58 protein-coding genes and 1 pseudogene are annotated in these 54,182 nt (G+C 62.2%); 21 read left to right on the forward strand and 38 right to left on the reverse strand.

The window, feature by feature from the left end:
* The 3 genes and pseudogenes from AAC126_RS05790 to AAC126_RS05800 form a co-directional block, all read left to right on the forward strand.
* Positions 1 to 432, forward strand: a pseudogene (locus AAC126_RS05790) (methylenetetrahydrofolate reductase); the annotation flags it as partial.
* A 37-nt stretch (positions 433 to 469) separates the two neighbouring features.
* Positions 470 to 1,375 carry a methyltetrahydrofolate cobalamin methyltransferase gene (locus AAC126_RS05795; RefSeq protein WP_339850944.1) on the forward strand — a complete coding sequence of 302 codons (906 nt, stop codon included), beginning with the start codon at positions 470 to 472 and terminating at the stop codon, positions 1,373 to 1,375.
* 47 nt (positions 1,376 to 1,422) lie between these two features.
* Complete coding sequence (locus tag AAC126_RS05800) at positions 1,423 to 3,480, forward strand: ASKHA domain-containing protein (protein ID WP_339850946.1); 2,058 nt, start codon at positions 1,423 to 1,425, stop codon at positions 3,478 to 3,480.
* A 71-nt stretch (positions 3,481 to 3,551) separates the two neighbouring features.
* Here the strand turns inward: AAC126_RS05800 and AAC126_RS05805 are convergent, their stop codons facing one another.
* Positions 3,552 to 3,842, reverse strand: coding sequence for a GIY-YIG nuclease family protein (locus tag AAC126_RS05805; RefSeq protein ID WP_339851072.1), 291 nt, complete (start codon positions 3,840 to 3,842; stop codon positions 3,552 to 3,554).
* 712 nt (positions 3,843 to 4,554) lie between these two features.
* Positions 4,555 to 4,917 (reverse strand): hypothetical protein, encoded by a 363-nt coding sequence (locus tag AAC126_RS05810; protein ID WP_339850949.1) that lies wholly within the window; start codon positions 4,915 to 4,917, stop codon positions 4,555 to 4,557.
* A 313-nt stretch (positions 4,918 to 5,230) separates the two neighbouring features.
* Between AAC126_RS05810 and AAC126_RS05815 the strand changes: the two genes are divergently transcribed.
* Positions 5,231 to 6,364 carry a M20/M25/M40 family metallo-hydrolase gene (locus tag AAC126_RS05815; protein ID WP_339850952.1) on the forward strand — a complete coding sequence of 378 codons (1,134 nt, stop codon included), beginning with the start codon at positions 5,231 to 5,233 and terminating at the stop codon, positions 6,362 to 6,364.
* A gap of 124 nt (positions 6,365 to 6,488) precedes the next feature.
* Here AAC126_RS05815 and AAC126_RS05820 read toward each other — a convergent pair whose 3' ends face one another.
* From AAC126_RS05820 to AAC126_RS05830, 3 genes are all read right to left on the reverse strand, one after another.
* Complete coding sequence (locus AAC126_RS05820) at positions 6,489 to 7,283, reverse strand: phytanoyl-CoA dioxygenase family protein (RefSeq protein ID WP_339850955.1); 795 nt, start codon at positions 7,281 to 7,283, stop codon at positions 6,489 to 6,491.
* 151 nt (positions 7,284 to 7,434) lie between these two features.
* Positions 7,435 to 7,827, reverse strand: coding sequence for a hypothetical protein (locus tag AAC126_RS05825; RefSeq protein WP_339850957.1), 393 nt, complete (start codon positions 7,825 to 7,827; stop codon positions 7,435 to 7,437).
* A gap of 128 nt (positions 7,828 to 7,955) precedes the next feature.
* The gene (locus AAC126_RS05830) at positions 7,956 to 8,435 is read right to left on the reverse strand and encodes an Lrp/AsnC ligand binding domain-containing protein (RefSeq protein WP_339850960.1); all 480 of its coding nucleotides are present in this window, start codon (positions 8,433 to 8,435) and stop codon (positions 7,956 to 7,958) included.
* Positions 8,436 to 8,579: 144 nt separating this feature from the next.
* On the opposite strand from AAC126_RS05830, the gene AAC126_RS05835 reads away from it, so the two are divergent.
* Positions 8,580 to 9,596, forward strand: a complete 1,017-nt coding sequence (locus tag AAC126_RS05835) for a 1-aminocyclopropane-1-carboxylate deaminase (RefSeq protein ID WP_339850963.1) — start codon at positions 8,580 to 8,582, stop codon at positions 9,594 to 9,596.
* A 167-nt stretch (positions 9,597 to 9,763) separates the two neighbouring features.
* Here the strand turns inward: AAC126_RS05835 and AAC126_RS05840 are convergent, their stop codons facing one another.
* From AAC126_RS05840 to AAC126_RS05855, 4 genes are read right to left on the reverse strand one after another with little or no spacing between them, the layout of a single operon-like run.
* Positions 9,764 to 11,023 (reverse strand): TRAP transporter large permease, encoded by a 1,260-nt coding sequence (locus AAC126_RS05840; RefSeq protein ID WP_339850966.1) that lies wholly within the window; start codon positions 11,021 to 11,023, stop codon positions 9,764 to 9,766.
* Positions 11,023 to 11,553 (reverse strand): TRAP transporter small permease, encoded by a 531-nt coding sequence (locus AAC126_RS05845; protein WP_339850969.1) that lies wholly within the window; start codon positions 11,551 to 11,553, stop codon positions 11,023 to 11,025. Before AAC126_RS05845 ends, AAC126_RS05840 begins: the two co-directional genes overlap by 1 nt.
* A complete protein-coding gene (locus AAC126_RS05850; RefSeq protein WP_339850972.1) occupies positions 11,553 to 12,530 on the reverse strand; it encodes a TRAP transporter substrate-binding protein in 978 nt (325 codons plus the stop codon). The genes AAC126_RS05845 and AAC126_RS05850 overlap by 1 nt, the downstream gene beginning before the upstream one ends.
* Positions 12,531 to 12,552: 22 nt before the next feature.
* Positions 12,553 to 13,290, reverse strand: coding sequence for a GntR family transcriptional regulator (locus AAC126_RS05855; protein ID WP_339850975.1), 738 nt, complete (start codon positions 13,288 to 13,290; stop codon positions 12,553 to 12,555).
* 60 nt (positions 13,291 to 13,350) lie between these two features.
* Here AAC126_RS05855 and AAC126_RS05860 point away from each other — a divergent pair, with 60 nt between their 5' ends.
* From AAC126_RS05860 to AAC126_RS05875, 4 genes are all read left to right on the forward strand, one after another.
* Positions 13,351 to 14,139, forward strand: a complete 789-nt coding sequence (locus AAC126_RS05860; RefSeq protein WP_339850976.1) for an amidohydrolase family protein — start codon at positions 13,351 to 13,353, stop codon at positions 14,137 to 14,139.
* A gap of 182 nt (positions 14,140 to 14,321) precedes the next feature.
* Entirely contained in the window at positions 14,322 to 15,515 is a 1,194-nt protein-coding gene (locus tag AAC126_RS05865) for a serine hydrolase (protein WP_339850978.1), read from the forward strand.
* A 22-nt stretch (positions 15,516 to 15,537) separates the two neighbouring features.
* Positions 15,538 to 15,741 (forward strand): hypothetical protein, encoded by a 204-nt coding sequence (locus AAC126_RS05870; protein ID WP_339850981.1) that lies wholly within the window; start codon positions 15,538 to 15,540, stop codon positions 15,739 to 15,741.
* 158 nt (positions 15,742 to 15,899) lie between these two features.
* The gene (locus tag AAC126_RS05875; protein WP_339850982.1) at positions 15,900 to 17,174 is read left to right on the forward strand and encodes an Hsp70 family protein; all 1,275 of its coding nucleotides are present in this window, start codon (positions 15,900 to 15,902) and stop codon (positions 17,172 to 17,174) included.
* Between the two features lie 35 nt (positions 17,175 to 17,209).
* Here the strand turns inward: AAC126_RS05875 and AAC126_RS05880 are convergent, their stop codons facing one another.
* On the reverse strand, positions 17,210 to 18,046 hold the full coding sequence (locus tag AAC126_RS05880; protein ID WP_339850985.1) for a hypothetical protein: 837 nt from the start codon (positions 18,044 to 18,046) through the stop codon (positions 17,210 to 17,212).
* 225 nt (positions 18,047 to 18,271) lie between these two features.
* Here AAC126_RS05880 and AAC126_RS05885 point away from each other — a divergent pair, with 225 nt between their 5' ends.
* Positions 18,272 to 20,047, forward strand: a complete 1,776-nt coding sequence (locus AAC126_RS05885) for a cobalamin-dependent protein (protein WP_339850988.1) — start codon at positions 18,272 to 18,274, stop codon at positions 20,045 to 20,047.
* 80 nt (positions 20,048 to 20,127) lie between these two features.
* On the forward strand, positions 20,128 to 20,607 hold the full coding sequence (locus AAC126_RS05890; RefSeq protein ID WP_339850990.1) for a PAS domain-containing protein: 480 nt from the start codon (positions 20,128 to 20,130) through the stop codon (positions 20,605 to 20,607).
* Positions 20,608 to 20,625: 18 nt separating this feature from the next.
* Here AAC126_RS05890 and AAC126_RS05895 read toward each other — a convergent pair whose 3' ends face one another.
* The gene (locus AAC126_RS05895; protein WP_339850992.1) at positions 20,626 to 21,231 is read right to left on the reverse strand and encodes a peroxidase-related enzyme; all 606 of its coding nucleotides are present in this window, start codon (positions 21,229 to 21,231) and stop codon (positions 20,626 to 20,628) included.
* A gap of 163 nt (positions 21,232 to 21,394) precedes the next feature.
* On the opposite strand from AAC126_RS05895, the gene AAC126_RS05900 reads away from it, so the two are divergent.
* The 5 genes from AAC126_RS05900 (at position 21,395) to AAC126_RS05920 (ending at position 26,682) form a co-directional block, all read left to right on the forward strand.
* Positions 21,395 to 22,003: a DUF1684 domain-containing protein gene (locus AAC126_RS05900; RefSeq protein ID WP_339850995.1), complete on the forward strand. Its 609-nt coding sequence runs from the start codon at positions 21,395 to 21,397 to the stop codon at positions 22,001 to 22,003.
* Between the two features lie 105 nt (positions 22,004 to 22,108).
* Positions 22,109 to 23,284 carry a sn-glycerol-3-phosphate ABC transporter ATP-binding protein UgpC gene (gene ugpC, locus AAC126_RS05905; RefSeq protein ID WP_339850997.1) on the forward strand — a complete coding sequence of 392 codons (1,176 nt, stop codon included), beginning with the start codon at positions 22,109 to 22,111 and terminating at the stop codon, positions 23,282 to 23,284.
* Positions 23,285 to 23,408: 124 nt separating this feature from the next.
* Complete coding sequence (locus tag AAC126_RS05910; protein ID WP_339851000.1) at positions 23,409 to 24,797, forward strand: extracellular solute-binding protein; 1,389 nt, start codon at positions 23,409 to 23,411, stop codon at positions 24,795 to 24,797.
* Between the two features lie 72 nt (positions 24,798 to 24,869).
* Positions 24,870 to 25,757: a sn-glycerol-3-phosphate ABC transporter permease UgpA gene (ugpA, locus tag AAC126_RS05915; protein WP_339851003.1), complete on the forward strand. Its 888-nt coding sequence runs from the start codon at positions 24,870 to 24,872 to the stop codon at positions 25,755 to 25,757.
* 4 nt (positions 25,758 to 25,761) lie between these two features.
* Positions 25,762 to 26,682 carry an ABC transporter permease subunit gene (locus AAC126_RS05920; RefSeq protein ID WP_339851006.1) on the forward strand — a complete coding sequence of 307 codons (921 nt, stop codon included), beginning with the start codon at positions 25,762 to 25,764 and terminating at the stop codon, positions 26,680 to 26,682.
* Positions 26,683 to 26,686: 4 nt separating this feature from the next.
* Here AAC126_RS05920 and AAC126_RS05925 read toward each other — a convergent pair whose 3' ends face one another.
* Genes AAC126_RS05925 through AAC126_RS05935 form a run of 3 tightly spaced genes read right to left on the reverse strand, consistent with a single transcriptional unit; the run spans position 26,687 to position 28,372 of the window.
* Positions 26,687 to 26,995 (reverse strand): virulence factor, encoded by a 309-nt coding sequence (locus tag AAC126_RS05925; protein WP_339851009.1) that lies wholly within the window; start codon positions 26,993 to 26,995, stop codon positions 26,687 to 26,689.
* A gap of 28 nt (positions 26,996 to 27,023) precedes the next feature.
* On the reverse strand, positions 27,024 to 27,647 hold the full coding sequence (locus AAC126_RS05930; protein WP_339851011.1) for a DUF1638 domain-containing protein: 624 nt from the start codon (positions 27,645 to 27,647) through the stop codon (positions 27,024 to 27,026).
* A gap of 11 nt (positions 27,648 to 27,658) precedes the next feature.
* Complete coding sequence (locus tag AAC126_RS05935; RefSeq protein ID WP_339851013.1) at positions 27,659 to 28,372, reverse strand: B12-binding domain-containing protein; 714 nt, start codon at positions 28,370 to 28,372, stop codon at positions 27,659 to 27,661.
* Positions 28,373 to 28,569: 197 nt separating this feature from the next.
* Between AAC126_RS05935 and AAC126_RS05940 the strand changes: the two genes are divergently transcribed.
* Positions 28,570 to 29,736, forward strand: a complete 1,167-nt coding sequence (locus AAC126_RS05940) for a hypothetical protein (protein ID WP_339851016.1) — start codon at positions 28,570 to 28,572, stop codon at positions 29,734 to 29,736.
* Between the two features lie 2 nt (positions 29,737 to 29,738).
* Here AAC126_RS05940 and AAC126_RS05945 read toward each other — a convergent pair whose 3' ends face one another.
* From AAC126_RS05945 to tilS, 6 genes are all read right to left on the reverse strand, one after another.
* Positions 29,739 to 30,449: a DNA helicase gene (locus AAC126_RS05945; RefSeq protein WP_339851017.1), complete on the reverse strand. Its 711-nt coding sequence runs from the start codon at positions 30,447 to 30,449 to the stop codon at positions 29,739 to 29,741.
* Positions 30,450 to 30,623: 174 nt separating this feature from the next.
* The gene (thiD, locus tag AAC126_RS05950; RefSeq protein WP_339851074.1) at positions 30,624 to 31,427 is read right to left on the reverse strand and encodes a bifunctional hydroxymethylpyrimidine kinase/phosphomethylpyrimidine kinase; all 804 of its coding nucleotides are present in this window, start codon (positions 31,425 to 31,427) and stop codon (positions 30,624 to 30,626) included.
* A gap of 28 nt (positions 31,428 to 31,455) precedes the next feature.
* Complete coding sequence (gene glmM, locus AAC126_RS05955) at positions 31,456 to 32,820, reverse strand: phosphoglucosamine mutase (RefSeq protein ID WP_339851019.1); 1,365 nt, start codon at positions 32,818 to 32,820, stop codon at positions 31,456 to 31,458.
* A gap of 44 nt (positions 32,821 to 32,864) precedes the next feature.
* Positions 32,865 to 33,998, reverse strand: a complete 1,134-nt coding sequence (gene folP / locus AAC126_RS05960) for a dihydropteroate synthase (RefSeq protein WP_339851021.1) — start codon at positions 33,996 to 33,998, stop codon at positions 32,865 to 32,867.
* Positions 33,999 to 34,002: 4 nt separating this feature from the next.
* A complete protein-coding gene (gene ftsH / locus AAC126_RS05965; protein WP_339851022.1) occupies positions 34,003 to 35,937 on the reverse strand; it encodes an ATP-dependent zinc metalloprotease FtsH in 1,935 nt (644 codons plus the stop codon).
* Positions 35,938 to 35,983: 46 nt separating this feature from the next.
* A complete protein-coding gene (tilS, locus tag AAC126_RS05970; protein ID WP_339851024.1) occupies positions 35,984 to 37,225 on the reverse strand; it encodes a tRNA lysidine(34) synthetase TilS in 1,242 nt (413 codons plus the stop codon).
* Between tilS and AAC126_RS05975 the strand changes: the two genes are divergently transcribed.
* The gene (locus AAC126_RS05975) at positions 37,224 to 37,379 is read left to right on the forward strand and encodes a hypothetical protein (protein ID WP_339851026.1); all 156 of its coding nucleotides are present in this window, start codon (positions 37,224 to 37,226) and stop codon (positions 37,377 to 37,379) included. The genes tilS and AAC126_RS05975 overlap by 2 nt on opposite strands.
* On the opposite strand, the gene ybgF is transcribed toward AAC126_RS05975, so the two are convergent.
* The 11 genes from ybgF to AAC126_RS06030 form a co-directional block, all read right to left on the reverse strand.
* Positions 37,376 to 38,464, reverse strand: coding sequence for a tol-pal system protein YbgF (gene ybgF / locus AAC126_RS05980; protein ID WP_339851028.1), 1,089 nt, complete (start codon positions 38,462 to 38,464; stop codon positions 37,376 to 37,378). The genes AAC126_RS05975 and ybgF overlap by 4 nt on opposite strands.
* A gap of 175 nt (positions 38,465 to 38,639) precedes the next feature.
* Positions 38,640 to 39,164 (reverse strand): peptidoglycan-associated lipoprotein Pal, encoded by a 525-nt coding sequence (pal, locus tag AAC126_RS05985; RefSeq protein ID WP_339851031.1) that lies wholly within the window; start codon positions 39,162 to 39,164, stop codon positions 38,640 to 38,642.
* Positions 39,165 to 39,330: 166 nt separating this feature from the next.
* Positions 39,331 to 40,656, reverse strand: coding sequence for a Tol-Pal system beta propeller repeat protein TolB (gene tolB, locus AAC126_RS05990; RefSeq protein ID WP_339851076.1), 1,326 nt, complete (start codon positions 40,654 to 40,656; stop codon positions 39,331 to 39,333).
* 80 nt (positions 40,657 to 40,736) lie between these two features.
* Positions 40,737 to 41,714 (reverse strand): cell envelope integrity protein TolA, encoded by a 978-nt coding sequence (locus AAC126_RS05995; protein ID WP_339851033.1) that lies wholly within the window; start codon positions 41,712 to 41,714, stop codon positions 40,737 to 40,739.
* A 4-nt stretch (positions 41,715 to 41,718) separates the two neighbouring features.
* Positions 41,719 to 42,171 (reverse strand): protein TolR, encoded by a 453-nt coding sequence (tolR, locus tag AAC126_RS06000; protein WP_339851035.1) that lies wholly within the window; start codon positions 42,169 to 42,171, stop codon positions 41,719 to 41,721.
* A gap of 3 nt (positions 42,172 to 42,174) precedes the next feature.
* Positions 42,175 to 42,906: a protein TolQ gene (gene tolQ / locus AAC126_RS06005; RefSeq protein WP_339851037.1), complete on the reverse strand. Its 732-nt coding sequence runs from the start codon at positions 42,904 to 42,906 to the stop codon at positions 42,175 to 42,177.
* Between the two features lie 62 nt (positions 42,907 to 42,968).
* The gene (gene ybgC / locus AAC126_RS06010; RefSeq protein WP_339851040.1) at positions 42,969 to 43,433 is read right to left on the reverse strand and encodes a tol-pal system-associated acyl-CoA thioesterase; all 465 of its coding nucleotides are present in this window, start codon (positions 43,431 to 43,433) and stop codon (positions 42,969 to 42,971) included.
* On the reverse strand, positions 43,426 to 44,505 hold the full coding sequence (ruvB, locus tag AAC126_RS06015; protein ID WP_339851043.1) for a Holliday junction branch migration DNA helicase RuvB: 1,080 nt from the start codon (positions 44,503 to 44,505) through the stop codon (positions 43,426 to 43,428). The genes ybgC and ruvB overlap by 8 nt, the downstream gene beginning before the upstream one ends.
* On the reverse strand, positions 44,502 to 45,125 hold the full coding sequence (ruvA, locus tag AAC126_RS06020; protein ID WP_339851046.1) for a Holliday junction branch migration protein RuvA: 624 nt from the start codon (positions 45,123 to 45,125) through the stop codon (positions 44,502 to 44,504). The genes ruvB and ruvA overlap by 4 nt, the downstream gene beginning before the upstream one ends.
* Positions 45,122 to 45,700 (reverse strand): crossover junction endodeoxyribonuclease RuvC, encoded by a 579-nt coding sequence (gene ruvC, locus AAC126_RS06025; protein WP_339851048.1) that lies wholly within the window; start codon positions 45,698 to 45,700, stop codon positions 45,122 to 45,124. Before ruvC ends, ruvA begins: the two co-directional genes overlap by 4 nt.
* A gap of 49 nt (positions 45,701 to 45,749) precedes the next feature.
* The gene (locus AAC126_RS06030) at positions 45,750 to 46,502 is read right to left on the reverse strand and encodes a YebC/PmpR family DNA-binding transcriptional regulator (protein WP_339851051.1); all 753 of its coding nucleotides are present in this window, start codon (positions 46,500 to 46,502) and stop codon (positions 45,750 to 45,752) included.
* 424 nt (positions 46,503 to 46,926) lie between these two features.
* On the opposite strand from AAC126_RS06030, the gene AAC126_RS06035 reads away from it, so the two are divergent.
* Complete coding sequence (locus AAC126_RS06035; RefSeq protein WP_339851053.1) at positions 46,927 to 47,457, forward strand: response regulator; 531 nt, start codon at positions 46,927 to 46,929, stop codon at positions 47,455 to 47,457.
* A gap of 45 nt (positions 47,458 to 47,502) precedes the next feature.
* On the forward strand, positions 47,503 to 48,003 hold the full coding sequence (locus AAC126_RS06040) for a hypothetical protein (protein ID WP_339851054.1): 501 nt from the start codon (positions 47,503 to 47,505) through the stop codon (positions 48,001 to 48,003).
* A gap of 25 nt (positions 48,004 to 48,028) precedes the next feature.
* On the opposite strand, the gene AAC126_RS06045 is transcribed toward AAC126_RS06040, so the two are convergent.
* The 4 genes from AAC126_RS06045 to AAC126_RS06060 form a co-directional block, all read right to left on the reverse strand.
* Positions 48,029 to 48,469, reverse strand: a complete 441-nt coding sequence (locus tag AAC126_RS06045; RefSeq protein WP_339851055.1) for a thioesterase family protein — start codon at positions 48,467 to 48,469, stop codon at positions 48,029 to 48,031.
* Positions 48,466 to 49,266 (reverse strand): alpha/beta hydrolase, encoded by an 801-nt coding sequence (locus AAC126_RS06050; protein ID WP_339851058.1) that lies wholly within the window; start codon positions 49,264 to 49,266, stop codon positions 48,466 to 48,468. The genes AAC126_RS06045 and AAC126_RS06050 overlap by 4 nt, the downstream gene beginning before the upstream one ends.
* A gap of 4 nt (positions 49,267 to 49,270) precedes the next feature.
* Positions 49,271 to 50,578, reverse strand: a complete 1,308-nt coding sequence (locus AAC126_RS06055) for an O-acetylhomoserine aminocarboxypropyltransferase (protein ID WP_339851059.1) — start codon at positions 50,576 to 50,578, stop codon at positions 49,271 to 49,273.
* 461 nt (positions 50,579 to 51,039) lie between these two features.
* Positions 51,040 to 51,642 carry a UbiX family flavin prenyltransferase gene (locus tag AAC126_RS06060; RefSeq protein WP_339851062.1) on the reverse strand — a complete coding sequence of 201 codons (603 nt, stop codon included), beginning with the start codon at positions 51,640 to 51,642 and terminating at the stop codon, positions 51,040 to 51,042.
* Positions 51,643 to 51,797: 155 nt separating this feature from the next.
* Between AAC126_RS06060 and AAC126_RS06065 the strand changes: the two genes are divergently transcribed.
* Positions 51,798 to 51,962 (forward strand): DUF465 domain-containing protein, encoded by a 165-nt coding sequence (locus AAC126_RS06065; RefSeq protein ID WP_339851064.1) that lies wholly within the window; start codon positions 51,798 to 51,800, stop codon positions 51,960 to 51,962.
* Between the two features lie 90 nt (positions 51,963 to 52,052).
* Here AAC126_RS06065 and AAC126_RS06070 read toward each other — a convergent pair whose 3' ends face one another.
* From AAC126_RS06070 to AAC126_RS06080, 3 genes are all read right to left on the reverse strand, one after another.
* A complete protein-coding gene (locus AAC126_RS06070; protein ID WP_339851066.1) occupies positions 52,053 to 52,832 on the reverse strand; it encodes a 3-hydroxybutyrate dehydrogenase in 780 nt (259 codons plus the stop codon).
* A gap of 49 nt (positions 52,833 to 52,881) precedes the next feature.
* Entirely contained in the window at positions 52,882 to 53,661 is a 780-nt protein-coding gene (locus AAC126_RS06075) for a 3-hydroxybutyrate dehydrogenase (protein WP_339851068.1), read from the reverse strand.
* A gap of 85 nt (positions 53,662 to 53,746) precedes the next feature.
* Positions 53,747 to 53,929, reverse strand: a complete 183-nt coding sequence (locus AAC126_RS06080; RefSeq protein WP_339851070.1) for a DUF1192 domain-containing protein — start codon at positions 53,927 to 53,929, stop codon at positions 53,747 to 53,749.
* Positions 53,930 to 54,182: the final 253 nt, after the last annotated feature.

Below are 54,182 nucleotides of genomic sequence, written 5' to 3' on the forward strand. Positions count from 1 at the left end.
ATCGAGACCTATATCGAGACCCAGTTCTGCTTCGATGCGGGCGCCATCCTGAAATGGGAGAAAAGCATCCGGGACGCCGGGAACACCCTGCCGATCCATATCGGCGTGCCCGGCCTCGCCAGCCTGAAGACATTGCTGAAATTCGCCCAGGTCTCCGGCATCGGCCCATCCATGCGGGTGCTGACCCGGCAGACCCGGAACATTGCCCGCCTGCTGACCGTGCAGGCCCCGGACAAGCTGCTGGTCGGCCTCGCCGACGGCATCCAGGCCGATCCGGAATGCCTGATCCGGCATCTGCATTTCTATCCGTTCGGCGGCCTCGCCAAGACCGTTTCCTGGGTCGACCGGGTTTCGGCGGGCGATTTCAGCTTCAACAGCAAGGGCGGGTTCGACACCGCCCCTTTGGCCGCAAAGACGGCAGCGGCTTCCTGACCCGTCTCGTCAGCCGCCTCAAGGGAGAAAAACCGGAATGACCGATACCGTCATCAGCTCGGCGACCAAGGAAATCGTGATCGGCTTCGAGCGCCCGTTCTGCGTCATCGGCGAGCGCATCAACCCGACCGGCCGCAAGCTGCTGGCGGCGGAAATGGCTGCGGGCGACTATAGCCGGGTGCGCGCGGACGCCCTCGCCCAGGTCGAGGCCGGTGCCACCATGCTGGACGTCAATGCGGGTATCCCGATGGCGGACGAGCCGGCGATCCTGGCAGAGTCCATCAAGCTGGTGCAGTCCCTGACCGATCTGCCGCTCTCCATCGACAGCTCCATCGTCGCCGCTCTGGAGGCCGGTCTTGCCGTCTATCAGGGCAAGCCGCTGGTGAACTCGGTGACCGGCGAGGAAGAGCGGCTCGAATCCGTGCTGCCGCTGGTGAAGAAATACGGCGCCGCCGTGGTTGCCATCTCGAATGACGAGACCGGTATCTCCGAAGACCCGAACGTGCGTTACGAGGTGGCGAAGAAGATCGTCGAGCATGCCGCCGATTATGGCATCCCGCGCGAGGATATCGTGGTCGATCCGCTGATCATGCCGGTCGGCGCAATCAACCTCGCCGGCCGCTCCGCCTTCGATCTGATCACCCGGCTCCGCACGGAGCTGAAGGTGAACACCACCTGCGGCGCCTCCAACGTCTCTTTCGGCCTGCCGAACCGGCACGCCATGAACGCCGCCTTTCTCTCCATGGCGATCCATGCCGGCATGACCTCCGCCATCATGAATCCGCTGCATGCGGAGGAAATGGGCGCCGTGCTGGGTGCCGACGTGATGATGGGGCATGACCCGGAATGCCGCCGCTGGATCAAGCGTTTCCGTGAACAACCGGCGGAAGGCGAAGTCGTCGGCGCACGCGGCGGTCGCGAGCGGCGGCGCAGACGAGCCTAAAAGACGGGCCTGAAGAGCACGGGAATTGGCAGCATAGAAATTTGGTCATGAACGCATCAGCTGACGCGGCCCACACAAGCGCACCGAACGACTTCCGGCAGGACGACGTCTATGTCGTCTTCACCCCCTCCGGACGGCGCGGTTTCGTGCCGCCCGGCACCTCCGTACTCGACGCCGCCCGCTCTCTCGGCGTCGATCTCGATTCCGTCTGCGGCGGCCGCTCCATGTGCGGGCGCTGCCAGATCCAGCTTTCCGAAGGCGAATTCGCCAAGTTCCAGATCACCTCGCGGGCGAACAGCATCAGCGAGACGACCAAGTCCGAGCAGCGCTATGCCGAAAAGCGCGGCCTGAAACCGGGCCGCCGCCTTGGCTGCAACGCCAGGGTGCTGGCCAATTGCGTGATCGACATTCCGCCGGAAAGCCAGGTCCACCGGCAGGTCGTGCGCAAGCGGGCCGAGGTCCGGGATATCGAGATCCGCCCGGTCACCCATCTGCATTATGTCGATGTCCGCGAGCCGGACCTGCATGACCAGTCGAGCGACTTCCGGCGGCTGTGCGAAAGCCTGCGTGAGCAATGGCCGAACTGGGGCATTGCCGACGATGTGAGCTGCGACTACGCGGTCATGACCACCCTACAGAAGGCCCTGCGCGACGGCGCCTGGAAAGTCACGGTCGCGCTCCGGGGCAATGACCGGGTGGTCGGCGTCTGGCCGGGCTTCCGGGAGAGGATCTACGGCCTCGCCGTCGATATCGGCTCCACCACCATGTCCGGCCATCTCTGCGATCTGGCGACCGGCAAGGTGCTCTCGTCGGCCGGAACCATGAACCCGCAGATCCGATTCGGCGAGGATCTGATGAGCCGGGTGTCCTATGTCATGATGAATCCCGGCGGGGACGAGGAAATGACCCGCGTCGTGCGCGAGGCGGTGAACTATCTGGCGACCCAGACGGCGGCCGAGATCGGCGCCGGGTCGGACGAGATCGTCGATCTGGTCTTCGTCGGCAACCCGATCATGCATCACCTGATGCTCGGCATCGACCCGACGGAGCTGGGCGGCGCGCCTTTCGCGCTGACCGTCGATACCGCCGTCGAGCTGACCGCCGCCGAACTGGACCTCTATCTGCATCCGGGCGCCCGGGTCTATGCCCTGCCCTGCATCGCGGGCCATGTCGGCGCGGATACCGCCGCCGTCGTGCTGTCCGAAACGCCCTACAAGCGGGACGAGATCACCCTGCTGGTCGATGTCGGCACCAATGCGGAGATCGTGCTCGGCAACCGGGACCGGCTGCTCGCCTGCTCCAGCCCGACCGGCCCGGCCTTCGAGGGTGCCCAGATCTCAAGCGGCCAGCGCGCCGCGCCCGGCGCCATCGAGCGCGTGCGGATCGATCCCGAAACCCTTGAGCCGCGCTTCCAGATCATCGGCACCGACCGCTGGTCGGACGAGGACGGCTTCGCGGAGAGTGTCGCCGAGCTCGGCATCAGCGGCATCTGCGGCTCTGGCATCATCGAGGCCATTGGCGAGATGTTCCTGGCCGGCATGATCACCACCGACGGCATGATCGACGGCGCGCTGGCGGCAAAGTCAGACCGCGTCTTCCCGGACGGCCGCACCTTCTCCTACCGGATCAGCGATGCCGTCTCGGTGACCCAGGGCGACGTCCGCGCCATCCAGCTCGCCAAGGCCGCGCTCTATGCCGGATCCCGGCTGCTGATGGACCGGCTCGGCGTGGAGTCTGTCGACCGGGTGGTACTGGCCGGCGCCTTCGGCAGCCATATCGACCCGAAATACGCCATGGTCCTCGGCATGATCCCGGACTGCGAGCTGGAACACGTCGTCTCCGTCGGCAACGCGGCAGGCACCGGCGCCCGCATCGCCCTGCTCAACGGTCAGGCCCGCAAGGAAATCGAGTGGGTGGTGCGCACCATCGAAAAGGTCGAAACGGCAGTCGAGCCCCGCTTCCAGGAACATTTCGTCGGCGCCATGGCCCTGCCGCACAAGACGGACCCGTATCCGAAACTGTCGGCGGCGGTGAAGATGCCGGTGCCGCGCGTGGCGGTGAAGTCGGGAGACGAAGGCGGACGGCGGAGACGGCGGCGGGGGTAATCCCCCTTAAATGTCATACCGGCGCAGGCCGGTACCCAGGGAACATAGACGTCCCCCTGGCCTCCAGCCGCTCAGCCCTCGAACAGATCTTCGAAAAGATCGCGCCACCGGGGATTATCGCGCTCAATCAACCGAAGTTTCCATAACCGTTGCCACTCCTTCATCTGCCGTTCCCGCCGGATGGCTTCGGTCATGGAGCTGTGTGCTTCGAGATAAACCAGCCGCTTGACGCCATAGCGCGCCGTAAAACCCGGAATGATCCCCGCCCGGTGTTCCCCGATCCGTTTCGGCAAATCGGATGTCACACCGACATAGAGGGTTCCATTCCGCTTGCTGGCGAGGATGTAGAGATAAGGCTGCATACGGGAGCCATGGAAGGCTCTGAGCCATTTTCCAAAGCGCCCCACGCGATTTGCAGAGCCCGTTGATCACACACCCCGTTCCACGTTCCTCTGGGCCCCGGCCTCCGCCGGGGTGACGGTGATGGGAAGACCCGCACCACCTCCACTCGGACACACCACAACTCTTCCATCCGTCATCCCACGCTCTTCAATCCCCCGTTCGTCATCCCGGCGGAGGCCGGGACCCAGGGGGCATAGAGCATCGCACTATCTGATTGGATAATCGCAAACATTCGAGAGGACCTTAGGGGCCGCCCAAATAGGTGACGTGTCCCTTTAATTCTCACACGGCCGTCATCCCGGCCGGAGAGCCGGGACCCAGCTTTTCATAGAGTATTGACGGCGGCAATGTGGATCTCGGATCAGGCCCAGGATGACGAATTACCGTCAATGAATTAAGTATTGTGTCCCCTTTATTCCGCCGGGCGCATGGGCCTCGGTGGCTGCGTGCGCGCTACCTTCCCGCATCCCAAGGCGGGCAAACCGGGCATCCTGATCGCCGGTCACATGGATACGGTGCATCCCGTCGGCACCTTTGGTAATTAAAGGGACACACACCTTAATTCCCCAACTACGATCGCTCCGCGGTAGCGAAAACCCGGACTGCAAACCGGCCCAGAAGCAATCCCGAGCCGAATAGGCGAATCAAAGTGAATTAGATTTCAAGAAACCATCATTCGGACAATTCCAGTTTAAAGACCCCGCTCAACGACTCACCGCTGCCTGCACCTTTAACTTGAATCAGGACTGCGTTGACATTATCCGCCACGGCACAGGCGCCGGCACCCACATATATTGTCGACATAACAGCACCGGAAACTAGGTTTGCGCCGCCGTTCCCTTCACAACCGCAGATCATGATCGTGTATGACTTAGACGCTCCATTCTGGTCGATTAGCGTTTGAACCGACTGACCGGTCACATTGAAGCCGGGCAAATCGGGATTGGCGCATATGGCCTGTGCCGCGTCAGCGGATGATGAAAGCAACGAGAAAAAAACTGACGCAATAGCCATCAAAGGAATCAATATCTTCATCGAACTCTCCAACCACCATTGATTGCAACAAATATTCATCACGAAAAGTGGGGACAAACAACATAAATCGGGCCGTGCTCTAATCAGATATCGCCAGCTGCGAATTTCGCAAAACCGCTGCGGCGGCAGTCGGTCCCAGATCAAGTCATGGAGGACAGCTGCTATTGCGGGGGACATAAAACTTGATTGACCGAGAAGGCACCGCGCATCATCGGGCTTCCTTTCGAACAGAGCCTCGTGCCCCACTCCCCAAACCGCCTCTTCTTCTCCCCTCGTATCCCCCGCCCCATTCCCCGAACTGCGGAGACCCACCATGGACTTCAACGCCCTGCCTTTCGATTCCGACGCCATGTGCGACGACCTCCGTCCGTGGATCGAATGCGAGAGCCCGACCCATGACGCGGCGGCGGTGGACCGGATGATCGATCTTGCGAGCTATGACCTCGCTTCCATGGGCGCGACGATCGAGCGGATTCCCGGGCGCATGGGCCTCGGCGGCTGCGTGCGCGCCACCTTCCCACATCCGAAGGCAGGCGCGCCGGGCATCCTGATCGCGGGGCACATGGATACGGTGCATCCCGTCGGCACGCTTGTCCGGCTGCCCTTTCGGCGCGAGGGTGGCAAGTGCTGGGGGCCTGGCATACAGGACATGAAGGGCGGCAACTATTTGTCGCTCGAAGCGATCCGGCAGCTGGCCGCCGCGAACATCGAGACGCCGCTGCCCGTGACCGTGCTGTTCACGCCGGACGAGGAGATCGGCACGCCCGCGACCCGGGAGCTGATCGAGGCCACGGCGCAGCGCCAGAAATACGTGCTCGTCCCCGAGCCGGCCCGCCCCGACGGCGGCCTCGTCTGGGGCCGCTATGCCATTGCGCGCTTCAACCTCCGGACCACCGGCACCCCGATCCATGCGGGCGTCGACCCGCGCCTCGGGCGCTCTGCGGTGCGGGAAATGGCCCGGCGCATCCTTGAGATCGAGGAGATGAGCACCGACAGCTGCACCTTTTCAGTGGGCTGCGTGACCTCGGATCAGCTGCATGTGAATTGCGTGCCGTCGGGTTGCTCGGCCGAGGCGCTGTCCATGGCCAAGCGGCAGGAAGATCTGGATGCGGGCGTCGGGAAGATGCTGGCGCTGCACGATCCCGACGGGAATGTCGGCTTTCACGTCGCGCGCGGCGTCACGCGTCCGGTCTGGGAGCCCAGCGCCGCCGACAAGGCGCTGTTCGAGCATGCAAAGAGCCTCGCCGCGGATCTGGGATTCGAGATCACGGCCCATATGGCGGGCGGTGGCTCGGACGGAAATTTCACCGGCGCGATGGGCATTCCGACGCTCGACTCCCTCGGGGTGCGCGGCGCCGGCCTGCATACGCTGGATGAGCATATCGAAATCGAGAGCCTCGCCGAAAGGGGCAAGCTGATGGCTGGTCTGCTGGCAACGCTGAGCTGATCGCCGCCTCCCACGGTCGTCATCCCGGACCCCGATCCGGGACCTTGCCGAACATCGGGCCGTACCCGCCGAAAGGTCCCGGATCGGGGGCCGGGATAATGGATATGGAGGTGGAGGCCTGCCCCTAAAGCAGCACCGGAAATTCCGGACCATCCAGCGGCGCGCCATGCTTGAGCGCCACATCCGGGAACGGCGGCGAGCTGACAATTCCCTCGCGCCGGGCGAAGGTCGCGTCGTCGCCGACCAGCCGGAGGGAGAAGGCGCGGCGTTGGGCCGTGGCGCTCGTATTCGCGGGGGCGCCGTGGACCGTGCGGTAGTCGAACGCCACCGCGTCGCCGGGGGAGAGTTCCCAGCCGATAATGTCGTAGTCGCTCCGGTTGCCGTCGATATCCGGCAGCGCCTCAAGCCCGTCATTCTCGTTCAGTGCCGTGCCGTCGAAGCGTTGCGGGCGATAGAATTTGCCCCAGAGGTGGGAGCCCGCGACGAACTCAAGCGTCCGGTCACGCGGGATTTCGTCGAGCGGGATCCAGATGCTGACGGTCTGGCTCGCATCGAGGCAGTAATAGGGGAGATCTTGGTGCCACGGGGTCGGGATGCCGGTCTTCGGCGTCTTTACCAGCACATGCTCATGGAACAGACGGACCGATTTGCTGCCCATCAGCTCCGCGCCGATTTCCGCCGCCGGTGAATTGAAGATGAAGTCGCGATATTCCGCGACACGGTCCCAGTTGCAGTAATCGACGAAGAACCGGCCGCCCTCTTCCGCCTGGTAATTCCGCACGTTGGGTGCGGGATGCTCCATGTTGTAGGCGATGCCCTTGCTCAGGGTCTCGATCCAGTCCGAGAACACGCCGCGCAGGACCGTCGCACCCTTGGTCTGGAATTCCTCGATACTGTCCGGGGAGAGATGGCTGGTCATGAAAGTACCCGCGATGTTGCACTGAATTGCCGATGTCACAGGCAATCGTGCGGCATCATCCGGAAAAATAATAATGTTTATTTTTCGGGGCGCAGAGGCCGGAATTCTGCGCGTCGTGAAGGAGGGAGAGGGCGCGCGCCTCCTTACGTCCCTACCCCGGCAGTTTCTTGAGTTCCTGCTTCTTTAAGTCCGCATAGGCAGTCTGATGAGCCATCTCGCTGCTCTTCAGACGGATTTCGAGGATCCATTCCTTCTCGGTCCGCAAAATTTTCTTCGTGCCGCCGCGCGGGATGATGACGTTGGTCTCAATGCAGAATCTGACAAAAGCCTCGACCACATATTGCTGCTCCAGAATGAAGCTGTCATTGCGGACATTCGGGCCAAACTTCATCTCTATCGCGATCAGAATATCACCGTTCGGCTGAGCTTCGATGCCGTGTACGGTGCCGGGCGGCAGAAGGTCCTTGCGGACCCGCCGGAAAGAATCGATCGCACCGGTCAACTCGGCGTCGTTCAGAATGATTGTTCGAATTTCGCGTGGCATGGATCGATCGTTCAGACTCTGGGTGACCTTGGGGAGAGCCGACCATAGGGGGGACTTCTTAATACCGGGTAAAAGGCGCCGCTTGACGCGGGATCTGCTTCCGGCCAGGTACCCGGGCCGGAGAGCGGTCAGAACAGCAAGGGGGCGTTGTCGGTGACTTCCTTCATGACGAAGAAAGTGCGGGTCTGCCGAACCCCCGGCAGGGCGATCAACTTGGAGCCGTGCATGCCATTGAAGTCGGCGATGTCACTCACCCGGATTTTGAGGAAATAGTCGAAATCGCCAGCCACCAGATGGCAGTCCAGAATGAAGGGCAGCTTGGTCACCGCCGCCTCGAATTCCCCGAAGCTCTCCGGCGTTGAGCGGTCGAGCACGACCCCGACCATCACGAGAGTGCCGCGCTCAACCTTCTCTGGCGCGATATGGGCCCGGACGGAGGAGATATAGCCGTCCTCGAACAGCCGCTGGGTCCGGCGGTGACAGGTGGCCGGGCTGGTGTTGGTCAGAGAGGCCAGCTCGGCATTGCTCAGGCGCCCGTTCTGCTGCAAATGGCGCAGGATATTGCGATCCGTTCGGTCGAGTTCTGCAGGCACGGTCATTTCTCTCATTTTAATTCACATATTTGAGAGAATAACATCACCTATCCGGCCTTACATCGAGTTTCATGAAATCAGGCGCTGCATAACGGAAGCACCTTCCGGTTTCTCTTTGTTAGCGTTCCTGCGCATTTTTTTTGTGACAGGAGCCAACCCATGAACCTTCAGAAATTCGAGCGTTACCCGCTCACTTTCGGCCCGACCCCGATCGAACATCTGCCGCGCATGACCGAGGCACTCGGCGGCAAGGTCGAGATCTATGCCAAGCGGGACGACTGCAATTCCGGCCTCGCCATGGGCGGCAACAAGCTGCGCAAGCTGGAATATATCGTCCCTGACGCCATCGCCTCGAACGCGGACACACTGGTCTCCATCGGCGGCGTGCAGTCGAACCACACCCGCATGGTCGCCGCCGTCGCCGCCAAGCTCGGGATGAAATGCCGGCTGGTGCAGGAAAGCTGGGTGCCGCACGAGGACGCCGTTTATGACCGGGTCGGCAATATCCTGCTGACCCGCCTGATGGGCGCTGACAGCCGCCTCGTCGACGAGGGCTTCGATATCGGCATCCGGCAGAGCTGGGAAGACGCCATGCAGGACGTCCGGGACGCGGGCGGCAAGCCCTATGGTATTCCGGCCGGTGCCTCGGTGCACAAGTTCGGTGGCCTCGGCTATGTCGGGTTCGCCGAGGAAGTCCGGGCCCAGGAAGCCGAAATGGGGATCAAGTTCGACTATATCGTCGTCTGCGTCGTCACCGGCTCCACCCAGGCCGGCATGATCGTCGGCTTCGCGGCGGATGACCGCGCCGACCGGGTGATCGGTATCGACGCCTCCGCGACGCCGGTGCAGACCCGCGAGCAGGTCCGCGAGATCGTCGACAACACGGCTGAGCTGGTCGAGCTGGGCCGCAAGGTGCGCGACGACGAGATCGTTATTCTCGAAGATTACGCCTACCCGGCCTATGGCGTGCCCAGCAAGGAGACCAACGAGGCCATCCGCTTCTCCGCCCAGACCGAGGCGATGATCACGGACCCTGTTTATGAAGGCAAATCCATGCAGGGCATGATGGATCTGGTGAAGAAGGGCTATTTCCCGGAAGGCTCCAAGGTGCTCTATGCCCATCTCGGCGGTGCCCCCGCGCTGAACGGTTACAGCTACACCTACCGGAACGGGTGAGGGACACGGGGCTTTAAAACCCACCTCCCTTTTTCCTTAACCGTCGTTCCCGCAGAAGCGAGAAGGTGGAGATGGGGGGACGGGAAAGCAGACAGCTTTAAAACAAGAAAAGCCGGAGGCCGCGCTGCGCGCACATGCCTCCGGCTTTTTCTGTTTCGCTGGCCGCGTTAGAGCAGCGCCAGGGCCGTGACCGGCAGGAAGCTGACCAGTATCAGGGTCACAAACATCGCCAGAATGAACCATTTGCAATAGCCCATGACCTGCTCGATCCGGAGCCCGGTGGTCGAGCAGACCGTGAGCAGCACCGAGGCGACCGGCGGGGTCTGCTGGCCGATACCGAGATTGAGGCAGACGATGACCCCGAAATGCACAGGGTCGATGCCCATCTGCTGGCTCAGCGGCAGCAGCATCGGGACGACGACGATGATCGCGGCCGATGCATGCAGGAACATGCCGAGCAGCAGCAGGAAGCCGTTGATCAGCAGCATCCGCAAGATGAAGCTCTCGGTCAGCCCGCCGAGGCCGGAGGCAATGGCCTGCGGGATCTGCTCGTTCGCGAGATACTGGCCGAGCACGGCGGAGCCGGCGATGATCATCATCACCACCGAGGTCTGCCGGACGGTGACGGCGGTCAGCGCGTAGACCTTCTTCGCCGTCAGATCACGGCGCAGTACCCAGCCATAGAAGAGCGCCGCCGCGGCCCCAAGGGCGGAGGCTTCCGTTGGCGTGACGAAACCGCCGATCAGCCCGCCCACCACCAGGAGGGGGATCAGCAGCGGAACGGCGGCGCCGGCGAAGGCGAGGCCGAGACGGCGCAGCTCGAAGCGCTCGTCAACCGGATGGTTCTCCCGGCGGGCGAAGATATAGCTGGTGATCATGAAAGCGCCGCCGAGCAACAGGCCCGGAATGATGCCGGCGATGAACAGATCCTTGATCGAGGTGTTCGTGGTGACGCCGTACAGCACCATCGGGATCGAGGGCGGGATGATGATGCCGAGGGTGGCGCTGGTCGCCGTCACCGATGCGGCGAAGCTTTTCGGGTAACCCTGTTTTTCCATCGACGGCACGAAGATCTTCGACATCACCGCTGCGTCGGCAACGGCGGAGCCGGACATCTCGGCCATGAACATGGAGGTCACCACGTTTACATGGGCGAGGCCGCCCCGCATCCATCCTACGAGAGCGCGGGCCAGCGCGATGATCCTGTCGGAGATCGACGTCGCCCCCATCAGCTCGCCCATGAAGATGAAGAGCGGTATGGCCAGCAGAACGACCTTGTTGACGCCGGAAAAGAGCTGGATCGGCGCCATGATCAGATCGATATCCGAGACGGCCATGGCAATGACCGCGGCGATCATCAGCGAAAAGCCGATCGGCATCCCGAAGAAGATCAGGGTCAAAAGCAGAAGTACGACGATCCAGGCCATCAGCTTTGTCCCTTTTGGCCGACGAAGCGGTGGATCACCGCGATCAGCATCAGCACGGCCGCAACCGGCAGGATCAGCATGAACCAGCCCTGGCCGATTTCGGCGGTTTCGATCTCGGTCGCGCCGGAAATCCGGATCATCCGGACGGATTGCCATCCGAGCATGACGAGGAAACCGGATATCAGCAGGGTGTTGATTCCCTCGACGATCCTGCGGCCTGACTTCGGCAGGCTTTCCAGCACCATGTCGAAGGCGATATGGCCCTCGCGCCGCATGGCGAGATAGGCGCCGAGAAAGGCAACCCAGACCAGGAGCAGGCCCGGGACCTCGTCAGCGGTGACGACGACGCTGGAAAGAAGGTCCCGGACAGCGAAGTAGACGGGGCGAAGGCTCTCGAAGTCCTTCACCAGGTCCCTGAAGAGGCCCAGAACCAGATAACGGTTCAGAACGTTCAGGCACACGAATGCCGAGGAGACGGAGAAGGCGATGATCGCCAGCGCCTCGGCTGCCCTGTCGATCATCCGGAGCATTATTTTTTCGCCGTTTCGCGGACGAACTTCAGATAATCGTCTCCTTGGCTCTCGATATAGGCGTCATAGCTCTTGGCCGTCGCTGCCTGGAATTTCTCGAGATCCACCGCGTTGACTTCCGTCTGCACGTTCATCTCGCCGATATATTTCTGCTCGAGTTCCTCGGAGATCTTGTAGGCGTGATCCGTGATCGCGCGCCCGACCTCAATGAAAACCGCACGCTGTTCATCCGTCAGGCTGTCCATGAACCGCGTGGAGGCGAGCAGGAAGGACGGCGTATAGACGTGGCTGGTCAGGGAAAGATACTTGGCGACCTCGTACTGCTTCTGCTCGTAGAAACCGTAGATCGCGGCTTCGGCCCCATCGACGACGCCGGACTGCAGGGCGGTAAAGGTTTCACCCCAGGAAACGCTCTGCGGCTGCGCGCCCATCTGCTGGAACACGCCCTGGCGGAACTTGCCGCCCGAGATCCGGATCTTCAGGCCTTCGAGATCGAACGGCTCGACAATCGGGCGCTGGGTGTTGAGAACATGACGGAAGCCGTTCTCGTAAACACCGATAACCTTCACATTGCCGACTTCCTCGATCCGCGAACGCACCGCGTCCTCGAGGCCAGCAGCCATGGCGCGGCGGATATGCTCCCGGTTGTAGAACAGCCACGGCAGGTCGAAGACCCCGAGCTTCTTGTCCAGCTTCATCACGCCAGAAGCCACATTGATCATTTCGATGGCGCCGGCCTGGACATTGGCCATCAGGTCCTTCTCCTTGCCGAGCTGGCCGCTCGGATAGAGCTTGAAGACGAACTGACCCGGCAGGCGGTTCTCGATTTCCTCGGCAAACAACTTGGATTGTGCATGCAGGGGCGAGAATTCGGAGACGTGGCTGGCGATCCGGACTTCCCGGGCATCGGCCCAGGCAGCGCTGGCGGTTGCAGCGGCGACAAGCACCGCAAGGGCGGTACGCGTGAACAGCTTCATGGTTTCCTCCTGGATGAAGATTTCAGCGGATTTCAGTGTGGTAATGGAACTGGTCGGCCCGGCCTCGGGAACGGCGCCATTCGATGGGCTTGTTGTCGTAACCCTTGGCGAGGCGGTCGATAACGACGATAGGCTCTCCGGGCGAGACCCGGAGCAGGCGGGCAATTTCAGGTGCTGCGACCTCGACCGTCAGCGCCTCCTCGGCCCGTGCGACCCGCTTCTGGCAAAGCGTGTCATAGACCGGATAGATCAGGGCTCCGATATCCTCCGCAGGGAGGTCGGCAAAAGCCTTGAAGGGTTCATGTTCGAGCCAGATCTCCTCCGCCACGACGGGCACGCCCTCATGCAGGCGAAGGCGGGACATGGAGATACCCGGCGTCGCCGGAGGCAACTCGAGGGCAAGCGCCACATGACTTGGCATCGGCTCGATCTCGCGCCGGAGAATCCGGCTTTCGGGGACCGTGAATTTTCCGTCCGGTCCTCGGAATCGAAAGAAACGCATCAGGGAGGTGTCGAAGCTGGGCTGGCGCACGAAGGTGCCCTTGCCCTGGAAGCGTTCGAAGACGCCTTCCGTGACCAGAACGTCCAGTGCCTTGCGCACGGTTCCGGGCGCCAGGCCGAATTCCTCGGCGAGCACGTTTTCCGATGGAGCCCGGTCCCCCGGCTTCAATCCGCCATCGATGACGGATCTGCGCAGGGTGTCTGCCAGCCTCTGATAAATCGGAATCCGGTCATCGCCTGTAAGTGCGGATGCCGTCATTTTTCCTCTCCTTGATTTCTATGCTTCTATATAGAACTATAGATGTCAAGGGAGAGCATTATGAACCTGACCGGTGCGAACAGTTTGATGGACCTGCCAGCGGGCCGTTTCGATGGCCATGCACATGTCTTCCGCGCCGATCTGCCGATGGTGAAGGGACGGCGCTACACGCCGGATTACGATGCCCTGCCTGAGGATTATTGCCGTCTGCTGAAGCAACACGGTCTCGACGGGGCGCTGCTTGTACAGCCAAGTTTTCTCGGTGCCGACAACAGCTATCTGCTGAAAGTGCTGGAAGATCATGCCGGGCGTGCAGATCTGACCTTTCGCGGTGTTGTGGTGCTCGATCCGTCGGCGCCTGTGGACCGGGGCCTGCTCCGGGAGATGAACGCGCGCGGCATTCTCGGGATCCGCCTCAATCTGGTGCGCCGGGAGAAGAGTTTCCGCTATGCGGACTGGGCACCGGTGCTTGCCGAGACGGAAAAACTCGGCTGGCATGTGGAGCTGCATGCGAAAGGCGACTATCTGCCCGCCATCCTGCCTTCATTGACAGCCCGCCATGGCAAGGTCGTTCTGGACCATTTCGGCCTCGTCGCCCCGGAAGGCGATTGTGCCGGCCTGCGCGCCATCCTCGAGCAGCCGGAGGACAGGCTGTGGGTCAAGGTCTCCGGCGCCTACCGTATCCTCGGAGGTTTCGACCGCAGCGGAGACGCCACCGCCATGAAGGCGCTTCGCAGCCGTTATCTCGAGCATTTCGGCCCGGCGCGCCTCATCTGGGGCAGTGACTGGCCCCATACCCAGTTCGAATCCCAGATGACATATGATTGCGCCCTTGCTCTCGCCGCCTGACCAGGCTCTGACGCCGTCATTCCCGGATTTATCTGCCGCGCGGCATGACGCTTTTTGGAGGATGCATGAAGATTAATCATCCGGACTGATTGAAGCTCCGGCGGAACTCCCCACCTCCAATCCGGGTACTGTTAATCTGGGCCCGTAACACGGGTTCGGCGCATATCGGGGTGGAGGACAGGATGACCGCTTTAACTTCTATCGTGCGAAAGGCGGCCTTCACACTCAGCCTCCTCGCATCCTTCATGACCGTCTCAACCGCCCTGGCTGCAGACATGACGGCAAACTGGCCAGCCTGGAACGCAGCCTCTCCGCCGGTCTTCCCGGGCGAAACCTGGCAACGCTATGTCTCCCCCGAAGAAGCCGGCTGGTCTTCCGAAAAACTCGATGAGGCGATGGAGCGTGGCGCGCAACTCGGCGGCGATGCGCTCTTCGTTGTTTATAACGGCGCTGTTCTGGCCGAATGGGGGCAGACCGCCCGGCGGATGAATGTGCATTCCGTCCGGAAATCTCTGATGAGCGCGCTCTACGGCATCGCCAAGGCAGAAGGGAAGATCGATCTTTCCGCCAGCCTCGGCGCCCTCGGCATCGACGAGATCACTCCACTCACAGAAGCCGAGAAAAGCGCGACCGTCGCCAACCTGCTGGAAACCCGCTCCGGCGTCTATCTGCCCGCCGCCTATGAGACAAGAAGCATGAAGCGTGGCCGGCCCGAGCGCGGCAGCCACGCACCGGGCAGCTTCTGGTACTATAACAACTGGGATTTCAACGCGCTGGGCACGATCTACAACCGGCAGACCAGCAGCGATTTGTTCCAAGATTTCGAAGCCCGGCTGGCCCGCCCCATCGGCATGCAGGACTTCTCCCTCCAGCACACATTCTACCGGGCGAACCCGGAGGTCTCCCGTCACCCCGCCTATCTCTACCGCCTGACCGCACGGGACATGGCCCGGTTCGGACTGCTGTTCCTGAACGAGGGACGCTGGCAGGACAATCAACTCGTCCCGGCGGACTGGGTGGCGGAGAGCACACGCCCGCATCTCGAGCGGGAGCGCGGCGGCGGCTACGGCTATATGTGGTGGACCTTCGCCCGGGGGCTGAAGAAACTCGGCACCTATGCGGCGCTCGGCAATGGCGGGCAGACCATCATCGTGGTGCCCGGCGCCCGGCTGGTTCTGGTGCACAAGGCGCATACCGAAGCCGGCCACCGGGTCGAGACACGGGAGATCCTCGACGTGCTAATCGCCATCCTGAAAGCCCGCACCGGCCCGCCTGCCGCAACGCCGGAACTGGTCCCGGCGGTACAACCGGCCCCCCCCCGCTGCGGCCGTCGCACTGACATCGGAACAGCAATCCCTGCTTGCCGGTACCTATAAGGCGCGCAGGGCGAAGATCCATGTGACGGAGGTCGAAGACGGCCTCGAGATCGCCGACCCAAGGCTTGGCCGGTTCCACCTGCTGGCACAATCGGAGGCCCGGTTTCTGATCGAGGATCTCGAACGCGAGGTGGTGTTCACGGCGGACGACGCAGGCAAGATCACCGGCCTCAAGGTCCAGAACCGCAAGGGCGGCTGGGTAGACATGGAGCGTCTCCGGAATTGAGCTGCTCTCCGGCCCGCCACATCTTCGTCATCAGACTCATGTGACGCTTTCATTGCCTGGGCACTTTCGCCTTGACCCGATACGGGTGAGTCCCTGTAAACAGGTCGGCTCCGCTGAGACGGGAAATTGTATTTCCAATCCAAGAGAGCCCGCATCCCATGAAACAGATTGTCGCCGGGCTGGATTTCGGCACGTCGAATTCCGCCATCGGATACGCGTCCGGCACCGCCCTTGATCTCCATATGTTCGAGCATGGCGGCCAGTCCGTCCCGACCGCCCTGTTCTATGACGAGGAAGAAGGCGTTCTGGTCAGCGGGCACGATGCCGAAGCGCGCTTCCTGCAGGGCCATGAAGGACGTTATCTGCGGGCGCTGAAAAGCATCCTCGGCACCAGCCTCGCCGATGACGCGACCCGGATGGGCGCCCGCTCCTGGCCATTCCGCTCCCTGCTTACCAGCTTCCTGACCTCGATGAAGAAGAGCGTCGAGCAGGCCGCCTGCGGGGAGATTTCAGGGCTGGTCGCGGGCCGCCCGGTACGCTTCGTCGACGAGGACGAGACGCGCGACAAACGGGCGGAGACCCTGCTGCGCGAGGTTCTGGAAGAGACCGGCTTCGGACCCGTACAGTTCGTCTATGAGCCGGTCGCCGCCCTGATCGACGCGGAAGAGAACATGCCGGGTGCGGAGTATGTGCTGGTCGCCGATATCGGCGGCGGCACATCGGACTTCACGCTGGCCCGCCGATCCATCGACGCCGCCTCCAAAGAGGTTGCCGGGTTCGACATCCTGGCAAATCACGGGGTGCATATCGGCGGCACGGATCTCGACAAGCGGCTGTCCCTGAAGGCCGTCATGCCCGCCTTCGGTTACGGCACGGAGATGAAGGCACTGACCTCCGACGTTCTGCTGCCGGTCCCGCCCAGCTATTACAGCGACCTCGCCACCTGGCAAAAAATCCATTTCTGCTACACCCACGCGATGAAACGGGATGTCCGCGACGTCATGCGCCAGGCGGTCGAGCCGGAGAAGATCGAGCTGCTGCTGGAATTGCTGGAACGCCAGCTCGGCCACCGGCTGGCAAATGCCGTGGAAGGGGTGAAGATCGCCCTCAGTGACAGTGACAACGCAAGACTGGCTTTCCCGGATATCGAGGATCTGCCCGACATCACGGTGAATCAGGCTGCCCTGGCACAACATTTCGCGCCACTGGAACAACAGGTCGCCAGAGCCGCCGGGGAAACGCTCGCCCTGGCCGGAGTGCGGCCGGAGCAGGTCGGGCACATCGTCCTGACCGGCGGCTCAACCCTCCTGCCCGACATGCGCCGGGTCATCACCGCCTGCGTCCCCGCCGCCCAAATCGTCCCGTCAGATCCTTTCACGGCGGTGGCGAAAGGCCTGACCAAGGCGGCGAAAAGAGTGTTTCCGGCGGGATAAGGGTTGGGAGGAAGCTGAAAAACTATCCGCCCCGCTCAGTTCCCGAACAGCTTTTTCAGCCCCTCGCCAGCCTTCTCCAGCTCCTTTTTCGCATCATCGACGGCCTGCTTCGCGCCCTCTGCGTCCGTCGGCAGCTTGCCGCCATTGATGTTGCCGATATTTTGCTTCAGCGCCTCCAGGGTCTTGCCGACGCCGATGCTCGCGGCGGCCCGGCTGGCGGCGTCGGTCAGGGCGGCCATCACTTCGGCGGCCACCTCTCCGGGGGTCGCGCCACCGGAATCCTTGCCGATGTTCCTGAGGGTGATGTCCGGCAGCCGGGCTTCCAGTGCTTTGCCCTGATCAAGCAGGGAGGCTGCAACCATCACCTTGCCGCCGCGAATCTTCAGCGTTTCGATGATCAGTTTCTTGTCCGTCCCGCCGCTCTCTCCGGAGGACGTCGCACCGGATGAACTGCTCCCGCCGCCGCTGTTCTTTTTCACGTTGCCGGCGATGATGCCGATATTGTTGCCACCCGGCATCAGCTCGTAGGTCACCGCCGGCTCGTCGACGGTGATCTCCTTGATCACGATTACCGGCTGGCTGACGCTCGCGGTATCCAGAGCCATACTGATCCCGCCAAGCGAGATCGCGCTGTCGCTCTTGAAGCCGGACGGATTGCCCACCGCCAGCCCGTTGATCCCGGCCCGGCCATCCAGCACCTCGATCTTCACCCCGGAGACACTGACCGGCACACCGGCAACGCGCGTGCCCTGTTCCTCGATCACGTCCTTGACCAGGGAGTCGAGATTGCCGAACACGAAGACGACGACGCCAACCACCGCCACCAACAGGAGCGCGACACCGGCCCCCACAATGATCCCCAAACGCTTCATCGTCTCACTCCAGATCTGGCGCGGATCGCAAGAGCCACGCAACGCGCTATATCGTTTCAATGATGACTCTAAGCGGGTTCTCGTAAAGAGGTCCAGAGACGGTTCTGCGAGAACCTGCACCGATAACAGCGGACAGGAGAAGCGCCGGCAGGAAAATTTGGGTGCCGCTGCCGCCCCATGCATAATGGCCTCTCCCGCCTTACCGCTCCGTTGAGTACCTGTCCGATGCTGCCAGACCGCTCCACCATCCTGCCCGAGCCAGATCTGCCGAACGGCGCCGACCTGCTTGCAGAGGGCGCCAGACATGCTGCGCGCTGGACCGTCGGTCCCTCCGCCTTCCTGAAGGAGGCAGGCGAGACATCGGAGCATGACTACAAACTGCGCCGGATGGCCGAGGGCGGCATCATGCAGCATGCCCAGCTCGGCTATCGCGATCCGGGCAAAAGCATCCGGGCCTATCGCGAGATCTGGGAGGCCTGCCGTCTGCGCGGGATCAGGGTCGACCGCTACGGGCTGTGCCTCGACTGGTCCATGGCCCTGCCGAAAGCCGTCCGCGAGAAAGCGACACGCGGCACCGGCATGATCCTGCGCGGTGTCGAGGATTTCGTGGAACTGGCCAACGCGGCACCGGTAGCGCCCCATTTCGGCGATTTCGTGCTCGGCTTCCCGGCGGCGCTGGAGAACACGCAGGCAGCATTGGCGGCGGGCAGCACCGCGATCGGCAATCTCGGGCAGTATTTCACCTTCCGCATTCCCGGCCATGACGACGATATCGCCGCCACGCGGGAGACCGTGCGCGCCCTCGGCCTGATCGCCGCCCAGCCGGTGCCTGTGCTGGTGCATTCCAACATCGATGACGGGTTCGGCGCCCATCTGACGGACCTTGCCTCCTGCCTCGGCCTGATCCTGATCGAGCGGGAGATCGGACGGCTGGCCGGGGTGCCGGTGGTGCATTGCTATGGCCATCATTTCTCCGACCCGCTGGCCCGGCTCGCCTTCCAGCGCGCCCTCGCCCTCTCCGGACCCGCCGCACCGGGCTCGATGATCTACGGCAACACGACAAGCTACCGGGGCACACCGGCGGAGAATGCCGCCAGCCTCTCCAGCTATCTGCTGGTCGACGCGCTCGGCCAGGCAACCCGGCCGACGGGCCACGCCATCAACCCGGTTCCGGTGACCGAGAACGAGCGCATCCCGGAAATCGACGAGGTGATCGAGGCCCAACTCCATGCCGGACGCCTGAAGGAACATGCACTGGACTGGGTTCCGCTGGTGGCGGAGGAGGAAGCCGACGCCATTGCCGTCAGAATACTGGACGGCGGAAGGGCGTTCGAGAAGGCTGTGCTGAAAGGCCTCGCCGAAGCGGGCATCGATACCGGCGATGTGTTCGAGCTGCTGCTCGCCCTCCGCCGCATCGGCGCCCGTCCACTGGAAGCCGCTTTCGGCCCCGGCACGCCCGACCCCGGCATGATCGGTGGCCGCGCGCCGCTGGTGCCCGCGACCATCGTCTCCGAAATCGCGGAGATGGCCGGGGCGGCGCTGACGGAAATGTCCGCAGACGTGCGCACATCATTGACCGGCAGCGGCCTTAAAGTGCTGGTCGCGGCAGGGGACGTGCATGAGCACGGCAAGATGGTGGTCGAGGAACTGGTCCGCCAACTCGGCCTCACCGCACTCGACGGCGGCGTCTCCACCGACCCGGAAATCCTCGCCGCCCGGGCCTCGGAGACAAAGCCCGACGCCATCGCCATCAGCACCTATAACGGCGTCGCGCTGGGCTATTACCGGACGCTGAAAGCCGCGCTCGCGGAACAGGGGCTCGATATCCCGGTGCTGATGGGCGGGCGGCTGAACCAGATCCCGGAAGCGTCGAACTCAAGTTTGCCCGTCGATGTCGGCGCGGAGCTTGAGGAAGCCGGCGCCCTGCTCTGCCGCTCGGCGGCGGAGATGGGACCGGCGCTGGCTGGGTTACTGCCTCGCAGCGCGGATAGCGCACTCTAATCTCCGGCTTTGGTTGTACCTCAGGGTTACCGGCGTCAGTATGGCTCCAAGCCAAGCACAAAGCCGGAAGACGAAAAGTGGTGAAGCGGAGCGAACAGAAATGGGAGACCAAGGCTTTGTCTTCCATAGAATCCCCCGCTCTTGCGCAGGCTCTGGAATATTGGCGATCCCTGTGCGACGGCCCAGGGTTCCCCGGGCGCAAGCAACTCGACCCCATGGAAATGCGGTCCTATCTGCCAAAAATCCTTCTGATCTGCATCAACGATGACGGCGATTTCTACTACCGGCTTTGCGGAACAGAAATAGCGCGGTTCAACGGCGCCGACGTCACCGGGAAGAAGGTCGGATCGGACAGTGTTGGCAAGGGATGGAGGCATCTGATCCATTATTACAAGAAGCCTCTCAAAACGCGTGCGCCAGTATTGTTCAACGGTTCTATCTGGTGGCAGGACCGCGAATATGTATCCTTCGAGCAGATCCTGCTTCCACTGGCCGAAGATCACGCATCCATCGATTGCCTGATGTCTGTCATCGAATTCTCTCAGCAGAGCAAAATCTAGCCCCGAGACCGGCTCACCTCACGTATGCGACCAGTTATCCGGGTCGTCCGACTGGTTCGGCGACAGGCCGATGATGTCTCCGGCAGTGCTGACCCCCAACCCCAGAACCGTTCTGTTCGCGTAACAGAAGTAACTGACAACCTGGTTCACCTCCAGAATGCGCCCGTCATCAAGTCCGGCGACGCGCAGGGCCTCGATTTCGGCCTCGTTGATCATGGCCGGGTCGCGGGTCAGTTTCTCGGCATAGCGGCACATTTCCAGCTCCGCTCCATCAAAGGCCTGCTCCGGCGCGTCGGCCTCGAAGGCCGCCCGGATGGCGGCGGCGCGGGCATCGTCGGCCAGGAGGCGCTTCATGCCCTGAAAATGATGCTCGACGCAGTAGCCGCACTGGTTGATCTGGCTGACATAGACGCCGAGCGCTTCCAGCATCCATTTCGGCACCTTGTTGCCGGTATGGTGCAGCACGTACTTGTAGAGATGCATGTGCCCTTCCATGGAATGCGGGCGCAGGCTGTGGGCCATCATGATGTTGTCGACATTATCGTCCGGCCCCTTGACCCGGTCATACAGCGTCTTCAGCCGGCCGGTTGCCTCGGCATAGGGCACGGTCGCGATCCAGGTCATGTGGGTTCCTCCGGTTTGAATACTTTTCCGGCACGCAGCTTCGGCGCCCGGATCGGGCCGGTCAAGCCGCGCCGGAGAGCAAACAGGCTACTGCTCAGACGTCTTTGAGGTGGCATTTCCGGCAACAGCCCCCATGTTTTCGAAAATTCGTTGGGGGACCGTGATGAAGACCATTTCACTTGCCGACTGGCGCCGCCGGGTTGCCGAGCTTTATACCGATATCCGCCGGGCAGAGGATCCGGAGACCGCCTGGACACTCTGGCGCGACACACGGAACGCCTTGTTCTGCGAGCATGAACAATCCCCCATAAGCAAGGACCGCCGGGCGGAATACGGCGCCATTCCGCTGTTTGATTACGATCCCGAAATGCGCTTCGAGGTCGATCTGGAAGTGCCGGAGAGCGACGCGGTGCTGGCAGGTGAGATCGGCAATGACGGACACATATCCCTACGCCCCGCCGCCCGCACCCGAGGCCTTGCCTCGAAGCTCGGCGCCGAGCTGACCGTCTACTGGATCGAGGGCTATGGCGGCGGCACCTTCCTGCCCTTCACCGACGCCACCAGCGGCAGCGAGACCTATGGCGGCGGCCGCTATCTGCTGGACAGCATCAAGAGCGCCGATCTGGGCCAGACGCCGGACGGCAGGCTGATCCTCGATTTCAACTTCGCCTATCACCCGTCTTGCTATCACTCGCCGGACTGGGTCTGCCCGCTGGCCCCACCGGAAAACCGTCTGCCGGAAGCCGTCCGAGCGGGTGAACGGATGGGCTGAACAAATACTCAGCCCCATTACCCTATTGAACATAAGGGTAAATCAGAACTGCAATCGTATGTTCATCGAACTGATATGAGGGAGTCGCGGTTCTGATCCACCGACATGCCTACCCTCCTCCCGCTACGCAACCGGGATGAGGGTCAGAGCATGGCGACGATCGAACTGAGGCAGGTCCGCAAGTCATACGGCGAGACACAGGTGGTGCACGGGCTTGACGCCCGGTTCGAGCCGGGAGAGTTCGTCGTCATCGTCGGGCCGTCCGGGTGCGGCAAATCAACCCTGCTCAGGATGATCGCCGGGCTGGAGACCATCACCGACGGCGAGATCGAGATCGCCGGGACCGTGGTCAATGAGCTGGCACCGCGCCAGCGCAACGTCGCCATGGTGTTCCAGAATTACGCGCTCTACCCGCACATGACCGTGTTCGACAACATGGCCTATTCCCTCAAGCTGGCGAAGCTGCCGAAGCCGGAAATCAGGGAGCGGGTCGGCAATACCGCCGAAATTCTCGGGCTGACGGACATGCTGGCACGGCGGCCGAGCCAGCTGTCCGGCGGACAGCGCCAGCGCGTCGCCATGGGCCGCGCCATCGTCCGCGAGCCGAAGGTTTTCCTGTTCGACGAGCCGCTCTCCAATCTCGATGCCACGCTCCGGGTACAGATGCGGGTCGAAATCAAGCAGCTGCATCGCGAAATCGGCGCCACCAGCGTCTTCGTCACCCATGACCAGGTCGAGGCCATGACCATGGCGGACCGGCTGGTGGTGATGAATGGCGGGCTGGTCGAGCAGGTCGGCCGCCCGGTCGATGTCTATAACCGCCCCGCGACCCGGTTCGTCGCCAGCTTCATCGGCTCGCCCGCGATGAACTTCCTGCACGGCACGCTGAGCACACATGGTGCCGGTCATGCGGTGATCCTGAAAGACGGGACCGTCATCAATGCCGGGCCGATCGAGGGCGCGCGCGACGCGGAGAAGGTAACCCTCGGCCTGCGTCCCGAACATCTGCGCCCGGTTCCGCTAACGGGCGCCCATATCGCCGGACGCATTGTTCTGATCGAGGAGCTGGGCGCCAGCCGTCTGGTCCATCTCGACACGGCCAATGGCCGCCTGGTCAGTAACGTGCCCGTGGAAGACGCGGGTGACTGGCAACTTGGCGACGATATCGGCCTCTCCGTCGCGCCGAAACACACGCATCTGTTCGATCGGGCCAGCGGGTTCCGCCTTGATCATGTGGACGTTCAGGAAACTGCAACAGAAGAGAGCGTCGCGGCCGCATAGAGTCCCCGAACTGACACGATAAGGACTCCAGCTCTTCAAATTCCCTCAAACGTAGAGACGCGGCGCTCTGCGACCCTCATTTCGGGGCATTTTCATGCCCGCAGGACTTCAGGGAGATTGAGTCATGAAGCGGAATAAATTCTGGTTCGCCGGCCTGCTGGCCGCGGCCGTTACCTTCGGCGCCGCGGATGCGTCCGCCGAGCCGATCAAGATCAACTGGTGGCACGCCATGAGCGGCGGCCTCGGCGAGGGCGTGGACGAGATCGTCAAGCGCTTCAACGAAAGCCAGGACAAGTATGAAGTGGTCGCCACCTGGAAAGGCCGCTACCGCCATCTGCTGACTCAGACCATCGCCGCCATCCGGGCGAACGAGCAGCCGCACTTCTTCCAGAACAACGAGACCGGGGTGATCACCCTGATGCTCTCGGGCGCGATCGTCCCGGCGGAAGAAATGATGGCCAAACATGGTGTCGCGCTCGACAAGAACGACTATCTGGCGCCGGTGGTGAACACCTATACCGATCCGAACAACAAGCTGCTCGGCATGCCCTTCAACAGCTCGACGCCGATCCTTTATGTGAACAAGGATCTGTTCGACGCGGCCGGGCTGACCGACCTGCCGAAGACCTATGACGACATGGAAGCGCAGATCCGCACGCTGCAGTCCTCCGGTGTCGAGGTTCCGCGCGGCGGCAAGCCCTGCGGCTATGCTTTCTATGCCGGCATGTGGGCCGATATGGAAAACCCGATGGCCCAGCAGAAGCAGTTCTATGCCAGCAAGAATAACGGCGTGGACGGGCTTGGTGCGCGGCTGGTGTTCGACGATGAGAACGGCTGGGCCTTCAAGCACATGACCCGCCTGAAACGCTGGCTCGATGAAGGGCTCGCCGAATTCGGCGCAGAATCCCAGACCGACTGGGGTAGCGGGGCGCTGAAGAACTTCCAGGCCGGTAACTGCCTGTTCCACATCCGCTCCACCGCCAGCCACGCCGCGATGGAAAGCAACGAGTTCAACTGGACCGCCACGCACCTGCCCTACGAGGCCGGCACGACTCCGGTAAACACCACCATCGGCGGCGCCGCGCTTTATGTGCTCAAAGGCTTCTCCGATGAGGAATATGAAGGCGTGGTCGCGTTCTTCAATTCCCTGACCTCGGTCGAGATCCAGAAATACTGGCACAAGAAGACCGGTTACGTGCCGATCACCAAGCAGGCCTATCAGGAACTGAAGGCCGACGGGTATTACAAGGAATTCCCGACCAAGGAACTGGCCGTGATCCAGCTTCTGCGCGGCGGCGACAACCCGCACCCGGCCGCCCGCGTCCCGCGCCTCGGCAATTTCGACAATATCCACGTCGCCATCGAAAGCGAGCTGCGCAAGGTCTGGGCGGGTGAACAGACCGTCAAACAGGCCTTCGCCAACGCCGTGCGCCGGGGTGACGAAATCCTGCGCCGGTTCGAGAAGCAGAACTCGCGTCAGGCCGAAGCCACCTACCCGATGCTGGTGGAATAACCGCCGCCATCACGTCCCGGGGCGGCTTCCCGCCGCCCCGGTCCCTTTTCCAACAGTCCGGGTACACGCCCCATGCGACGGGTCACGTTCGACGGCCACTGGCTGCCTTATATCCTGCTCTTCCCGCAGCTTCTGATTCTGGTCTGGTTCTTCTTCTGGCCGGCCGGGCAGGCGCTCTACCAGGCCTTCACCCTGTCCTCCCCCTTCGGCGGATATGCGGAGTGGGTCGGGTTTGAGAATTTCGTCGATATGGTGACCCAGCCCGAATATCACAAAGCCATCCGGGTAACGGTGGTGTTCAGTCTGGCGACAACCGCTCTCTCGCTCGGCCTCGGCCTTGTCTTCGCGCTTTTCGCGGACCGTGTGCTACGGGCGACCGATTTCTACCGGACCCTGCTGATCTGGCCCTATGCCGTGGCACCCGCCATTGCCGGTGCGCTCTGGACCTTCACGCTGGACCCGCATTCCGGTGTCCTCTCCTTCGCCCTGAAGCAGCTTTTCGACTGGGGCTGGAACCCGGAACTCAGCAGCTTCGATGCCATGGTGCTGGTGGTCTTCGCCGCCGCCTGGAAACAGGTCGCCTACAATTTCATCTTCTTCCTGGCCGGCCTGCAGGCGATCCCCCGCGCGGTCATCGAGTCCGCCGCCATGGACGGAGCCGGACCTCTGCGCCGGGTGCGCGACATCATCCTGCCACTGCTCTCGCCGACCACGTTTTTCCTGATCGTGCTGAATGTCGTCTATGCCTTCTTCGACACGTTCGGAATCATCCACGTGACCACCGGCGGCGGGCCGGGCGATGGCACCACGATCCTGGTCTACAAGATCTTCCAGGACGGCTTCATCGGCCTCGACCTCAGCGCCTCTGCGGCCCAGTCGATCATTCTGATGATCGTCGTCATGAGCCTGACCATCTTCCAGTTCCGCTTCCTTGAGCGGCGCGTCCATTACGCGGATTGAGGCCATGACCGAACGCACGCCGATCCTCGACATCCTGACCCATCTGTTCCTGATCATCGGCATTCTGGTGACCGGGTTTCCGATCTATGTCGCCCTGGTCGCGGCCACGCTGACGCCGGAGCAGGTAAACGGCCTGCCCATGCCGCTGCTTTTCGGCGACCAGTTCCTGATCAATATCCAGACGGTCTGGAGCAAGGCCGATCTCGGCCTGCAGCTCTTCAATTCGGCGGTGCAGGCCATTGGCATCACCGTGGGCAAGGTGGCGATCTCCATCCTCTCCGCCTTCGCCATCGTCTATTTCGACTTCCGTTTCAAGATGACCGCCTTCTGGATCATCTTCATGTCGCTGATGCTGCCGATCGAGGTCCGCATCGTGCCGACCTATGAGGTGGCGGCGAACGCATTGATGCCCTTCCTCTGGCTCGGCGAGCTGCTGCGGCTGGACGATCTCGCCTCCTGGATCGCGGGCGAGCCGGTCCGCTTCGATGTCAGGGTCAGTCTGCTGAATTCCTATGCCGGGCTGATCTTCCCGCTGATCGCATCCGCCACCGCGACCTTCCTGTTTCGGCAGTTCTTCATGACCATCCCGAACGAGATGACGGAAGCGGCGAAGATCGACGGCGCCGGGCCGATGCGCTTCCTGCTGGATATCCTGCTGCCGCTGTCACGCACCAACATCGCCGCGCTCTGCGTCATCCTGTTTATCTATGGCTGGAACCAGTTTCTCTGGCCGCTGCTGGTAACGACGGACCCGTCCTATTCGACGGTCGTCATCGGCATCGCCAAGCTGATGCCGCAGCCGGAAGCCGTGCCCGAATGGAACCTTGCCATGACCGCCGCATTGATCGCCATGGCACCGCCGGTTCTGGTCGTGGTGTTCCTGCAGCGTCTGTTCGTGAAAGGGCTGGTCGAGAGCGAAAAATAAAGGCTCAGGCGTTGCCGCCATTGGCGATCAGAGCCTTCAGTTTGGCGCCGTCATATTCGGCTTCGAGCTTGTCGGCCGTTGCCTGCGCCTCGGCCTCAAGATCCTCGCCGCACTCCACCGGGTCGGCCCGGCGCCAGCCTTCGAGATAGGCGCCCTCGTCCTCCGCGCCGTCCCGCATCGCCGCCATGTCGATGGCATGGGTGAAGCGCACGGGCAGCTCCACCTTGGCCTGCTCGCGCTTGCGGCCCCGGCCGCGTTCGGCAATGACCTGGGCCGGGATATCGCGCCAGTAGACGATGATGAGATGGGCCATGCCGGATCTCCGTTAATGTATCCCGCCGTTACTGTCCGGCATGCACGGGATGTGCGGTTTCGATGAAGCTCTGCAGCTCGCCATAGCCGCGATAGCGGTACTCGAAAGCGAGGCCAAGCCGTTCGGCGGCCTGTTCCGCCTTCGCCTTGAGACGCGGATCCTCGGTCTGGGCGATATAAACCAGCGCCGTGTAATTGCCGAAATACATGTCGCGCAGTTCCGGGAACCGGTCTAGCCCCAGGCCCTTGACGATCAGCCGGTCGAAATGCCGGACCAGATAATCGGTCAGGAAGAAGCAGGCGGGGTCGTCATCGGTCAGTGCCGTGAACTCGTCCGTGCCCATGAAGAACTGGTAGCAATGCGGTCCGGCGATGCGCTCGACGCCGAATTCCTCGATCACCTTGTCGATCTCACCGCCACTGCCGCAATCACCATAAGCAACAAACACCTGCTCATAGCCTCCAGCCGCCTGCAGCTTGCGCCGCAGACCGGGGGCGATCTTTTCGGGATGATTGTGCCAGATGGCAGGCAGGCAGGTGATGTCCAGCGCATCCCAGCCGGTACTCTCTTTCAACGCGACCAGCTCCCGGCCGAGAGCACCGCAGGCAACCACAAGCGCCCGCGGTCTCTCAGGGTATGTCGAGGCGGCCATTGCCGCCCCGCTCAATTGACGCCCATGGCCGCCGAGTTGGAGCGCTCGCGCTCGGCGATCATCTTCTTCGCGGTCTCGACGGCAACGGCGGCATCGCGGCAATAGGCGTCGGCGCCCACGCTCTCCGCGAATGCTTCGTTCAGCGGCGCACCGCCGACCAGAACGATGTAATCGTCGCGGATGCCCTTTTCCTTCATCGTGTCGATGACGACTTTCATGTAGGGCATCGTGGTGGTCAGCAGGGCGGACATGCCGAGAATGTCCGGCTTGTGCTCCTCGATCGCGGCCAGGTAATTCTCGACCGGGTTATTGATCCCGATATCGATCACCTCGAAGCCGGCACCCTCCATCATCATCGACACCAGATTCTTGCCGATATCGTGGATATCGCCCTTCACCGTGCCGATCACCATCTTGCCCATGCGCGGTGCGCCGGTTTCGATCAGAAGCGGGCGCAGGATCGTCATCCCGGCTTTCATGGAGTTGGCGGCCATCAGCACTTCCGGCACGAACAGGATGCCGTCGCGGAAGTCGATACCGACGATGCGCATGCCCTCGACCAGAGCCTCTGTCAGGACGCGATAGGGTGTCCAGCCACGCCCGAGCAGGATGTTGACGCCCTCTTCGACTTCGTCTTTCAGACCGTCATAGAGATCGTCATGCATCTGCTGCACCAGCTCTTCGTCGTCCAGTTCGGACAGAACGATATCGTCTTCCTCGGCCATGTCGCCTCCACGAGAAAAGCGCTTGAATTCTTTTTGCTACCACCACAGTTACGCGGAGAACGTCAAACATCCATGCCCCGGGCGACATCAAGTATCGGCAGCACGACGTAAAATCGACAAACGGGGACTCGCCTGAATCGTCGTAAGGTTGTATTTTTAGAGAATATTCTCCCTTTTCCTAAAATCTGGAGGCCGCCATGCTGCTCGTCACAGCTGTCGCCGGACCCGAAACCGCGGAAGTCGGCACCAGCGCCCGGTATCAGGCAACAGCCTTCAACCAGTCCAATCCCGGTGCGGAGGACCTTGCCCGGATCAACTGGGAGGTGCGGTGCGACGGCGTCCGCGTCAGCCGGTCGCTGGCAGCGGGTCCCTCTCTCGATGTTCCGATCACGCCGGACTATGCCGGGCGCACGCTTCTCGTCATGCCCTTTGCCAACAGCCCGACCGAACAGGTATCCGTCAAAACCGAGATTCCAGGGCAGGAACAGCATATCACCGAGCCTGCGTCTGTATCCGTCAGCATCGACGGGCAACGCTATTCGGCCAGGGTCAATGACGGTCCCGCATTCTTTGTCGGCAGCGATGTCCGCTACGAAAGCCGCCGGGGCCTGATGAACACCACTCCCGGCACGGACATCTACACACCGGACGCCTACCGGGAGCAGTTCGGCTTCTGGGCCGACATCATTACCCCGACCGCGATCTGCGAGAGCAAGGGCAGCTTCCACTGCCTCAACACCTATGACCGCGCGGCCTTCACCTTCGGTTTCTTCCAGGATGCCGTACACGAACCGGACGATAATTTCGTCCTGCTGCTGCGCCGCCTCCTGCTGCTTGATGAAGCCCGGTTTTATTTCCCAGATCTGACACTGCTGAACGGTCACGTCGCCCAGAAGACACCGGGCGGCACAGTACAGCTGGAAGACAGCAGCAGCAGCCAGGGCCTGATGGACTATCTCAACCCGGATCCGGATGCCGTTTGCAGCCAGGAAGCGGACGTCGCGGCGAAGTTCGTGCATTGGGCGGAGAACAGCCCCGAAAACCGGGCGACCCAGGTGGCTTTCACCATCGAACAGCAACGGCAGAAATACGCGCACTATGCCCAGCGCTACGATCTGGACGGAGCGGAAGATACAGTGTGCATCGTGGTCGCCGATATCCGCCATCAGGGCCGGGCAAAAAGCAGCGTGATAGAGCAAGCGCTCGCCGCCTCCGATCCTCTGAACGCCCTGCTCGACATCGGCAGCACGACCTACGCGTCCCGAATCGAGACATTACGCCAGGAGATCGAAAGAATGACGGCGAGCGGCATTTTCGGCCACCACAGCTACAGCCTGGTGAACCGGGATTTCGTACTCGACTAGCGTCAGGCGGCGTCCAGCCGGATCTCTCCGTCATGCAGGAAACAGCTCTTGCTGAACAGGGAGAGATCGACCGGGTTTGGCAGACGGACATCCGTCAGGTCCGGCAACGGCTTTGCCCCCGGATCGTAAGCCCGGTCAATCTGCGAAATCAGCACCACGATGTGACCCGCCGATTGTACGAAAGCCTTCAACGCGGCGACCTGTTCGGCAAGTTCGGGGTTCCGGCGTCTTTGATCCAGCAGTTGCAGATAATCAACCACGGCAATGCTGTGCGGTGGAGCGGCCTGCATCTCCGCAATGATGTGACCGGCGCAGATTCCGTCCGATGTATCCAGCATGATGCTGGATGAGATCGCTCCAGGCTCGATACCGATCGCACGGACACGCTCGATAACGTCCGCGTCGCTGTAATCCAGTGTGAAGAAGAAACCGCGCCGCCCGGCCTTCGCCGCTTCAGCCAGCAATTCAAGGCCAAGCAATGTCTTGCCGTGACCCGGCCGTGCCCCAAGCAGGACAAGATCGCCGGGAGAGAGTTGCGCCAGCATGGCGCCGGCAGGTCTCCCGGCGGATGCATTGGCCGCGAGATGGCTCCAGCTCTTGAAGCCCTCCCCTGCAGCGATCATGTCGAGCGCCCTGTTCAGCGGGATATTCTCCTCGCGGGACAGCAGACGGGCCTGGCGTTTGAGACGGAAAACGGGATGAGAGAATCTCATCGGGAACCTCCTGATGCGAGCGTCTGTCGCAATCCCTCCTTATGCGCATGCCCGAACAGTGGGTCCGAAGAATTCAAAGCCCAACATGTCGAATGCTTTCCCAGCGGAGGGGGGAGGCTCGGGCGTGCCTGTCAGGAGAGATTAGGCAGCGCCGGAGAAAAACTCAAGCCCGGCTCAGACATCCGCCCGCACTGTATGGGCGTGGTTCAGCGGGCCGTGCCCGTGGCCATAACCCGGCGCGCTCAGGATCGCCTTGCGCACATAATCCCGCGCCCGGCTGACAGCGTTTTCCACCGAGAGACCCTGGGCCAGTCCGGCGGCGATTGCCGATGCCGTGGTGCAGCCGGTGCCGTGGGTATGCGGCGTATCGATCCGCTCCGAGCTGAAGGAGACGGGTTCGGCATCCGCCGACACCAGGATATCGACCAGCTCGTCGCCTTCCATATGCCCGCCCTTCATCAGGACGTGCTTCGGGCCAAGCTTGAGCAGGATTTCGCCGACCCGGAGCATGTCGTCACGGCCCGTGATTTTCTGTCCCGTCAGCAACTCCGCTTCCGGAATATTCGGGGTCAGGAGAGTCGCCCGCGCCACCATCCGATTCTTCATCGCGTTTAGCGCCTGCGGCTCAAGCAGCGGATGGCCGCCCTTGGCCACCATCACCGGGTCGACCACCAGCGGCGTATCCGGGGCCAGTTCCGCCAGCGCCTTGTGCACGGTCTCGATCACCGGGATCGAATGCAGCATGCCGGTCTTGATGCAGTCCGCGCCAAGATCCTTCAGCACCAGCTCTATCTGCTTGGCGATGAATTCCTCATGCACGTCATAAACGCCGTGCACGCCCTCGGTATTTTGCGCCGTCAGGGCGGTGATCGCCGTCATGGCAAAGCCACCCAGCGCGGTAACCGCCTTGATATCCGCCTGAATACCCGCGCCGCCACCGGAATCGGAGCCGGCACAAATCAGCACACGTCCCTTCATCGGACGCATTTCGCCAGCGCCTGTTGCATTACCCTGCGGCACGTTCGATCTCCCGTGCGATATCCTCCACCACATCCGCGACGAGCTTTTCGTCCGCGCCTTCGGCCATGACCCGGATCAGTGGTTCCGTCCCTGATTTCCGGATCAGCACCCGGCCGGTTCCGGCCAGACGCTCCTCGCCCTCCCGGATCGCCGTCTTGACGGCAGCGGCATCCAGCGGCGGCTTGCCCGAATACCGCACATTCTTCAGCAATTGCGGCAGTGGTTTGAAAACAGAGGCAACCTCGCTCATCGGTTTGCCGGAAGAGATCAGCACCGCCAGCACCTGCAGCGCCGCGATCAGACCGTCTCCGGTGGTCGCATGATCGCTCATGATCATGTGGCCGGACTGTTCCCCGCCGAGATTGAAATCGCCGGAACGCATATGTTCCAGCACATACCTGTCTCCCACCTTGGTCCGGTGCATGGCGACACCGATGCTCTCAAGATGTTTCTCAAGGCCAAGATTGCTCATCACGGTGGTGATCAGCGCCTTGCCCCGCAGCAGGCCCGCTTCCGCCCAGGAGGTCGCGATCAGGCCCATGATCTGGTCGCCATCAATGATCCGGCCACGCTCGTCAGCCATGATCAACCGGTCCGCATCACCGTCGAGCGCAATTCCCAGATGCGCGCCGCTCTCCGTCACCGCAGTGCACATGGCATCCGGGGCGGTGGCGCCGCAGCCGGCATTGATGTTCGTGCCGTTCGGGGAGACCCCGATCTCGATCACCTCGGCGCCAAGCTCGAACAGAACGCGCGGGGCAACCTTGTAGGCCGCACCGTTCGCGCAATCGACCACCAGCTTCAGCCCCTCGAGCCGCATGCCCTTCGGGAAGGTGTTCTTGGCAATCTCGATATAGCGGCCCTGCGCATCCTCCAGCCGGCGCACCTTGCCGAGCCGGTCGGCCGGAGCCCGGTCCCCGGCACCCAGCGTGTCGATCCGATTCTCGATCTCCTGCTCGACCTCATCCGACAGCTTGAAGCCGTCCGGGCCGAACAGCTTGATGCCGTTATCCTGATAGGGATTGTGCGAAGCGGAGAGCATGACGCCGAGATCGGCGCGCAGGGATCGGGTCAGGCTCGCCACGGCCGGGGTGGGCAGCGGGCCGAGCAGCACCACATCCATCCCGATCGAGGTGAACCCGGCCACCATCGCCGGTTCCAGCATATAGCCGGAGAGTCGGGTGTCCTTGCCGATCACCGCAAGAGGCCGGTGTCCGGTCTGCGGGCCGCCATTGCTGTGCACAAAGTGCCCGCCGGCCGCCATGGCCACCCGGAGGGCGGTTTCGGCTGTCATCGGCCCGGCATTGGCGGTGCCCCTGATGCCGTCGGTTCCGAAGAGGTTTCTGGTCATGAAATTCCACGCATTTTCGCGATGACGGGAACGATGGGGAGAGTTTACCGCCGACCGGCGATACCCGCCCAGACTTTTAGCGCCTGCACGGTCTCGGCGACATCATGTACCCGGACGATCTGGACGCCCTGCTCCACACCGGCAAGGGCGATGGCGAGCGAGCCCGGAACCCGTTCCTTGCCCGGCTCGTCCCGGCTGAGATTGGCAATCATCCGCTTGCGGGATGCACCCAGCAGAACCGTACACCCGAATCCGTGCAGCAAACCGAGCCGGGCCAGCACTTCCAGGTTCTGCTCCGTGTTCTTGGCAAAACCGATACCGGGATCGACGATGATCCGGTCACGCGGGATGCCCGCCTGCTCCGCATCGAGAACCCGCTGCTCCAGCTCTTCCAGCATCTGCAACGGTGTGAAGTCGTATCGTGCCTCACCCAGCATGGTTTGCGGCTCGCCGCGCATATGCATCAGCATGGCCGGAACCTTCGCTTCGGCGACAATGCAGCGGCTCCCGGGGTCGGCAAGCCCGGTCACGTCATTGATGATATCCGCCCCGGCGTCGAGGGCGGCCCGCATCACGTCCGGGCGCCGTGTGTCGATGCTGATCACCGGGCGCTTCGCCCCGGCCCTGCGGCGAATGCCCTCGATCACCGGCACCACCCGGCGAAGTTCCTCCTCGACCGGCACCGGGTCGGCGCCCGGCCGGGTGGATTCCCCGCCGATATCGAGAATGTCCGCGCCCTGCATCAGCAGCGCGAAGGCGTGATCCACGGCATCGGCCGTCGCTGCGAAATCGCCGCCGTCGGAAAAGCTGTCGGGCGTCACATTGACGATGCCCATGACCAGAGGCCGGTCAGACGGCAGTCCGGCAAGCACGGGACGCGAAGCGCTGATGAGGTCGAGTTGTTGAGCGAAGATAGCGCCAATCCCCTCACCGTCCGCCCAGGCAATGGCGGCATCAAGCGGGGCTGGTCCCAGCAGGTGAATGGCATCGGCGGACCGGGCAATGATCTCGACGGCGGAGAAGGCAGCGGGGCCACCCGCCAGCGGCCGGGCAAGGCCTGCCTTCAGAAGCCGGGCCGCCATCTCACCCCAGAGAATACCCGCCGGCACAAGGCGAAAGCTGGCGCCGGATGGCAAAAGGCCGCGCGTAAGCGCGGCCTCTTTCAGAATGTCGGTCATGAATTTACTCGCCGGGCTGCGGATCGGGCTCAAGGCCCCCACCGGTCTTGCCGGTGCCTTCCTTGCCGCCGGTCGGAACCGATGAACGGCGTCCGGCACCCGGTTTCGGGCCGTCTTCCTTGTTGTCCCTCACCAGGCCTTCACCGGCCAGCAGAGCCTTGATCTCGTCGCCCGAAAGGGTCTCGTATTCGAGCAACCCCTTGGCCAACGTTTCCAGCTCGTTGTTGTTCTCTTCCAGGATCCGGCGGGCATCCTTGTAGGCGTCGTCGACAATCCGGCGGATTTCCTCGTCGATCACCTTGGCCGTCGCGTCGGAAACGTTCTTCTGCTGGGTCACGGAGTGCCCCAGGAAGACTTCCTGCTGGTCCTGGGAATAGGCCAGGAAGCCCAGCTTGTCGCTCAGGCCCCATTCGGTGACCATGCGGCGCGCCATGTCGGAGACCATCCGGATATCGGAAGAGGCACCGGTCGTGACCCGCTCCTCACCGAAGACAAGTTCTTCGGCAAGACGGCCGCCGCAGGCAACCCGCAGATCGGCATAGAGCTTGGCGCGGGAAAGCGAGATCCGGTCACCTTCCGGCAGACGCATGACCATGCCGAGGGCACGGCCGCGCGGGATGATGGTCGCCTTGTGGATCGGATCGCTGTCCGGGCAATGCAGCGCGACCACGGCGTGGCCGGCTTCATGATAGGCGGTCAGCGCCTTTTCCTCGTCGGTCATGACCATGGAGCGGCGTTCCGCGCCCATCATGACCTTGTCCTTGGCTTCCTCGAACTCGGCCATGCCAACCACGCGCTTGCCCTTGCGGGCGGCGAGCAGGGCGGCTTCGTTCACGAGGTTCGCGAGATCGGCGCCGGAGAAGCCCGGCGTACCACGTGCGATAACCTTGGCATCCACGTCCGGGCCCAGCGGCACCTTGCGCATATGCACTTTCAGGATGCGCTCGCGGCCCAAAATATCCGGGTTCGGCACCACGACCTGACGGTCGAAACGGCCGGGACGCAGCAGCGCCGGGTCAAGCACGTCCGGACGGTTGGTGGCGGCGATCAGGATCACGCCCTCATTCGCCTCGAAACCGTCCATCTCGACCAGCAACTGGTTCAGGGTCTGCTCGCGCTCGTCATTGCCGCCGCCGAGACCGGCACCGCGATGACGGCCGACCGCATCAATTTCGTCGATGAAGATGATGCAGGGCGCATTCTTCTTGCCCTGTTCGAACATGTCGCGGACACGGCTGGCGCCGACGCCGACGAACATCTCGACAAAGTCGGAACCCGAAATGGTGAAGAAGGGCACGTTGGCTTCGCCGGCAATCGCGCGGGCAAGCAGCGTCTTACCGGTACCCGGAGGGCCCACCAGCAGACAGCCCTTGGGGATCTTGCCGCCGAGACGCTGGAAGCGCTGCGGATCCTTCAGAAACTCGACAATCTCTTCAAGCTCGGTCTTGGCTTCGTCGATACCGGCGACATCGTCGAAGGTGACGCGTCCGACCTTCTCGGTCAGCAGCCGGGCACGGCTCTTGCCGAAGCCCATGGCCTTGCCGCCGCCGCCCTGCATCTGGCGCATGAAGAAGATCCACACGCCGATGAACAGCAGCATCGGGAACCAGGAGATCAGGATGCCGAGCAACCCGGACATGCCCTCTTCCGGCGGTGCCGCGGAAATCCGCACGCCACCTTCCTTGAGCCGGTCCACCAGGCCCGGATCGCTCGGGGCATAGGTCCCGAAGGTCCGGCCGTCGCTGAAGTGGCCCTTGATGGTGTTGCCCTGGATGACGACGTCGGTCACCCGACCGTCCTCGACCGCGCCAAGAAAATCCGAAAATGCGAAATTCGGATAGGTGCCAGGTTTGTTCGAGCTCTGGAACAGATTGAACAGCGCCACGAGCAGGACGCCTACGATGATCCAGAGTGCGAGATTCTTGCCGAAATTGTTCACGCCGATTGTGCCTCGGTAGGGTTCCTGTTCAGCCGGACGCCCATTCTTAGTCGTTCGTCGCGGCCCTGTCATCCCTGCTTGCCCGGAAAGCGTTAGCTACCCATGGCACGGCGGGGCGAAATTCAATGTGGAACAGGCCAGCTTCCAAGGGCCGCAGACTTGTCCATGTATCCGAAAGGTGGGGGGCAAAGAGACGCCCGTCAAGGTCAGTTACAGCAGGAAGCGACGCACGCACACCGACGGGAAGCGCCAGGCCGGGCTTTCCCATGCTCCCCGACAGCCGTAACCGGCGTTCCCCTTTCCGGGCCAGCATGTGAATCCAGACCGGCTGCACACCGGACCAGGAGACGTCAAAGCGGCCGTCCCAACGGCTCATACCCTGGCCGCACAGCATTTCCGGGCCTGTTTCCCGTGGTGTTTCCCTGGCGATCCAAAGCCTGTCGTCCCGGCCGCGCCACACCAGGCAACCGCCGAGCGTGGTGCGCGCGCCATGGCCGTCATCCAGCCAGCTCAAAAAACGGCTCATCCTCTCCGCACGGGGAGGATAATCGAGCCCGCCGATCGACTGAAGCAATCCGGAAAGGAGCTTCACGCGCAAAGGCAGCGGTAAATTCAAGACAGCGGAAAGGCTAAGGGTAACGAATCCGCGCGGGTCCAGATCACCGAACTCGATCAGAAAATCAGCCAGCCGGATCTCGCTCCAGTCCCGCAATCGTCCGAATGCCTGTGCAAGACGATTGAGACGGGCCGCATCCAGGCCGGCATCCGTCATCCCTTTTCCCTGCTGGCGCACCCGGACCCGTTCGAAACGCCGGTCCCGGTTGCTCGGATCCTCGACCCAGACCTGCCCTTCGGCGAGGCAGTGGGCGCGCAGGCTGCCCGGCGGTACCGGGAGCAGCGGGCGCAGGACCGGGATGCCATCGCGCATCTGCCGGGAGCGGATCCCGGCCAGCCCATCCGGACCGCTGCCGCGGGCGAGACGCATCACCATGGTCTCCGCCTGGTCCTGCACATGATGCGCCAGGAACAGCCCCCTGGCGCCCAGAGACGCCGCCCGGTCCGTCAAAAGCGCGAACCGCGCCGAGCGGGCAGCAGCCTGTAAACCGCTAACCGGCTTCACCCCTCGCCATGTCAGAATTTCGTGCTCGATCCCGCGCGCCGCCAGCCAGCCGGAAACCCGCCCGGCTTCCGCCGCGGAGTCCGCCCGCAAGCCATGGTCAACGGTCATCGCGACAAGGCGGTGCCCGTGTGCACGGCACCAGCGCGCCAGTAGCAGGCAGAGCGCCATGCTGTCCGCACCGCCCGACACGCCGGCAATAAAGGTCGAGGGCCCGGCCGAGCCGAGCGCCGGATCGGCGTCCGTGAGCAGCGCCTCGAATTCACAGGTCGAGATCGCGTTGAAGCCGGACAGCCGTTTTCTCCCGCAGCCCGTGACGGACTAGCAGCCGATACGCTGCCGTTCCGTCATTGCCCGGCGTTTGATGTTGGAGGAAGCATTCGGGAAATCGGTATTCAACTGGTCGAAAGTAACGCAGGCATCTTCCTTGCGATCCATCCGGGCCAGAGAGAAACCGAGTTTCAAAAGGTTATCGGCGGTTTTGGAGCTGCCTGGATATTCCGTATAGCCGGTCGCGAAAGTCTTTGCCGCATTGGCGAAGTCCTTACGCACGTAATAGGTCTCCCCAAGCCAATAGACCGCATTGCCGGCCAGCGGGTGTTTCGGATGGCGTTCCAGAAACAGACTGAGCGCCTCTTCGGCGGAATCGAAATCCTGCTTCTGGAGATAGGCAAAGGCATGCTTGTACTGCTCTTCGGGGGGCCCATCGGGCAGGATCTGCTGATCGGCCTGCGAAGACGCGCTGGCAACGCTCCCGGACGCACCGGACGGGGTTTCCGCAGCAGGCCGCGGCTCCTTCTCGAGATCATTGACCTCGGACTGCTTCAAATAGCCAAGGACGCCCTGCCCCTGTCCCTGCCCTGCAGTCGGGCTCTCGGCACCGGCGCTCGCTGTCGCTGTCGTATTATTGGTATCGGCACCCTGACCAGTACTGCTTTGCCCGGCATCGCTTTGCGCAGGGATGCCCCCACGCTCGAGAGCCTGGAGCCGGAAATCGACATCGCGCACAAGCCGGTCAATGCGATTGGCATTCTGTTCCGCCTTGAAGCCAACCTCTTCAATCTTGCCGGTGAGGGAACGGATCAGGGTTTCGAGCTGTTGCAGGCGCACCTCGACCCGGGCGGCATAGCTCGTATCGAAGCCTGCACTCTGATTGCCGGCTTCAGCGGAAGAGGATGTGTTGCCGTTGGTCACCGGAGCCGGAGACACCGGCGTTGCCGTGATCCCCGTGCCGCTGCCGCGATAGAGCTGGCGCTGCAGGTCCTGCATGTCGCGCTCCATCCGGTTGAGACGGTTCATCAGGTTCTGGACGTCCTGTGCGGCGGCTGGCAGCGCCGTCACCGAGATAAACATCAGGGCCACAGCACCGGCAACCGCGCGTGTGCCACCAAATACGAACCGGTTCGTCATCTCTCGAACTCCCAGTCTCACAATCGTCGCGACCACTTACACTGGCCTGCCAATCGAGCAGGAATAAGGCACAGCCGCAGGCGGAACATAATCGATCCGCCTTCCACAAAAGACAACGCGCCGGTCTGGCATTACCAGACCGGCGCGGTCTAACTCAGGCGATCAGGCCGAAGCCTTAGTTGACGGTGGTCACACCGCGACGGTTCTGGGCCCATGCTTCGTCATTGCTGCCGAAAGCAACCGGGCGCTCTTTGCCGTAGCTGATGGTGCTGACGCGGCTGGCGTCGACGCCAAGCGCGATCAGATAGTCTTTCGCGGCACTGGCACGGCGTTCGCCAAGGGCCAGGTTGTATTCCCGCGTACCGCGCTCATCGCAATGTCCCTCGATGGTCACGGTTGCGCTCGGATATTTGCGCAGCCAGAAAGCCTGACGCTCAAGCGTCGTACGGGCTTCCGGAGACAGGTCGTACTTGTCGAACCCGAAGAAGACCCGGTCGCCAACTTCAGCGACGAACTCTTCACGAGATCCCGGCGCCGGCGATGTGCTTACAGCACCCGTTGAGGACGACGAGGTCGAGGGCTGGTTCGCAGCCGGTACAGTCGATCCCGCGCCACCCGATTGGGACGCCGTTTCCTGGTCGGTCGAGCACGCAGCAACGAGAAGACCCGCAGCTACGATTGAAAGAAACTTCATTGCCATACTTTAAACCCCCACAGAAGTGAGCCTTCGATCCAAGTTTTCGGTCGTGCCCCTTAGACTCTAACCGGACGCGCCAATCCTTTGTGTTCTCTAACAGATTTCTACGGATGGCGATAGCCGCTCATTACCGGAGAAGGCTTGTCGCGCGAAATATATTTACATGTCACTAAGGAATCAAGGGCGACCATGCAGGATCGGAAGCATCCACAGGCGTAATGATCTCGCGCTCGTTATATCCTGTGAGGTCAACGGAGTAGAGTTTGGTTTTGCCCCCACGGCCCGAAGAGTCGGACGGGAACTGTTTGAAATAAATAAGAACTCGTCCGTTCGGAGCCCAAGTCGGCGACTCCACAAGATAGCCCTGGGAGAGCAGCCGCTCGCCGGTTCCGTCCGGCCGCATGACCCCGATATAGAACTGGCCGCCAACGATTTTGGTGAAGGCGATAAGGTCGCCGCGCGGGGACCAAACCGGTGTGGCATAACGGCCTTTGCCGAAACTGATGCGCTTCACGTTGCTGCCATTCGCATCCATCACGTAGATTTGCTGGCTGCCGCCGCGATCGGAGTTGAAGGTGACCTGGGCACCGTCCGGCGCGAAAGTCGGCGATGTATCGATCGACGGGCTGTCCGTCAGGCGGCGCACCCGGCGGGTCGCGAGATCCATCGTGTAGATGTCGGTAATACCGTTGCGGGCCAGGCTCATAATCACCCTATTTCCATCAGGTGAAAAACGTGGAGCAAAGGTCATGCCCGGGAAATCGCCGAGCACTTCCTGCTGGCCGGTTTCGATGTTGAAGATATAGACCCTCGGCTTGTCGTTATAATAAGCGAGGTAGGTGATTTCCTGCAGCGTCGGCGAGAAACGCGGCGTCAGCACCAGGTCCTTGCCATCGGTCAGGAACCGGTGATTCGCCCCATCCTGGTCCATGATGGCCAGCCGCTTGGTCCGCCGGTCCGGCGGTCCGCTTTCGGCGATATAGACGATACGGGTATCGAAATAGCCGGATTCCCCGGTCATCCGCTGATAGATCGCATCGGAAATGATATGGGCGACACGGCGCCAGTTCGCCGAGACCGTGGTATAGGCGTTTGCCACCATCTGCTGTTCGGCGAAGACGTCCCAGAGACGGAACTCGACCTTAACCGCACCACTCGCCTCGAAGCTCACCGCCCCGTGCACCAATGCCTGCGCATTGATCAGGCGCCAGTCACCGAAACGCGGCAGGGCACTCAGGGACACGTTACGCTGGATAAAGGCGGCATTGTCGATTGGCGCGAACAGGCCGGAGCGTTCAAGGTTCGCGGATATCACGGCCGCGATGTCCTTGCCGATCTGGGCACTCTCGGCGTTGTTGCCGGTGAATTCGGAGATCGCCACGGGCAGAGGATCAACCTTGCCCTGGGTGATGTCGATTCTCAACTCGGCCCGGGCCGGGCCCAGGGCGAAGAGTACCAGCAGCAATGCAGGCAATATCCACCGGCACAGCAGCATGGCGGGCGAAATCTCGGTGATGCGTAGCGGTCCAGCGAACCTCATGATCGGCCTCTCAAGTCGGTCGTGATCGCGGATCTTCACAGCAGATCCCTCGGGTTGAAAGTCATGGTTATGTCTTTCCATGACTCATACTTCTCTGGCGGCAACGGAAGCTTGCCGCAGCTCAGAACCGCACGCCGCGCGCTTTCAGCGGCACTGCGGAAGAAATCATCCTTGGCCATGCGCGTCTGGTCGACGATCCGTGCGTCGCGCACCGTGCCGTCCGCGCTCATCTGAAGGGTGATCTCGATATAGAGATCCTCTGCCCCCTTCGCACCGGCAGGCACGTTCCAGCATTGCGCGATCTGGCGGCGCACAGCATCGATCTCGCTGATCGAAACCTTGTTCTCCGGATCGAACGCCTTGTCGGACCGGCTTCGGGCCGGCGCCTTCAGCTTGGCCAGTACGTCCTTCAGAGGATCAACCTTCTCCTTCGGTTTTTCCTCTTCCGGTTTCGTCTGCGGCTCCGCTTCGGTCTTCTCCAGCGTCTTCAGCAGACGCGAGAAATCCTGCTTCTTGTCTTCCTTCTTCGGCTTCTTCTCGGCCTCTTTCGGCTCCGGCTCGGGCGTGCGCGGCTTCGGGCGCGGTTTCGGTGCCGGGCTCGGGGCCTGTGCCACTTTCTCCGGCTCCGGCTCTTTTTCCGGAGCAGGCTTCGGGATCGGCGCGGGTTCCGGCTCCGGCGCTTCCGCGACAGGCTTCGGCGCGGGTTCCGGGGTCGGGGCCGGAGCGGGTTCCGGAGCCGGCGGAGGCGGTGGCGGGGCTGCCGCTTCCGGCGGGGGCGGCGGTGCTTTTGGCTCTTCCGGCTCGGGCTCGGCGGCTTTCGGTTTCGGCTCTTCGGCTTTCTCGGGCTCGACCGCCGCCGTCGGCGTGTTCGTCACTTCCGAGATATCCACCATATCGACGATCACCAGCTGCTCCGGAAGGATATCGTCATTCCGGAGTTCAGGCAGACCGAACCAGGCAAACGCGAACACCGCGACATGCAGGCCGATCGATATGGTGAGCCCCTTGCGCATGGCGTCAGCGCGTCCCCTTGCTGTCGGGGATCTCGGCCAGAAGCGCGACTTTCTTGAAACCGGCGGAGCTGATCAGCCCCATGACTTCCATGACGGTGCCATACTGGATGGACTTGTCGCCGCGCACGAAGATCCGCACATCCGGGCGCTGCCCGGTGACGGCGTTCAGCCTCGGCACCAGGTTTTCCCGCGGCACCTCGGTTTCCTGCAGAAAGATCACGCCGTCCGCATTGACCGAAACCACCAGCGGCTCGACCTCGTCGGTCAATTGCGCCGCCTCGGTCTTCGGCAGATCAACGGGCACACCGACCGTCAGCAGCGGAGCTGTGACCATGAAGACGATCAGCAGCACCAGCATGACATCGACCAGCGGCGTCACGTTGATTTCGCTCAGCGGACGATAGCGCCCTCGCGCCCCTCGGCCGCCGCGCCCGGCTCCGATCATGGAAGCGGCCATGGCTCAGCCTCCCTCGTCAAGCTGGCGGGACAGAATGGAGGCGAATTCGCTGGAGAAGGTTTCCAGCCGCCCCGCATACCGGCCGAGATCGGTGGAAATCTTGTTATAGGCAATCACGGCCGGGATGGCAGCGATCAGGCCAAGCGCCGTCGCGAACAGGGCCTCGGCAATACCCGGAGCCACCACCGCGAGAGACGTGTTCTTGGTTGCCGCGATGGACTGGAAGCTGTTCATGATCCCCCAGACGGTGCCGAACAGCCCGACAAACGGGGCAACGGAGCCAACCGAGGCAAGGAAAGTCATGTGTTTTTCCAGGCGATCCATCTCCCGGGAGATAGAGAGCTGCATCACCTGTTCGATACGCTGGCGCAGGCTGGCCCGGATCTCAGAGCCTTTCGAGGTCAGCCCCTTGGCCGCCGACCGGCGCCATTCCCGCATCGCGGCCGCGAACACGCCGGTCATCGGATCGCCCGGTTGCCCGCCGATCCGGTCGTAAAGGTCCTCGAGCGAGCCGCCCGACCAGAATGCTTCCTCGAAATGCACAGCCGCTTTCGAAAGCCGGCGCATTTTCAGGGTCTTGTCGACAATGATCGCCCAGCTCCAGATCGACGCGCCGATCAGGATGAGCATCACGGCCTTCACGATCCAGTCCGCGGTCATGAACAAACCCCAGATGCTCATGTCCGTGGCCGCTGTCCCCCCAAGTGTCACGGTATCGACTAGTGTCTGATCCATTTAGATACTCTTCCTCGACGTCTGTCCTATAGTCTGCCCGCCTGCAATCCATCCGGCCTTCATCACGATACCGCCCCGTCCTGCCGGTCCAGTTTCGATTTGACCGATTTCGGCACCCGTACCGGGCGGCCTTTTCGGTCCAGGCAGGCGATGGTGCTGTCCACCTTCACCAGATATTCATCCGTTTCCGCCTTCGCGATCGTCTGCTCGACCAGAAACGACGCGCCCTTTATTCCGGCGATCACCGTCCGGATCTCCAGCGCATCGTCAAGCCGGGCGGGCAGACGGAAATCGATTTCACTGCGCCTGACCACGAAGTAAACGCCTTCCGCGTCGGCAAGTTCCGACTGGAAGACACCGATGTCGCGGAGATATTCCGTGCGCCCACGTTCAGCGAAGCGCAGATAGTTGGCGTGATAGACCACACCGCCTGCATCCGTGTCCTCGTAATAGACGCGGGCGCGGAGCACATGTGTGCCGTCCGCGGTGAACCCCGTCACCGTAGGCTGCAGTTGCCGCTCAGACATCCACGCCCTCGGAATTGTTATCGAGGAGGGTCATTTGCGCCGCTTCGGCGGGGGTCCTGTTCGGCATGGCAAGGCCGAGATAGCGATACCCGGATTCAGACAGCAGCCGCCCGCGCGGCGTGCGTTGCAGCAGCCCTTGTTGCAGCAGATAAGGCTCGATCACTTCCTCGATCACATCACGCTGCTCGGCAAGGGCCGCCGCAAGGGTTTCAGCCCCGACCGGACCGCCACCGTAATTATCGGCGATGCAGCGCAGATAGCGCCGGTCCATGGCATCGAGCCCGCGCTTGTCGATATCGAGGCGGTTCAACGCACCGTCCGCCGCCTTCTCGCCAATTTCATCAACCCCGGCAACGGCCGCGAAATCCCGCACCCGGCGCAACAGGCGGCCTGCAACGCGCGGCGTTCCGCGAGACCGGCTGGCGACTTCCGCCGCGCCTTCCGGCAGCAGGTTCATGCCAAGCAGGGAGGCTCCGCGCATGACGATGCTTTGCAGCTCCTCCGGCGTATAGAATTGCAACCGCAAGGGAATGCCGAAGCGTTCGCGCAACGGTGTGGTGATCAGGCCGGACCGCGTCGTCGCCGCCACCAGGGTAAAGGGCGGCAGGTCGATCCGGATAGACCGGGCCGCCGGGCCTTCACCGATAATGAGGTCGAGCTGAAAATCCTCCATAGCCGGATAGAGCACTTCCTCTACGGCAGGATTAAGGCGATGTATCTCGTCAATGAAGAGAACGTCACGCGCCTGAAGGTTGGTCAGCAGGGCCGCAAGGTCGCCCGCCTTGGCGATCACCGGGCCGGACGTGGCACGGAAATTCACCCCCAGCTCGCGGGCGACGATCTGGGCCAGCGTCGTCTTGCCGAGGCCGGGCGGGCCGAAGAACAGCGTGTGGTCCATCGCCTCTTCACGAACCTTCGCGGCCTCGATGAAGACTTTCAGATTCTCCCGCATTTGCTTCTGGCCGACGAAATCATCGAGAGTGACCGGACGCAGCGCCCGCTCGGGCGTATCCTCCGTCGACCGCTCGCCATCGACGATCCGGCCCTCTTCCCCGTCCTCCCAGGCACTCACGAAGCAAGCTCCTTAAGGCCGCCGGTGATCAGCTGGTTCAGATCCGCATCCGGCCCCATCGCCTTGACGGCCGCATGAACCGCGCCATAGGCGATGCTCCGGTCATAGCCGAGGTTGACCAGGGCGGAGATCGCGTCGGCGACAGCGGCAGGCTCTCCCGCCGGAGCAGCCTTGCCGCCCGCAGGCGCCGGCATCGCGGCATCCGCACCGAGCGAGATATTCACCGCCTTGTCTTTCAATTCGTTGACGATACGGCCAGCCAACTTCGGGCCGACGCCGTCCGCCCGGGTCAGCATCTTGGCATCCCCGGCAGCGACCGACCGCAGGATCTCGTCCGGCGCCAGCGCGGACAGGATGGAAAGCGCCGCCTTGGCACCCACGCCCTGAACCGTCTGCAAAATCCGGAAGGTGTCCTGCTCCGCCTTGTCGGCAAACCCGTAGAGATGGATATGGTCTTCGCGGACATGGGTTTCGACATGCACGGAGACATCGCCCCCCTTGTCGCCGAGCTGCGCAAGAGTCCGGCTGGACGCGAAAATCAGATACCCGACACCACGCACATCGATCACGGCACTGCCGTCACCGAAGGAATCGAGAATACCCCGTAATTTGGCGATCATTGGCCCATCTCCTTGCGCAGAGCCGCCTGGATCGCACGCTCGTATCCACCGGTTGCCGATTGTTGTTTGAGCCGGGAGACGCCCACCGTCTCGCCAAAGGCATGACGGCTCTGGGCGAAATGCGCGTGACAGATCGCCACCGCGAGCGCGTCCGCCGCATCCGCGGAGTCAAAAACCGCTTCAGGCAGCAGCTTCGACACCATGATCTGGACCTGGTCCTTGTTGGCGTGACCGGCCCCAACCACGGTTTTCTTCACCCGGTTTGGCGCATATTCCGTCACCCGCAATCCCTGCTTGGCCGGCGCCAGCAGAACGGCGCCCCGGGCCAGACCGAGCTTCAGGGTCGATTCCGGGTTCTTGTTCACGAAAGTCTCCTCGACCGCTGCCTCACCGGGGCTGTAGCGGCCGAGAATTTCCAGAACACCGTCATGCAATTCAAGAAGGCGTTCCGCGATGGAGCGGGATGATGTGGACTTCAAGGTACCGTTGGCGATGTGGCGCAGCCGGTGGCCGTCCACATCGATCACACCCCAGCCGGTAAAGCGGAGCCCCGGGTCGAGACCGAGAAGCCTCATCGTGATTGCATCTCCCCAATGGGCTTTTGGCAGACGCCTGACATTGGGGTCAGGCGGCCGCCGTCAGTTTCCGCATGACCTCGTCCGGGATCTCGAAATTCGCCGAGACCGACTGGACGTCATCAAGATCCTCGAGAGCCGCCAGCAGCTTCATGATGGTTTCGGCATGGCTCTCGTCCACCGGCACGGTATTTTGCGGTTTCCAGGAAAACTCGGCCTCTTCCGGCGCGCCGAACTGCTCGGAAAGCGCTTCGCGAACCGCGCTCAGATCATCCGGTGCGCAGGTGATGACATGCCCGTCCTCGGAGGATTCGACATTCTCCGCGCCCGCTTCCAGAGCGGCCTCGAACATGGCATCGGCTTCCGCCTTGTCTGCCGGATAGGAAATCTGGCCGACCCGGTCGAACATGAAGCTGACGGAGTTGGTCTCTCCGAGAGTCCCGCCATACTTGGAGAATGTGGAGCGAACCTCAGAAGCGGTCCGGTTGCGGTTGTCGGTCAGCGCCTCGACGATCATGGCGACACCGCCGGAGGCATAGCCCTCGTACCGGATGTCCTCGAAATTGTCGTCCGCACCGCCGCCTTCGGCCTTCTTCAGTACCCGGTCGATATTGTCCTTCGGCATGTTGGCCTCGCGGGCCGCCTGAATAGCCGAACGCAGTCGCGGGTTAGCGCTCACATCGGTACTCGCCTTCGCCGCGACCGCGATCTCCCGGATCAGCCGCGTGAAAAGCTTGGCGCGCTTTTTATCCTGCGCGCCCTTGCGGTACATGATGTTCTTAAATTGGGAATGCCCTGCCATTTCCTACAGTCCTCATGGGGTCCAGGCTCATTCGAAATGCCTGCCCGAACGCAACACCGCGTCCCGACAGGCCCGGAGGCCGGATCAATCGGCGAATCGGGCGACGAGTCAAGAGCGGCAGGCAAATTTATTTGCCGCCGCACCGCAGGTTTCTGCCGATCACGCCCGATATCAGCCTAGTTAACACCAGCTAATTCTATACCAGATATTGTATGAACACGCATCAGCCGAGGCGGATTTCCACTCCCCGGAGACGAAAACATCTCATACGGTGTTACGCATTTCATAGTGACACCATGAATTGAGAGGTTGAAAATCCGACTATAGCCTTACCCATCGGAAGTCGATTAAACTCCGCCGAGTGGTATGAAATTATAAAGATTCTACGGATTTCAGAATCCTGAAACCGGGGAAGCTGTGGTGAATGTCTCAAAGCCCGACCAACGAAGCGCGGTTCCAGCGCCTTTCGGTGATGATTGTCGAAGACAGCCAGCCCATGCGGGAAGTCTTGCGGGCGATGTTGCAGTCGGTCGGTGTGAAAAACATCATCGATGCGCGCGACGGCCAGCACGCTATCCGCAAGCTAAGCGAATATCAGGTTGATCTGATCATCACCGACTGGGTGATGGAAGAGATGGACGGCATAGAATTGACCCGCTGGATCCGGAACGATCCCGCAAGTCCGGATGAATTCCTGCCCATCATCATGGTCAGCGGCCATACGGAAGCGAACCGGATCGAGATGGCCCGCGATGCGGGTGTCACCGAATTCATGGCCAAGCCTCTCACCGGCGTCGGCCTGATCCAGCGCCTCGTGGCCGTGATCGAATATCCCCGCCCTTTCGTGCGCACCGACAATTATTTCGGACCGGACCGCCGCCGGAAGGTCGAATCCTTCGACGGCGAGGAACGCCGGGCTGCCGAACTGCGCGACAGGGATGCGCGCAGCGCCTGAGCCAATATCAACAGACCGGAAAATCCGGCTTACGAGAGGATCGAAATGGCCCAACCCCCGAAAGGCACTTACGAGGTCATTCATCAGCCCAACAAGCTGAAGGATCTGGTTGGCGGCCCCGCGCGCATGGACGAGCGATTGATCGCAAAGGCCGAAGCCGCGCTGGCGGAAGCCTCCGCCAAGATCGATCTCTCGGAAACAGCCAAGGAGAGCATCATCAAACTGGATGATGCCGTCGAACGGCTGAAGACGGAAGGCGCCGACCCGGCCGGGCCCGAACGCACGATCTATACGGTGATGCACGATCTCCGCTCCCAGGGTTCCAGCTTCGGCTACCCCATGGTCGAGAAGATCGCGACCTCGATGAACCGCTATCTGGAACTGGGCGAGCCCGGGCAGCGCGGGCACAACGACGCGGATGCCATCAAGGCCCATGTGGACGCCCTGAAAGCCGTTGTCGCGACGAAAATGAAAGGCGAGGCCGGCGCTATCGGCCAGCAGATCGTCGCCGGGCTTTACAAGATTTCCCGTACCAAGACCAAATAGGCCCGCTCCTTACTGAAGACAGGGCCTATTCCAGGCAGAGCTTTTCCATCTCGGCGCGCATCTGCGCGGGGATCGGCACCGGTGTCTGCGATGCCCGGTCGACATAGACATGCACGAAATGACCGAGCGCGGCGATCTCCTCGTCGCCTTCGCGGAACAACGCGGTTGCATAGGTGACGCTCGACCGGCCAAGCCGCTCCACCCGGATGCCCGCATCGATCCTGTCCGGGAACACCAGTGACTTCCTGAACTGGCAACGGGTCTCCACCACCAGCCCGACAATCGGACTGTTGTGGATATCCAGGCCGGCTTCCCGGATCAGATGCGTGTTCACGGCGGTATCGAAGTAGGAATAATACTGCACGTTGTTGACGTGCCCGTAGACGTCATTGTCCATCCAGCGGGTCGGGATCTCCAGCCACCAGCGGAACCGGTCGCGGGTCTCGACTACCCCCTCCCCGCTCACCGAAGCGCCCCGAAAAAGTCAGCCAGCACATCGAGCACTTCGTCGGGTTGCTCGATCATCATCATGTGACCGGCGCGCGGCAGAATAACGGCACGCGCGTCCGGCAACGCATCCACCAGCGGCCGGGCCAGCTTGGCCGGGGTCATCTTGTCGTCGGAGCCGGAAAGCACCAGCGCCGGGCAGGTGACTGCCGCCGCTGCCGTCAACGCCCCGTCATAGGTATCGCAGGCGGCAAGGTCTGTCGCCAGAACCGCATAGTCGCCCGCCTCCAGCAACCGCATGCTGGCGCCGCTGACCCAGGCACCGGGCGCCCTGTGACCACCGATCTGCGCACGCTTGCCGACGCTCCAGCCGACCATGGTCTCAAGTGCCGCATGCTTGCCCGTGCGGGCGGCACCCAGCAGATCCGGATGCACCTTCATTTCCGGCACGGAGCCAAGCAGAGCAAGCGCTTTCGCGCGGGCGCCCAGCCGGGACGCAACCTCAAGCGCGATGAGCGCGCCCATGGAATGCCCCATGACCACAACCTCTCCAGCTCCGGCCGCATCCAGTGCCGCGAGGCACCAGTCGGCGAAAGCAGAGATCGTCTCCGGCACCGTCCCGGCGCTGCGGCTGTGCCCCGGCAGATCGACAGCCAGGACGGAAAAGCCGTGATGCGCGAAGTAGCGCGCCTGCATGGACCAGACGGTGTGATCCATTCCGGCACCATGCAGCATCAGGATCGTTGTCTTGCCGCCGTCAAACGGGCGTCCGCCGGTCGCCGCGAACGCCTCATGTCCCTCTACGGTAAACTTCATCTGTCTAACCCGCCTTGCGCGTCGTTGCGGCGCGCAGCGCCTGTTTCAGGTCGCCGATCAGATCGCCCACATCCTCAAGCCCGACCGATAGCCGAACCAGATCCTCGGACAGCCCCGCCGCCTTCATCATCTCCGCATCCATCTGCTGGTGCGTCGTGCTGGCCGGATGGATAACCAGAGATTTCGCATCGCCGACATTCGCGAGGTGCGACCAGACGCCGAGCCGGTCGATAAAGATCTTCCCCGCCTCGCGTCCGCCCTTGATCCCGAAAGCGATCATCGAACCCGCTCCCTTCGGCATCATCCGCGCCGCCAGCTCCTTGTCCGGGTGGCTGTCCAACTCCGGATACAGCACCCATTCCACCGCCTCCGACGCTTCCAGAAAGGCCGCGACCTTGCGGGCGTTGGCGACATGCCGGTCCATCCGCAGCGGCAGGGTCTCTATGCCCTGCATCAGGTGAAAGGCATTGGTCGGAGACATGCAGGCGCCGAAATCGCGCAGCCCCTCGGCCCGGGCCCGCATGCAGAAGGCCTGCGGGCCGAACTCCTCGGCGAAATCGAGGCCGTGATAGCCGGCATAAGGCTCCGTCAGGGTCGGGAATTTTCCGGACGCCTCCCAGTCGAACCGGCCGCCATCGACCAGCACGCCGCCAATGGCCACGCCATGCCCGCCGAGCCATTTGGTCGCCGAATGCATGATGAGGTCGGCGCCGTGATCGAACGGCCGGCAGAGATAGGGCGTGGTGAAGGTGGCATCGATCATCAGCGGAATACCGGCCTCGTGCGCGACCTCGGCCAGCGCGGCGATATCCAGCACCTCAAGTCCCGGATTACCGATGGTCTCGGCGAAGACCAGACGGGTCTCCGGCCGGATTGCCTTGCGGAAGCCCTCGATGTCGCGCGGGTGGACCTTGGTGGTCTCGATGCCGAAGCGCGGCAGGGTATGGCTGAAAAGATTGTGGCTGCCGCCATAGAGCGCGCTGGAGGCAACGATGTGCGAGCCCGCCCCCATGAGCGTCACGATAGCGAGATGCAGGGCCGCATGACCGCTGGCCGTCGCCACCGCGCCGACACCGCCCTCAAGCGCGGCCATGCGCTCTTCCAGCACCGCGACGGTCGGATTGGAGATCCGCGAATAAATGTGCCCGGCCCGCTCCAGATTGAACAGCGAGGCCGCATGCTCGGAATCCCGGAACACGTATGACGTGGTTTGGTAGATCGGCACCGCGCGGGCGCCGGTATCGCTGTCCGGCTGCTGCCCGGCATGCAGCGCGAGCGTATCGAAACCGAAGAGATTTCCGTCTGAAGTCATGTGCTGCCCCTCCATCCTGCGCTTTGGTCAGGTTCGGCGCGATCTTTAACGGATGAAGGGTTGGACGCAAGCGTGATGGCACGCCTGAAGGATATTTTAGGGTGCCCGGCTCCGCCCCCGCAAAGCCTCCGAACCGATGGTTCAGAATCGAAGGACCGCGCCGAGGCGCGGCCCTTCATTTATTCTTTTTTTGAACTGTGAGCACCCTGTTCAACTTGCCCGGGACAGACGGTAATGCCCCCACCAGAAATGTCAAGTCGGAGTCAGCGAGGCGACAAAAATGTGACATCGAACAGTTCACATGAACCTTTTAAATACACCGGCAACCACTGACGCCAGCAGCAAAACATATGATGCGGAGACACATTAACTATCTGGGGAAATTAAATCTTCCTGGCCCCGGGGCGGAACACGAGAATCCGGGTCTCGCGGAAAAGACGGCCCGAAAAACTGATTCCCGATCACGCTCCGGGCGCGGCATCGTCCTTCCAGCGGCGGACCGTTCCGAGGTCGATGTCGAAGAGATCCAGAACCCGGCCGAGAGAGTGATCCACCATGTCCGCGATGGAGTCCGGTTTCGCATAAAATGCGGGAACCGGCGGCGCGATGATCGCCCCCATATCCGACAATGCCAGCATGTTCCGCAGGTGCCCCGAATGCAGCGGCGTTTCCCGCACCATGCAGACCAGCCGGCGGCGCTCTTTCAGGATCACGTCGGCCGCGCGGGACAGCAGAGTGTCGGTCACGCCGGTCGCGATTTCCGCCAGGCTCTTCACCGAGCACGGGGCAATGATCATGCCCATTGTCCGGAACGATCCGGAGGCGACAGCGGCGCCGATATCCTTGTTGGCATGCACCATGTCGGCCAGCTTCTCGACATCCCGGACCTTGAAGTCCGTTTCATGCGCCAGCGTGATTTCCGCCGCCCGGCTCATGATCAGGTGAGTTTCGATTTTCTGGCTGTCCGGCAAGGCCCGGAGCAATTCCAGCAGCCGGACGCCGTAGATCGTTCCTGAGGCACCGCTGATTCCGATTATCAGCTTGTTTTTTTGAGGATTTCTCATGAAAAAAATTTACCTCGGAAATCCAGCGCGTTACGCGCTTTGACGAAAAAACCGCGCAACTTGCCCGAAGTGGACTCATTGCACAAGCCCCTAAAGATACCTATTCTTTAAACTGTAACGTTTGAAGTTCACGATCAAAAAAGGAGAGCATAGGCATGGCCCAGGCACAGCGGATTGAATCGCTGAAACAACGCCACGAGACCTTGGAGCGAAACCTTGATCAGGAACGTACCAGACCCATGCCGGACAGCGCTGCTGTCGCAGAAATAAAACGCAAGAAACTTGCGATCAAAGACGAGATGGAAAATCTCAGGGCCTAGCCCCCACCAAACCGGTATCCCCATCAGAATATCGTTGCACCCGCCGAAAAACTCGGCGGGTGCTTGTTATTCCGGCCTCATGATCAGGAGCTAGGTTGCCATCCAGCCGCCATCGAGCGTCAGTGTGGTTCCGGTCATGTTGTCCGCGGCATTGCTACACAGAAACAGGGCTGCTCCGGACAATTGCTCGAATGTGGTGAACCTGCCGGACGGCTGCTGGTCGATCAGCAGATCGTAGGTCGCCTGCTCGATACTGGTGCCGTCCCTTTTTGCCCGGTCTTCGATCTGCACGTCGACCAGCGGCGTCTTCACCCAGCCGGGGCAAATGGCATTGCAGGTCACACCGGTTTGGGCATTCTCCAGCCCGGTGACCCTGGTCAGCCCGACCACACCATGCTTGGCCGCGACATAGGCGGATTTGCGGACCGAACCGCCCAACCCAGCGTTTGACGCGATATTCACGATGCGGCCCCAGCCGCGCCGCTTCATCCCCGGCAAAACCGCGCGCGTCGCGTGGAACGGCGCCGAGAGATTTATTGCGATCAGCGCATCCCAGCGCTCCACCGGGAAGGCTTCGATCACTTCGGTATATTGGATACCGGCATTGTTCACGAGAATATCGACGGCGCCGAAATGGCCCTCGGCCGTCTGGACCAGATCTTCGATCTCGTCCGGAATGCTCATGTCTGCGCCGTGAAAGATCGCCTCGACGCCATGTTTTGACGCCAGCGCCGCACGCGCGGCTTCTATCATGCCCGCATCACCCAGACCGTTAAGCACGATATTCGCGCCCTCGGCGGCGAAACCATCGGCCAACGCCGCACCGATCCCGCTGGTCGAGCCGGTTACAAGAACTGTCTTGCCTTTCACGGGAGCCCTTTCCATGAAGCAGAGTGGTATTCCGCGAATATGAAGGGCGCTATTGCGCGGTCCAGCCGCCGTCGAGGGTGACGGTCGTGCCCGTCATGTTGCTGGCGGCATCGCCGCACAGGAACACAGCGACACCCGCGAGCTGCTCGACCGTCGTGAATTGTCCGGACGGCTGTTTTTCCAGCAGCAAAGCCTGGGTCTCCTGCTCGACAGAAGTGCCGTTGGTCTCCGCCCGCGCCTCGATCTGGGCCATGACCAGCGGCGTCTTCACCCAACCGGGGCAGATCGCGTTACAGGTCACGCCGCTCTGGGCGTTTTCCAGGGCGGCAACCTTGGTCAGGCCGACAATGCCGTGCTTTGCCGCCACGTAAGCGGACTTGTTCACCGAGGCGACAAGACCATGCGCCGAGGCAATATTGATGATGCGGCCCCAGCCGCGCGCCTTCATGCCCGGCAGGACAGCGCGCATGCCGTGGAAGGCGGCGGAAAGATTGATGGCGATCACGGCATTCCACTTGTCCACCGGGAAGGCCTCGATGGGAGCGGTATGCTGGATGCCCGCATTGTTCACGAGAATGTCGACGGAGCCGAATGCGCCTTCGGCCGTCCGGATCAGATCCTCGATCTCCTCCGGCTTGGTCATGTCGGCACCGTGATAGATCACCTGGACGCCATACTCCGCTTCCAGTGCCGCACGGCCTTTCTCGATCCCGGCTGCATCACCAAGCCCATTGATGACGATATTCGCGCCTTCGGCTGCGAATGCCGCCGCCATGGCCGCGCCGATACCGCTGGTCGACCCCGTAACGACTGCCGTTCTGCCCTTCATGACCCTGTCCCCGTATCCGTCCGTTTTTGCTGCCTCGTGCGATACAACCATTAATGCTGCGCCGCAAGGTCGGGCAGGCCGATGCCTAGCGCTTGAAAAGCGACTCAGCGGCCGAGGAAATTGACTGCTTTTCCCTGATCGCCGCTTCCACGCGCTGAATTTCCGTCTTCATGTTCTCGATATAGAGTTCAAGGTCCTCGATGTTCCAGGTCGAAAGATCGACCGGTTTGCGGGTGACGTTCTTCGGTTCCAGATCTTCGAATGCCATCTTCCCCTCTCCCGTTATCCGGTTTCCCTACAATCCATCTTCAAGCATCATAGATTCAACGAAGACTATGATTGGATCGTTCCGTATCTTGCTCTATATAACCATCATTCATAACAATTCAGACAACCAAGAAAGAACGGATCCGTCATCCTCATGGCATACGGATAACGTGCTTCAAAGGAGATATCATGGCGAATCCGCTGATGCCGAAAGCGACGGCCGTCTGGCTGATCGACAATACGGCGTTGTCGTT

Origin of the sequence: uncultured Nisaea sp., from assembly GCF_963974195.1 — a bacterium.
Classification (GTDB): domain Bacteria; phylum Pseudomonadota; class Alphaproteobacteria; order Thalassobaculales; family Thalassobaculaceae; genus Nisaea.

Coding starts and splice junctions, on each gene's coding strand:
- AAC126_RS05795 (WP_339850944.1), top strand. CDS start 470: ATGACCGATACCGTCATCAGCTCGGCGACCAAGGAAATCGTGATCGGC.
- AAC126_RS05800 (WP_339850946.1), top strand. CDS start 1,423: ATGAACGCATCAGCTGACGCGGCCCACACAAGCGCACCGAACGACTTC.
- AAC126_RS05805 (WP_339851072.1), bottom strand. CDS start 3,842: ATGCAGCCTTATCTCTACATCCTCGCCAGCAAGCGGAATGGAACCCTC.
- AAC126_RS05810 (WP_339850949.1), bottom strand. CDS start 4,917: ATGAAGATATTGATTCCTTTGATGGCTATTGCGTCAGTTTTTTTCTCG.
- AAC126_RS05815 (WP_339850952.1), top strand. CDS start 5,231: ATGGACTTCAACGCCCTGCCTTTCGATTCCGACGCCATGTGCGACGAC.
- AAC126_RS05820 (WP_339850955.1), bottom strand. CDS start 7,283: ATGACCAGCCATCTCTCCCCGGACAGTATCGAGGAATTCCAGACCAAG.
- AAC126_RS05825 (WP_339850957.1), bottom strand. CDS start 7,827: ATGCCACGCGAAATTCGAACAATCATTCTGAACGACGCCGAGTTGACC.
- AAC126_RS05830 (WP_339850960.1), bottom strand. CDS start 8,435: ATGAGAGAAATGACCGTGCCTGCAGAACTCGACCGAACGGATCGCAAT.
- AAC126_RS05835 (WP_339850963.1), top strand. CDS start 8,580: ATGAACCTTCAGAAATTCGAGCGTTACCCGCTCACTTTCGGCCCGACC.
- AAC126_RS05840 (WP_339850966.1), bottom strand. CDS start 11,023: ATGGCCTGGATCGTCGTACTTCTGCTTTTGACCCTGATCTTCTTCGGG.
- AAC126_RS05845 (WP_339850969.1), bottom strand. CDS start 11,553: ATGCTCCGGATGATCGACAGGGCAGCCGAGGCGCTGGCGATCATCGCC.
- AAC126_RS05850 (WP_339850972.1), bottom strand. CDS start 12,530: ATGAAGCTGTTCACGCGTACCGCCCTTGCGGTGCTTGTCGCCGCTGCA.
- AAC126_RS05855 (WP_339850975.1), bottom strand. CDS start 13,290: ATGACGGCATCCGCACTTACAGGCGATGACCGGATTCCGATTTATCAG.
- AAC126_RS05860 (WP_339850976.1), top strand. CDS start 13,351: ATGAACCTGACCGGTGCGAACAGTTTGATGGACCTGCCAGCGGGCCGT.
- AAC126_RS05865 (WP_339850978.1), top strand. CDS start 14,322: ATGACCGCTTTAACTTCTATCGTGCGAAAGGCGGCCTTCACACTCAGC.
- AAC126_RS05875 (WP_339850982.1), top strand. CDS start 15,900: ATGAAACAGATTGTCGCCGGGCTGGATTTCGGCACGTCGAATTCCGCC.
- AAC126_RS05880 (WP_339850985.1), bottom strand. CDS start 18,046: ATGAAGCGTTTGGGGATCATTGTGGGGGCCGGTGTCGCGCTCCTGTTG.
- AAC126_RS05885 (WP_339850988.1), top strand. CDS start 18,272: ATGCTGCCAGACCGCTCCACCATCCTGCCCGAGCCAGATCTGCCGAAC.
- AAC126_RS05895 (WP_339850992.1), bottom strand. CDS start 21,231: ATGACCTGGATCGCGACCGTGCCCTATGCCGAGGCAACCGGCCGGCTG.
- AAC126_RS05900 (WP_339850995.1), top strand. CDS start 21,395: ATGAAGACCATTTCACTTGCCGACTGGCGCCGCCGGGTTGCCGAGCTT.
- ugpC (WP_339850997.1), top strand. CDS start 22,109: ATGCCTACCCTCCTCCCGCTACGCAACCGGGATGAGGGTCAGAGCATG.
- AAC126_RS05910 (WP_339851000.1), top strand. CDS start 23,409: ATGAAGCGGAATAAATTCTGGTTCGCCGGCCTGCTGGCCGCGGCCGTT.
- ugpA (WP_339851003.1), top strand. CDS start 24,870: ATGCGACGGGTCACGTTCGACGGCCACTGGCTGCCTTATATCCTGCTC.
- AAC126_RS05920 (WP_339851006.1), top strand. CDS start 25,762: ATGACCGAACGCACGCCGATCCTCGACATCCTGACCCATCTGTTCCTG.
- AAC126_RS05925 (WP_339851009.1), bottom strand. CDS start 26,995: ATGGCCCATCTCATCATCGTCTACTGGCGCGATATCCCGGCCCAGGTC.
- AAC126_RS05930 (WP_339851011.1), bottom strand. CDS start 27,647: ATGGCCGCCTCGACATACCCTGAGAGACCGCGGGCGCTTGTGGTTGCC.
- AAC126_RS05935 (WP_339851013.1), bottom strand. CDS start 28,372: ATGGCCGAGGAAGACGATATCGTTCTGTCCGAACTGGACGACGAAGAG.
- AAC126_RS05940 (WP_339851016.1), top strand. CDS start 28,570: ATGCTGCTCGTCACAGCTGTCGCCGGACCCGAAACCGCGGAAGTCGGC.
- AAC126_RS05945 (WP_339851017.1), bottom strand. CDS start 30,449: ATGAGATTCTCTCATCCCGTTTTCCGTCTCAAACGCCAGGCCCGTCTG.
- thiD (WP_339851074.1), bottom strand. CDS start 31,427: ATGAAGGGACGTGTGCTGATTTGTGCCGGCTCCGATTCCGGTGGCGGC.
- glmM (WP_339851019.1), bottom strand. CDS start 32,820: ATGACCAGAAACCTCTTCGGAACCGACGGCATCAGGGGCACCGCCAAT.
- folP (WP_339851021.1), bottom strand. CDS start 33,998: ATGACCGACATTCTGAAAGAGGCCGCGCTTACGCGCGGCCTTTTGCCA.
- AAC126_RS05975 (WP_339851026.1), top strand. CDS start 37,224: ATGCTGTCCGCACCGCCCGACACGCCGGCAATAAAGGTCGAGGGCCCG.
- tilS (WP_339851024.1), bottom strand. CDS start 37,225: ATGGCGCTCTGCCTGCTACTGGCGCGCTGGTGCCGTGCACACGGGCAC.
- ybgF (WP_339851028.1), bottom strand. CDS start 38,464: ATGACGAACCGGTTCGTATTTGGTGGCACACGCGCGGTTGCCGGTGCT.
- pal (WP_339851031.1), bottom strand. CDS start 39,164: ATGGCAATGAAGTTTCTTTCAATCGTAGCTGCGGGTCTTCTCGTTGCT.
- tolB (WP_339851076.1), bottom strand. CDS start 40,656: ATGCTGCTGTGCCGGTGGATATTGCCTGCATTGCTGCTGGTACTCTTC.
- AAC126_RS05995 (WP_339851033.1), bottom strand. CDS start 41,714: ATGCGCAAGGGGCTCACCATATCGATCGGCCTGCATGTCGCGGTGTTC.
- tolR (WP_339851035.1), bottom strand. CDS start 42,171: ATGGCCGCTTCCATGATCGGAGCCGGGCGCGGCGGCCGAGGGGCGCGA.
- tolQ (WP_339851037.1), bottom strand. CDS start 42,906: ATGGATCAGACACTAGTCGATACCGTGACACTTGGGGGGACAGCGGCC.
- ybgC (WP_339851040.1), bottom strand. CDS start 43,433: ATGTCTGAGCGGCAACTGCAGCCTACGGTGACGGGGTTCACCGCGGAC.
- ruvA (WP_339851046.1), bottom strand. CDS start 45,125: ATGATCGCCAAATTACGGGGTATTCTCGATTCCTTCGGTGACGGCAGT.
- ruvC (WP_339851048.1), bottom strand. CDS start 45,700: ATGAGGCTTCTCGGTCTCGACCCGGGGCTCCGCTTTACCGGCTGGGGT.
- AAC126_RS06030 (WP_339851051.1), bottom strand. CDS start 46,502: ATGGCAGGGCATTCCCAATTTAAGAACATCATGTACCGCAAGGGCGCG.
- AAC126_RS06035 (WP_339851053.1), top strand. CDS start 46,927: ATGTCTCAAAGCCCGACCAACGAAGCGCGGTTCCAGCGCCTTTCGGTG.
- AAC126_RS06040 (WP_339851054.1), top strand. CDS start 47,503: ATGGCCCAACCCCCGAAAGGCACTTACGAGGTCATTCATCAGCCCAAC.
- AAC126_RS06050 (WP_339851058.1), bottom strand. CDS start 49,266: ATGAAGTTTACCGTAGAGGGACATGAGGCGTTCGCGGCGACCGGCGGA.
- AAC126_RS06055 (WP_339851059.1), bottom strand. CDS start 50,578: ATGACTTCAGACGGAAATCTCTTCGGTTTCGATACGCTCGCGCTGCAT.
- AAC126_RS06060 (WP_339851062.1), bottom strand. CDS start 51,642: ATGAGAAATCCTCAAAAAAACAAGCTGATAATCGGAATCAGCGGTGCC.
- AAC126_RS06065 (WP_339851064.1), top strand. CDS start 51,798: ATGGCCCAGGCACAGCGGATTGAATCGCTGAAACAACGCCACGAGACC.
- AAC126_RS06075 (WP_339851068.1), bottom strand. CDS start 53,661: ATGAAGGGCAGAACGGCAGTCGTTACGGGGTCGACCAGCGGTATCGGC.
- AAC126_RS06080 (WP_339851070.1), bottom strand. CDS start 53,929: ATGGCATTCGAAGATCTGGAACCGAAGAACGTCACCCGCAAACCGGTC.